46 protein-coding genes and 1 pseudogene (2 of these 47 cut by a window edge) are annotated in these 57,671 nt (G+C 55.8%); 25 read left to right on the plus strand and 22 right to left on the minus strand.

The annotated features are described in order from the left end of the window. The 4 genes from hmsP to JOE09_RS23060 all read left to right on the plus strand — a co-directional run. Nucleotides 1-1,762 carry the 3' portion of a biofilm formation regulator HmsP gene (gene hmsP / locus JOE09_RS23045; protein ID WP_205067489.1) on the plus strand. It extends 263 nt beyond the left edge of the window, so 1,762 of the gene's 2,025 nt are visible here — the last part of the coding sequence; its start codon lies off the left edge, out of view; the stop codon is at nucleotides 1,760-1,762. A 149-nt stretch (nucleotides 1,763-1,911) separates the two neighbouring features. Continuing rightward, nucleotides 1,912-3,198, plus strand: coding sequence for a dicarboxylate/amino acid:cation symporter (locus JOE09_RS23050; RefSeq protein ID WP_205067490.1), 1,287 nt, complete (start codon nucleotides 1,912-1,914; stop codon nucleotides 3,196-3,198). A 256-nt stretch (nucleotides 3,199-3,454) separates the two neighbouring features. Then, entirely contained in the window at nucleotides 3,455-4,945 is a 1,491-nt protein-coding gene (locus JOE09_RS23055; protein WP_200560647.1) for a M16 family metallopeptidase, read from the plus strand. After that, nucleotides 4,929-6,230, plus strand: coding sequence for an alginate lyase family protein (locus JOE09_RS23060; protein WP_205067491.1), 1,302 nt, complete (start codon nucleotides 4,929-4,931; stop codon nucleotides 6,228-6,230). The genes JOE09_RS23055 and JOE09_RS23060 overlap by 17 nt, the downstream gene beginning before the upstream one ends. A gap of 99 nt (nucleotides 6,231-6,329) precedes the next feature. Here JOE09_RS23060 and kdgK read toward each other — a convergent pair whose 3' ends face one another. Then, nucleotides 6,330-7,283 carry a 2-dehydro-3-deoxygluconokinase gene (kdgK, locus tag JOE09_RS23065; RefSeq protein ID WP_205067492.1) on the minus strand — a complete coding sequence of 318 codons (954 nt, stop codon included), beginning with the start codon at nucleotides 7,281-7,283 and terminating at the stop codon, nucleotides 6,330-6,332. Between the two features lie 195 nt (nucleotides 7,284-7,478). Here kdgK and JOE09_RS23070 point away from each other — a divergent pair, with 195 nt between their 5' ends. Further along, nucleotides 7,479-9,536 (plus strand): AsmA family protein, encoded by a 2,058-nt coding sequence (locus tag JOE09_RS23070; protein ID WP_205067493.1) that lies wholly within the window; start codon nucleotides 7,479-7,481, stop codon nucleotides 9,534-9,536. A gap of 136 nt (nucleotides 9,537-9,672) precedes the next feature. Here JOE09_RS23070 and JOE09_RS23075 read toward each other — a convergent pair whose 3' ends face one another. Beyond that, on the minus strand, nucleotides 9,673-10,998 hold the full coding sequence (locus tag JOE09_RS23075) for an MFS transporter (RefSeq protein ID WP_205067494.1): 1,326 nt from the start codon (nucleotides 10,996-10,998) through the stop codon (nucleotides 9,673-9,675). Nucleotides 10,999-11,410: 412 nt separating this feature from the next. Here JOE09_RS23075 and JOE09_RS23080 point away from each other — a divergent pair, with 412 nt between their 5' ends. Both JOE09_RS23080 and mgtA read left to right on the plus strand, forming a co-directional pair. Beyond that, the gene (locus JOE09_RS23080; RefSeq protein WP_205067495.1) at nucleotides 11,411-12,934 is read left to right on the plus strand and encodes a T6SS phospholipase effector Tle1-like catalytic domain-containing protein; all 1,524 of its coding nucleotides are present in this window, start codon (nucleotides 11,411-11,413) and stop codon (nucleotides 12,932-12,934) included. Nucleotides 12,935-13,511: 577 nt separating this feature from the next. Continuing rightward, on the plus strand, nucleotides 13,512-16,223 hold the full coding sequence (mgtA, locus tag JOE09_RS23085; protein ID WP_275584450.1) for a magnesium-translocating P-type ATPase: 2,712 nt from the start codon (nucleotides 13,512-13,514) through the stop codon (nucleotides 16,221-16,223). Nucleotides 16,224-16,855: 632 nt separating this feature from the next. On the opposite strand, the gene JOE09_RS23090 is transcribed toward mgtA, so the two are convergent. Further along, on the minus strand, nucleotides 16,856-18,064 hold the full coding sequence (locus tag JOE09_RS23090; protein WP_205067497.1) for an aldose 1-epimerase family protein: 1,209 nt from the start codon (nucleotides 18,062-18,064) through the stop codon (nucleotides 16,856-16,858). A 363-nt stretch (nucleotides 18,065-18,427) separates the two neighbouring features. On the opposite strand from JOE09_RS23090, the gene JOE09_RS23095 reads away from it, so the two are divergent. Further along, nucleotides 18,428-19,678, plus strand: a complete 1,251-nt coding sequence (locus JOE09_RS23095; protein WP_205067498.1) for a valine--pyruvate transaminase — start codon at nucleotides 18,428-18,430, stop codon at nucleotides 19,676-19,678. A gap of 38 nt (nucleotides 19,679-19,716) precedes the next feature. Here the strand turns inward: JOE09_RS23095 and ibpA are convergent, their stop codons facing one another. Beyond that, nucleotides 19,717-20,136 (minus strand): small heat shock chaperone IbpA, encoded by a 420-nt coding sequence (gene ibpA / locus JOE09_RS23100; protein WP_105595327.1) that lies wholly within the window; start codon nucleotides 20,134-20,136, stop codon nucleotides 19,717-19,719. Between the two features lie 301 nt (nucleotides 20,137-20,437). Here ibpA and JOE09_RS23105 point away from each other — a divergent pair, with 301 nt between their 5' ends. Next, on the plus strand, nucleotides 20,438-20,797 hold the full coding sequence (locus tag JOE09_RS23105; RefSeq protein ID WP_105595335.1) for a YceK/YidQ family lipoprotein: 360 nt from the start codon (nucleotides 20,438-20,440) through the stop codon (nucleotides 20,795-20,797). Here JOE09_RS23105 and JOE09_RS23110 read toward each other — a convergent pair. The 6 genes from JOE09_RS23110 to dnaA form a co-directional block, all read right to left on the minus strand. Continuing rightward, nucleotides 20,778-22,043 (minus strand): YidR family protein, encoded by a 1,266-nt coding sequence (locus JOE09_RS23110; RefSeq protein WP_205067499.1) that lies wholly within the window; start codon nucleotides 22,041-22,043, stop codon nucleotides 20,778-20,780. The genes JOE09_RS23105 and JOE09_RS23110 overlap by 20 nt on opposite strands. A 12-nt stretch (nucleotides 22,044-22,055) precedes the next feature. Further along, complete coding sequence (gene yidA / locus JOE09_RS23115; protein ID WP_205067500.1) at nucleotides 22,056-22,865, minus strand: sugar-phosphatase; 810 nt, start codon at nucleotides 22,863-22,865, stop codon at nucleotides 22,056-22,058. A gap of 292 nt (nucleotides 22,866-23,157) precedes the next feature. Beyond that, nucleotides 23,158-25,566, minus strand: a complete 2,409-nt coding sequence (gene gyrB / locus JOE09_RS23120) for a DNA topoisomerase (ATP-hydrolyzing) subunit B (RefSeq protein WP_205067501.1) — start codon at nucleotides 25,564-25,566, stop codon at nucleotides 23,158-23,160. Between the two features lie 17 nt (nucleotides 25,567-25,583). Next, nucleotides 25,584-26,669 carry a DNA replication/repair protein RecF gene (recF, locus tag JOE09_RS23125; protein ID WP_205067502.1) on the minus strand — a complete coding sequence of 362 codons (1,086 nt, stop codon included), beginning with the start codon at nucleotides 26,667-26,669 and terminating at the stop codon, nucleotides 25,584-25,586. A 170-nt stretch (nucleotides 26,670-26,839) separates the two neighbouring features. Continuing rightward, entirely contained in the window at nucleotides 26,840-27,940 is a 1,101-nt protein-coding gene (dnaN, locus tag JOE09_RS23130; protein ID WP_105595322.1) for a DNA polymerase III subunit beta, read from the minus strand. 2 nt (nucleotides 27,941-27,942) lie between these two features. Next, nucleotides 27,943-29,334, minus strand: a complete 1,392-nt coding sequence (gene dnaA / locus JOE09_RS23135) for a chromosomal replication initiator protein DnaA (protein WP_205067503.1) — start codon at nucleotides 29,332-29,334, stop codon at nucleotides 27,943-27,945. 638 nt (nucleotides 29,335-29,972) lie between these two features. Here dnaA and rpmH point away from each other — a divergent pair. The 5 genes and pseudogenes from rpmH to mnmE all read left to right on the plus strand — a co-directional run bounded on the left by rpmH (nucleotide 29,973) and on the right by mnmE (nucleotide 33,840). After that, on the plus strand, nucleotides 29,973-30,113 hold the full coding sequence (rpmH, locus tag JOE09_RS23140; RefSeq protein ID WP_003023858.1) for a 50S ribosomal protein L34: 141 nt from the start codon (nucleotides 29,973-29,975) through the stop codon (nucleotides 30,111-30,113). A 17-nt stretch (nucleotides 30,114-30,130) separates the two neighbouring features. Beyond that, on the plus strand, nucleotides 30,131-30,490 hold the full coding sequence (rnpA, locus tag JOE09_RS23145) for a ribonuclease P protein component (RefSeq protein ID WP_105595320.1): 360 nt from the start codon (nucleotides 30,131-30,133) through the stop codon (nucleotides 30,488-30,490). Further along, a pseudogene (yidD, locus tag JOE09_RS23150) lies at nucleotides 30,454-30,712 on the plus strand (membrane protein insertion efficiency factor YidD). The gene rnpA and the pseudogene yidD overlap by 37 nt, the downstream one beginning before the upstream one ends. A 2-nt stretch (nucleotides 30,713-30,714) precedes the next feature. After that, nucleotides 30,715-32,358 (plus strand): membrane protein insertase YidC, encoded by a 1,644-nt coding sequence (gene yidC, locus JOE09_RS23155; protein WP_205067504.1) that lies wholly within the window; start codon nucleotides 30,715-30,717, stop codon nucleotides 32,356-32,358. 117 nt (nucleotides 32,359-32,475) lie between these two features. Then, nucleotides 32,476-33,840, plus strand: coding sequence for a tRNA uridine-5-carboxymethylaminomethyl(34) synthesis GTPase MnmE (gene mnmE, locus JOE09_RS23160; RefSeq protein WP_205067505.1), 1,365 nt, complete (start codon nucleotides 32,476-32,478; stop codon nucleotides 33,838-33,840). 154 nt (nucleotides 33,841-33,994) lie between these two features. Here mnmE and JOE09_RS23165 read toward each other — a convergent pair whose 3' ends face one another. After that, complete coding sequence (locus JOE09_RS23165) at nucleotides 33,995-34,909, minus strand: LysR family transcriptional regulator (protein WP_205067506.1); 915 nt, start codon at nucleotides 34,907-34,909, stop codon at nucleotides 33,995-33,997. A gap of 120 nt (nucleotides 34,910-35,029) precedes the next feature. Between JOE09_RS23165 and JOE09_RS23170 the strand changes: the two genes are divergently transcribed. The 3 genes from JOE09_RS23170 to JOE09_RS23180 are packed head-to-tail and all read left to right on the plus strand — an operon-like array spanning nucleotide 35,030 to nucleotide 37,619. Beyond that, nucleotides 35,030-35,254: a hypothetical protein gene (locus JOE09_RS23170; protein ID WP_205067507.1), complete on the plus strand. Its 225-nt coding sequence runs from the start codon at nucleotides 35,030-35,032 to the stop codon at nucleotides 35,252-35,254. Then, nucleotides 35,248-36,939 carry a carbamoyltransferase C-terminal domain-containing protein gene (locus JOE09_RS23175; protein WP_205067508.1) on the plus strand — a complete coding sequence of 564 codons (1,692 nt, stop codon included), beginning with the start codon at nucleotides 35,248-35,250 and terminating at the stop codon, nucleotides 36,937-36,939. The genes JOE09_RS23170 and JOE09_RS23175 overlap by 7 nt, the downstream gene beginning before the upstream one ends. Continuing rightward, a complete protein-coding gene (locus JOE09_RS23180) occupies nucleotides 36,936-37,619 on the plus strand; it encodes an HAD family hydrolase (protein WP_205067509.1) in 684 nt (227 codons plus the stop codon). The genes JOE09_RS23175 and JOE09_RS23180 overlap by 4 nt, the downstream gene beginning before the upstream one ends. A gap of 82 nt (nucleotides 37,620-37,701) precedes the next feature. Here the strand turns inward: JOE09_RS23180 and JOE09_RS23185 are convergent, their stop codons facing one another. From JOE09_RS23185 to JOE09_RS23210, 6 genes are read right to left on the minus strand one after another with little or no spacing between them, the layout of a single operon-like run. Beyond that, entirely contained in the window at nucleotides 37,702-39,030 is a 1,329-nt protein-coding gene (locus JOE09_RS23185; protein WP_239553272.1) for an ABC transporter substrate-binding protein, read from the minus strand. A 46-nt stretch (nucleotides 39,031-39,076) separates the two neighbouring features. Next, the gene (locus JOE09_RS23190; RefSeq protein WP_205067511.1) at nucleotides 39,077-40,354 is read right to left on the minus strand and encodes an SfnB family sulfur acquisition oxidoreductase; all 1,278 of its coding nucleotides are present in this window, start codon (nucleotides 40,352-40,354) and stop codon (nucleotides 39,077-39,079) included. 21 nt (nucleotides 40,355-40,375) lie between these two features. Next, complete coding sequence (locus JOE09_RS23195) at nucleotides 40,376-41,128, minus strand: ABC transporter ATP-binding protein (protein ID WP_205067512.1); 753 nt, start codon at nucleotides 41,126-41,128, stop codon at nucleotides 40,376-40,378. Further along, complete coding sequence (locus JOE09_RS23200) at nucleotides 41,125-42,156, minus strand: branched-chain amino acid ABC transporter permease (protein ID WP_205067513.1); 1,032 nt, start codon at nucleotides 42,154-42,156, stop codon at nucleotides 41,125-41,127. The genes JOE09_RS23195 and JOE09_RS23200 overlap by 4 nt, the downstream gene beginning before the upstream one ends. 2 nt (nucleotides 42,157-42,158) lie before the next feature. Then, on the minus strand, nucleotides 42,159-43,052 hold the full coding sequence (locus tag JOE09_RS23205) for a branched-chain amino acid ABC transporter permease (RefSeq protein WP_200545853.1): 894 nt from the start codon (nucleotides 43,050-43,052) through the stop codon (nucleotides 42,159-42,161). Beyond that, the gene (locus tag JOE09_RS23210; protein ID WP_205067514.1) at nucleotides 43,049-43,936 is read right to left on the minus strand and encodes an ABC transporter ATP-binding protein; all 888 of its coding nucleotides are present in this window, start codon (nucleotides 43,934-43,936) and stop codon (nucleotides 43,049-43,051) included. Before JOE09_RS23210 ends, JOE09_RS23205 begins: the two co-directional genes overlap by 4 nt. A 486-nt stretch (nucleotides 43,937-44,422) precedes the next feature. Here JOE09_RS23210 and JOE09_RS23215 point away from each other — a divergent pair, with 486 nt between their 5' ends. Then, on the plus strand, nucleotides 44,423-45,166 hold the full coding sequence (locus JOE09_RS23215) for a 4'-phosphopantetheinyl transferase family protein (protein ID WP_205067515.1): 744 nt from the start codon (nucleotides 44,423-44,425) through the stop codon (nucleotides 45,164-45,166). A gap of 40 nt (nucleotides 45,167-45,206) precedes the next feature. Here the strand turns inward: JOE09_RS23215 and JOE09_RS23220 are convergent, their stop codons facing one another. Next, on the minus strand, nucleotides 45,207-46,520 hold the full coding sequence (locus tag JOE09_RS23220) for an NCS2 family permease (protein ID WP_205067516.1): 1,314 nt from the start codon (nucleotides 46,518-46,520) through the stop codon (nucleotides 45,207-45,209). Between the two features lie 212 nt (nucleotides 46,521-46,732). On the opposite strand from JOE09_RS23220, the gene yieH reads away from it, so the two are divergent. Next, on the plus strand, nucleotides 46,733-47,395 hold the full coding sequence (gene yieH / locus JOE09_RS23225; RefSeq protein ID WP_205067517.1) for a 6-phosphogluconate phosphatase: 663 nt from the start codon (nucleotides 46,733-46,735) through the stop codon (nucleotides 47,393-47,395). Between the two features lie 117 nt (nucleotides 47,396-47,512). Continuing rightward, nucleotides 47,513-47,782 carry a PTS sugar transporter subunit IIB gene (locus JOE09_RS23230; protein ID WP_205067518.1) on the plus strand — a complete coding sequence of 90 codons (270 nt, stop codon included), beginning with the start codon at nucleotides 47,513-47,515 and terminating at the stop codon, nucleotides 47,780-47,782. Here JOE09_RS23230 and JOE09_RS23235 read toward each other — a convergent pair whose 3' ends face one another. Then, a complete protein-coding gene (locus JOE09_RS23235) occupies nucleotides 47,783-48,718 on the minus strand; it encodes a LysR family transcriptional regulator (protein WP_105595332.1) in 936 nt (311 codons plus the stop codon). Between the two features lie 120 nt (nucleotides 48,719-48,838). Here JOE09_RS23235 and JOE09_RS23240 point away from each other — a divergent pair, with 120 nt between their 5' ends. From JOE09_RS23240 to JOE09_RS23260, 5 genes are all read left to right on the plus strand, one after another. Then, nucleotides 48,839-50,104, plus strand: coding sequence for an ABC transporter substrate-binding protein (locus JOE09_RS23240; RefSeq protein WP_205067519.1), 1,266 nt, complete (start codon nucleotides 48,839-48,841; stop codon nucleotides 50,102-50,104). A 32-nt stretch (nucleotides 50,105-50,136) separates the two neighbouring features. Continuing rightward, entirely contained in the window at nucleotides 50,137-51,126 is a 990-nt protein-coding gene (locus JOE09_RS23245; RefSeq protein WP_205067520.1) for a carbohydrate ABC transporter permease, read from the plus strand. Further along, nucleotides 51,123-51,968: a carbohydrate ABC transporter permease gene (locus tag JOE09_RS23250; protein WP_205067521.1), complete on the plus strand. Its 846-nt coding sequence runs from the start codon at nucleotides 51,123-51,125 to the stop codon at nucleotides 51,966-51,968. The genes JOE09_RS23245 and JOE09_RS23250 overlap by 4 nt, the downstream gene beginning before the upstream one ends. Before the next feature lie 28 nt (nucleotides 51,969-51,996). Beyond that, complete coding sequence (locus tag JOE09_RS23255) at nucleotides 51,997-53,358, plus strand: family 4 glycosyl hydrolase (RefSeq protein WP_105595303.1); 1,362 nt, start codon at nucleotides 51,997-51,999, stop codon at nucleotides 53,356-53,358. Between the two features lie 61 nt (nucleotides 53,359-53,419). After that, nucleotides 53,420-54,535, plus strand: coding sequence for an ABC transporter ATP-binding protein (locus JOE09_RS23260; RefSeq protein WP_205067522.1), 1,116 nt, complete (start codon nucleotides 53,420-53,422; stop codon nucleotides 54,533-54,535). A gap of 169 nt (nucleotides 54,536-54,704) precedes the next feature. Here the strand turns inward: JOE09_RS23260 and JOE09_RS23265 are convergent, their stop codons facing one another. The 3 genes from JOE09_RS23265 to pstB form a co-directional block, all read right to left on the minus strand. After that, the gene (locus JOE09_RS23265) at nucleotides 54,705-55,943 is read right to left on the minus strand and encodes an MFS transporter (protein WP_205067523.1); all 1,239 of its coding nucleotides are present in this window, start codon (nucleotides 55,941-55,943) and stop codon (nucleotides 54,705-54,707) included. 203 nt (nucleotides 55,944-56,146) lie between these two features. Then, complete coding sequence (phoU, locus tag JOE09_RS23270) at nucleotides 56,147-56,881, minus strand: phosphate signaling complex protein PhoU (RefSeq protein ID WP_105595300.1); 735 nt, start codon at nucleotides 56,879-56,881, stop codon at nucleotides 56,147-56,149. Between the two features lie 98 nt (nucleotides 56,882-56,979). After that, nucleotides 56,980-57,671, minus strand: the 3' portion of a protein-coding gene (gene pstB / locus JOE09_RS23275; protein ID WP_105595299.1) for a phosphate ABC transporter ATP-binding protein PstB. 76 nt of this gene lie beyond the right edge of the window; only the last 692 of its 768 coding nucleotides appear in the window; its start codon lies off the right edge, out of view — the gene reads right to left on this strand; it ends in the stop codon at nucleotides 56,980-56,982.

Consider the following 57,671-nt stretch of genomic DNA (forward strand, 5'->3'; position numbering starts at 1 on the left):
GCTGCCCAACGGCCTGCAGGCGCTGCATACCGATTTCGAGCCGGAAAAACCGGTACCGCAGTTTATCGCTACTCTGTTTGAGCTGCCGGTGCAGATCACCGTGCCGCTCTACTCCGTGGAACCGGCAAACCCTAAACCGCTGGCGCTGCTGATCCTGCAAGCCGACTCCTGGCGGGTGTATCAGTTTATCCTCAGCGCCGTTGCAACCATGGTGACCACCTTCCTGCTGCTGGCGCTGATCCTCTCTGTCGCTATCAGCTGGTGTATCAACCGCTTGATCGTTCGCCCCGTGCGTAAAATCGCCCAGGATCTGCAGGACCTTACGCCGCAGGAGCTGCTGAACCACCAGCTGGCGCTGCCACGCTACCACCGTAACGATGAAATCGGCCTGCTGATCCGCAATTACAACCGTAACCAGCTAACGCTGGGCACGATGAACGAGGATATCAACCGACTGAGCACGCATTATTCGCTCACCGATTTGCCGAATAAAACCCTGTTCCTGGCGCTGCTGGAACAGCATTTGCGATCGGTGAAAGGCGGCGGCGTCTTCACCGTGCTGGTGCTGCGTATTGAGACGCTGCTGGACGCCAACGGCATCGTCAGCGACAGCGAACGGGATGCGCTGACCCTAACGCTGGTGGATAAAATCCGCGGCTGCATTGATGAACAAACGGTGCTGGCGCAGCTGTCCAACTGTGACTTCGCGCTGCTCGTTAAGCAGGCCGATAACCCGTTCCGCGCACTGCGGCTGGCCAATACACTGCTACAGACACTCAATCAGCCGGTCAGCCTCCAGCATATGCAGCTGAGGCCCAACGTCAGCATCGGTATGGCGCAGCGAGCGGAAGCGCGGCAGAACGCCACTGAGCTGCTGGGGCGTGCCGTCTCTGCGATGATGTCCGCCCGCCATCAGGGCAAAAATCAGATCCTGTTCTTTGATTCTGAGCTGGCGGAAAAAGCCGAGAAGCGCCTGACCCAGGAATTCGACATTTTACAGGGGATCGAAGAGGGTAAGTTTGCCCTCTGGCTCCAGCCGCAGATCGATATGCGCAGCGGCGAAGTGATTGGTGCAGAAGCCCTGCTGCGCATGCAGCAGCCGGATGGCAGCTGGTGCCTGCCGAGCGACCTGATTGTTAATGCAGAAGAGATCGGCGTGATTAATGCCCTTGGGCGCTGGGTCTTTGAGGAGTCCTGCCGCCTGCTGGCAGACTGGCAGCAGCGGGGCATAGAGCTGACACTGAGCGTTAATCTGTCGCCGATTCAGCTGCGCGATGCCGATATGGTTACCCATCTGCGCGAACATATCGATCGGCATAACATTACTCCCGGCAGCCTGGTGCTGGAAATCACTGAAACCGCACAGGTAGGCGAGTCTGACCACGCGCTGCATCTGTTACAGGCGCTGCATGAGGCGGGGATTTCCGTTGCGCTGGATGATTTTGGTATGGGCTATGCCAATCTGAACTGGCTGAATCAGTTTAAATCCCTGCCGATCAGCAAAATTAAAATCGACCGCAGCTTTGTGTCTGCGCTGCCGGATGATGACACGATGGTGCGAATTGTGGCGTCGATAGCCGCTATCAGCAAGCTGGAAGTAGTGGCGGAAGGGATAGAAACCGAAGCACAGCGCGACTGGCTGCTGGCGCGTGATATCTATATCGGTCAGGGTTATCTCTATTCGGAACCTTTACCGCGAGGCCAGTTCGACCGTTATTATTTTTCCCTTGGAAAAGTGATAAATCACCGTGAAGAATGTTAATTTACCTGAGGTTATAGGAATCTTCTGCTGAAGTGATTCAGTTCATAAATTTGCGTTATGGCTGACCCCGTATTCCCTCCGGTTATATCAATCCCGTTACCCGGGTGTTATTTTCGCCCTATCGAATTCCCGCCGATAACGGATATTTTATGAAGCTTTCCCTGTTTAAAAGCCTGTATTTTCAGGTGCTGACCGCCATTGCTATTGGCGTATTGCTGGGCCATTACTATCCCGAACTGGGTGCACAGATGAAGCCGTTGGGCGACGGATTCGTTAAGCTTATTAAGATGATTATTGCTCCCGTCATCTTCTGTACCGTGGTAACCGGTATTGCCGGTATGGAAAGCATGAAAGCCGTTGGCCGCACCGGCGCGGTCGCGCTGCTCTACTTTGAAGTGGTCAGTACTATCGCGCTGATTATCGGTCTGATCGTCGTCAACGTCATGCAGCCAGGTGCGGGGATGAACGTTGATCCTTCCACACTGGATGCGAAAGCCGTGGCGGTCTATGCCCAGCAGGCAGAACAGCAGGGCATTGTTGCCTTCCTGCTGGATGTGATACCCGGTAGCGTTATTGGCGCATTTGCCAGCGGTAATATTCTGCAGGTTCTGCTGTTCGCCGTGCTGTTTGGCTTTGCACTCCATCGCCTGGGCGATAAAGGTACGCTGGTATTCAACTTTATTGACAGCTTCTCGCGGGTGATTTTCGGCATCATCAATATGATTATGCGCCTCGCCCCAATTGGCGCATTCGGCGCAATGGCCTTTACCATCGGTAAATATGGTGTCGGTTCGCTGGTACAGCTGGGCCAGCTGATCGTCTGTTTCTATATCACCTGCGTGCTGTTTGTGGTCATCGTGCTGGGTTTAATTGCCCGCGTGGTCGGCTTCAATATCTTCAAGTTTATTGCCTATATCAAAGAAGAACTGCTGATCGTACTGGGTACCTCCTCCTCTGAATCGGCGCTGCCGCGCATGCTCGATAAAATGGAGAAGCTGGGCTGTAAAAAATCCGTCGTTGGGCTGGTGATCCCCACCGGCTACTCGTTCAACCTGGACGGGACATCGATCTATCTGACGATGGCGGCGGTATTTATTGCCCAGGCCACCAACAGTCATATGGATATTTTCCATCAGATTACCCTGCTGGTGGTGCTGCTGCTCTCTTCCAAAGGCGCAGCGGGCGTGACCGGCAGCGGCTTTATCGTGCTGGCAGCAACGCTATCCGCAGTAGGGCATCTGCCGGTCGCCGGACTGGCGCTGATCCTCGGCATCGATCGCTTTATGTCCGAAGCACGCGCGTTAACCAACCTCGTGGGTAACGGCGTGGCCACCGTGGTGGTCGCGAAGTGGGTCGGCCAGCTGGATGAAAAACAGCTGAAAGCGACGCTTAATGCTGATAAGAGTCAAAAAAATCTCTCTGATAGCGCTAATTAAGCACTTAATTCATTAAAATTGCACAGAAATGCCCGACGCGACTTGCCCTCGCGGCGGGCATTTGCATAATAACATCCAACACTTTTTTATGATTTTTTACTCCGCTGTGTGACATCCTCGCCGATGCGTGGTCTAACAAGCTGTTCCTTTAAAATACAGCGGCTTCCCAGGGGTTTTTGACCGGCTGAAACGTCGCGGGCAGCAGGTAACAGATCACCAGTGATTCTTTTTGGTTTGTGATTGAGTAGGGGTTCACATGCAGGGCACCAGAATTCGTCTTTTGATTGGTGGGGTAGTACTGGCAGCGGCCAGCTGCACGGTACAGGCTGAAACTCTCCAACCCGATCCCGCCTGGCAGCAGGGAAAACTGGATAACGGTTTCAGCTGGCAGTTATTAACAACACCTCAACGACCAAGCGATCGTATTGAAATTCGCCTGTTGGTTAATACCGGATCGCTGGTTGAAAGCGCCCAGCAAATCGGCTACAGCCACCTTTTGCCACGTCTGGCGCTGGTGCACAACGCCGCTCTTGAACCCGCTCAGCAACGCTCTCTCTGGCAGCAAAGCATCGATCCACAGCATCCACTCCCTCCAGCCATCACCTCGTATAACTACACGGTTTATAATCTCAGTCTGCCTAATAACCGCCCGGAAATGGTGAAAGAGGCCCTGAACTGGCTGGCCGCGACCGTGGATAAAATGACTATCAATACTGAGGTGGTGAATACGGCGCTGAATGCCGACGATCCCATCGGTACCTGGCCCGGTAATACTCAGGATGTCTGGTGGCGCTACCGGCTGAAAGGCTCCACGCTGCTCGGCCACGACCCGGCATCAGCGGTGAAAGTGCCGGTCGATCTGGCCCAGCTCAATGCATTCTATAAACAGTGGTATACCCCGGATGCGATGACCCTGTTTGTTGTCGGCAACGTTGACAGCCGCAGCCTGGCCGAGCAGATCAACAAAGTGTTTTCGCCGCTGGAAGGTAAACGTGAGCAACCCGCGCCTCTGCCAACGCTTTCTCCACTGCCGCCGCAGCCGGTAAATCTGGTCAATCCGGCACTCGGCCAGGACCGCCTGTCTCTGGTCTGGGATAATCCCTGGATGCCAATCCGCGAATCGCAGAATTTACAGCGCTACTGGCAGGGCGATCTGGCGCGCGAAGCGCTGTTCTGGCACGTTCAGCGCGTACTGAGCGAGAATAAAGCTCAGGGTGTACAGGTCGGCTTTGACTGCCGCGTGCTGTATCAGCGCGCCCAGTGCGCCATCAATATTGATTCGGACAACGCGGCGCTCAGTAGCAACCTGGACCTGATCGCCAAAGAGATGGCTAACGTGCGTGACAACGGCCTGACGCAGCAGGAATTTGATACGCTGATGGCGCAGAAAAATACCGAGCTGAACAAGCTGTTTGCCACCTATGCCCGCACCGATACCGATGTGCTGATGAGCCAGCGCCTGCGTTCACAGCAAAACGCGGTGGTGGATATCGCCCCGGAACAGTACCAGAAGCTGCGCCAGGCGTTTCTCTCCGGCCTGACGCTGGACATGCTGAACCAGGAACTGCGCCAACAGCTGACCCAGGACATCACCATGATGCTGATGCAGCCGCAGGGCGAACCGGAAATCAATGCCGGACAGCTGCAGGAAAGCTGGCAGAAAATTATGAAGCCGGTTGACGCCGCGCCTCAGGCCCCCGCAACGCCAGCCGACCCGGCGGTAGCAACGGATGCGCCAGCGCAGTAACCGCAGGGCGGCCTTTCAGGGCCGCCCTTTTTCTTTGCGCGGGGCGATTCCGTTCCTGCTGCTCATCCTCTCAGCGTTCTCCCCTGCGATCTGTGCACAGGAATATGCCTTCCTTAACGACAGCGACCTGGTACTGAACCGCCAGCGTTTATTACAGCAACAGGCACCCGAACCGACGATTGCCGCCTGGCAGGCGCTGCATCGCGCGGCAGATAAAGCGCTGAAGCAACCGCTGCTCAGCGTCACCGATAAAGGAATGACTCCGCCCAGCGGGTCAAAGCATGACTACCTCAGCCTCAGCGCCTACTGGTGGCCGGACGGCAATAAACCGGACGGGTTGCCCTGGGTCAGGCGCGATGGTCACGTTAATCCGGCAAGTAAAAATGAGCAAAGCGACGGCGTGCGGCTGGCAACATTTACTGCCAGCGTGCAGACATTAACCCTCGCCTGGTATTTCTCCGGCGACCGGCGCTATGCGGATAAAGCCATCGCGCTGATCCGCCACTGGTTTATTAACCCGGCAACGCGCATGAACCCCAACCTGGAGTATGCCCAGGGCGTGCCGGGCATCGCAGACGGGCGGCACACCGGCGTGCTGGACGGCCGCTACTTAGCCACCCGCATTGTCGACTCGCTGATCGTGCTGCGGCAGGCTCCGGGGTGGCAGGAAAAGGACGAACAGCAGATGCAGCGCTGGATGAACGATTATCTCCAGTGGCTGCTGACCAGCCGAGAGGGCCGGGGCGAGGCGGCGGCGAAGAATAACCACGGCAGCTGGTACAGCGCGCAGGTGGCGGGCATTGCCTGGTACGTTCAGCGACCTGACGTTATCCGCCAGATGGTGCAGCAGGCACAGCAGCGAATGGCACATCAGCTCACTACAGATGGCCGCCAGCCGCTTGAACTGGCGCGCACCCGCTCGTTTCACTACAGCTGGTTTAACCTGCAGGCGCTAACCGCGCTGGCGACCGTTGCCAGCCAGAGTGGAGCAGGGGATTTATGGCGTTACCGGACGCCGCAGGGTTCCGGGCTGTTAACCGCGCTGGACTTTATGGCACCCTGGAGCGACGGCGCGAAGCACTGGCCTTATCCCAGCCTCGATCATATTGGCGTCAGACTGATTCCGCTGCTGGAACAGGCGGATAACCAGCAGCAAAGCCAGCGCTACCGGCAGCAAATCGAACGGGCTGACTGGGCGCTGCCCGCAGCCGGTGCCGCTCGCGGTGCAACGCTCGATGCCCTGCGAGCCAGCTGGCTGCTGGCAGTGCCCGCCTACAGCCGCTGACGGGCTTCACTGCAATCGAGCTCGCCTTCCACACCCGACGGTTCAGGTGATAACCCCGTCGGTATTGCCTGCTGAACGGTGGAATGGTGGGCAGCCGGTTTAGTTAATGACCCCGCGCTCCTGGACCGGCATCGCTTCACGGGGAATAATCGCACCGCGATGCTGGATCACCGTGCTGGCCGTCAGATGTCCGCGCTTAGCGGCCTCTTCTGCGCTGCCGCCGGTCAGGCGCACCGCCAGATAGCCCGCGCTGAACGAGTCCCCTGCGGCGGTGGTATCCACTACGCTATCGGCCGACAGCCGCACTGCAGGTATCTCCAGCAGCGGCTCCGCGCCCGTATCCACCAGGCAGGCATCGGCCCCGCGTTTAATCACGATTTCCTGCACTCCCGCCGCACGGGTACGGCGAATCACCTCTGCACTATCGGCCTCACCCCACAGCAGCGTCTCGTCATCCAGCGTCAGGAAGGCAATATCGGTGTAGCCCAGCATTGCCTGATAGGCCGACTGCGCCTCCTCCCGGCTTTGCCACAGGCGCGGGCGATAGTTGTTATCGAAGATAATTTTGCCACCGTTAGCGCGGCAGGCGGCCAGCAGGGCATACAGTTTTTCGCGGCTCTGCGGGCTGAGGATCGCCAGGCTGATGCCGCTCAGATAGAGATAGTCATAGTGCGCCAGCTGCTGGCAGATCGCGTCGGCCTGCTCGCCATCCAGCCAGAAGCGGGCGGCGGCATTGTTGCGCCAGTACCAGAAGGTGCGCTCGCCTTGGGCATCGGTTTCAATCACGTACAGTCCCGGCAGCTTATTTTCCAGCCGCTGGATCAAGTCGGTGTGCAGCCCTTCACCCTGCCACGCGTCAATCATTTCATTGCTGAAGCTGTCTTTCCCTAACGCGGTGACATAGTCCACGCGCAGCGCCTGGGATTGTACCTGGCGGGCGACATAGACTGCCGTATTCAGCGTATCGCCGCCGAAACCCCGGCTCATATCGCTGCCGCGCTGGGAAAGCTCAATCATGCATTCGCCTATTACGGCAATTTTCTGTTGCGTCATTTTTCTCGGCCCGTAGGAAATTTTTTATCCAGTCTCGCCGCCCGGCGCGGCCCAGTCAATATTTAAAACGATGTTTTATTTTTATCGTGATGTCGGTTTAATTATTGCGTTCACGGATGCCGCCGCTCTCGTGAATGCCAGATCCTCCCCCCTGGGCTATCTTTACATAAGCGCAAAAAGGGTAAGGAGAAGCGAATGTCGCGTACCGGGAAAATAATCAGCTGGACCGCAGGCGTATTGGTCCTGCTACTGGTGGCTCTGGTGGTGCTGATTGCCACGTTCGACTGGAACCGTTTAAAGCCGACGATCAACCGCAAGGTTTCGCAGGAAATTAACCGCCCGTTCGCCATCCGTGGCGATCTGGGCGTCGCCTGGGAACGTAACCGCAGCGAGCCGGGCTGGCGCAGCTGGGTGCCGTGGCCACATATTCATGCTCAGGACATTATGCTGGGCAACCCGCCGGAAATCCCCGATCTGACCATGGCGCATCTTGAGCGCGTTGATGCGTCGATTTCGCCACTGGCGCTGCTGGGAAAAGAAGTGTGGCTACCGTGGATCAAGCTACAGCAGCCGCAGGCGAAGCTGGTACAAACCGCTGACGGCAAGAACAACTGGACCTTTAACCTGGCCGGCAGCGAAAGCAAAGACCCGAATCAGCCACCTTCCGCCTGGTCATTCCGTCTGGACAATATCGTTTTTGACCAGGGAACCATCGGCTACCGCGACGCGATTAACAAAGCCGACGTTAAGGTAATGGTCGATCCGCTGGGTAAACCCGTGCCCTACGCCCAGCTGGCGGGAGGCGATGACAAACAGAAGGGCGCGGCCGACTTTGTCTTTGGCTGGCAGGCCAGCGGCACCTATAACAAGGAAAAACTGACGGGCGAAGGCAAGATCGGCGGCATGCTCTCACTGCGCAGCCAGACAACGCCGTTCCCGGTGCAGGCCGACGTACGCAGCGGAACAACCCGGGTTCGCCTGGCGGGTACCATCCAGAACCCGATGTCTCCCGGCGGCGTTGACCTTCGGCTGCGCTTCTCCGGCGACACGCTGGCGAACCTCTACGGCCTGACCGGCGTGCTACTGCCGGATACCCCGCCGTATGAGACCGACGGCCACCTCAGCGCCCGTTTCCGCGAGAAAGGCGGTGCGGTGTTCCGCTATCAGAACTTTAATGGTCATATCGGCGACAGTGATATTCGTGGTTCGTTAACCTACAGCCAGACGAAGCCGCGGCCAAAACTGGAGGGCGAGCTGGAATCACGCCAGCTGCGGATGGCCGACCTGGGTCCGTTAATCGGCGTGAACTCGGGTAAAGGCAGTGAGAAAACCGAGCAGGCGAAAAAGAAACGCGGCGAAGCCTCCACGCAGCCCGCCGACCGCGTTCTGCCGCATGATAAGTTCGACAGTAAAAGCTGGAGCGTGATGGATGCGGATGTGCGCTTCAGCGGCAAACGCATCGAACACGGCGGTTCGCTGCCGCTGAGCGATCTTTCAACCCATGTGATACTGAAAAACGGCGATCTGCGCCTCGATCCGCTGCGCTTCGGCATGGCGGGCGGCACGATAAACTCAACCATCCATCTGGAAGGGGATAAAACGCCGCTGCAGGGGCGGGCCGATGTGCATGCGCGCAGCCTCAAGCTACGTCAATTGTTCCCTGACGTGCAGGCGATGCAAAGCGCGCTGGGGCAGCTGAACGGTGATGCCACGCTTAGCGGACGGGGAAATTCGGTGGCGGACCTGCTGGCCACCAGTAACGGCGATCTGAAGCTGCTGATGAACGATGGTCTGATCAGCCGCAGCCTGATGGAAATTGTCGGGCTTAACGTCGGCAACTACGTGGTGGGCAAACTGTTTGGCGATGATGAAGTGAAGATCAACTGCGCGGCGGCAAATTTGCAGGTCAAAAACGGGCTAGCTTCGTCTCAGCTATTTGTTTTTGATACGGAAAATGCGGTGATCAATATTACCGGCACCACCAACTTCGCTAACGAACGCCTGGATCTGTCAATCGATCCGGAAAGTAAAGGCATCCGCATTATCACCCTGCGCTCGCCGCTGTACGTGCGCGGCACCTTTAAAAATCCTGATGCGGGGGTGAAAGCAGGCCCGCTGATTGCTCGCGGTGCTGCTGCGGTAGCGCTGGGTGCGGTAGTCGCTCCGGCTGCGGCCCTGCTGGCGCTCATTTCCCCCAGCGAGAACGATCAGAATCAGTGTACGAAGGTCCTTGGGCAGATGAAGGGGAAATAGCCAATGCAGCGTGACGCGTTTTAGTCAGAGGAAGCAAGAAAGGCTGCGGACGAAAAGCTAAAAAAATCGCCGCCACGGTCAAGTGGCGGCGAAGAGGGTTGATGCGTGCTTCAGGCGGCATAACCGCCAGGAAGATTTAATCAAACAGTGATTCGTGACGGGTTTCGCGGCATTTAATCAGCGCGAGCAGCGTCAGGAACGCCATGGAAGCCAGGTAAACGCCAACGTAGAACAGGCCATAGGTGTGTGCTAACCAGGTGGCGATATACGGCGCTACGGATGCCCCTAAAATTGACGACAAATTGTAGGAGAACGAGGCCCCGGTATAGCGTACTTCGGTCGGGAACAGCTCCGGCAGCAGCGCACCCATCGGGCCAAAAGTCAGACCCATAATGCTCAGACCGCACAGCAGGAACGCCATCACCAGCGCCTGATTACCTGAACCCAGCATGGAAGGGAAGATCAGCGCGAAAGCGATAATCATCAGGGTAATCACAATCATCGTCTTACGACGACCAAAGCGGTCGGCCAGCATACCGGCAATCGGCACCATCACGCCAAAACCAATCACCGCAACCATCAGCATCCACAGGAAAGTATTACGCGGAATACCCAGCCCGTTTGGAGCCGGTGTTGTGCCATACGTCATGGAATACACGGTCATAATGTAGAACAGGGTGTAGGTCGCCAGCATGATAAAGGTGCCGAGCACGGTCGCACCCAGGTGCTTGCTCAGCAGCGTACCGATTGGCACTTTAACCTGCTTTTTCTCTTTCTGGACTTTGGCAAACACCGGCGACTCATGCAGCGAGACGCGAACGTACAGACCAATCAGTACCAGCACGGCAGAGAGTACGAACGGTACACGCCAGCCCCAGTTCATAAACTGCTCATCGGTCAGCAGCCAGGAAAGCAGCAGGAAGGTGCCGTTGGCAAAGAAGAAGCCGATCGGTGCGCCGAGCTGCGGGAATGAGCCGTAAAGCGCGCGTTTTTTCGCAGGCGCATTTTCGGTGGCCAGCAGAGCAGCACCGCCCCACTCGCCGCCCAGGCCGAGCCCCTGACCAAAACGCGCCAGCGCCAGCAGCATGGGAGCAAATACGCCAATGCTGCTGTAGCTCGGCAGCAGGCCGATGATGACGGTAGAGATCCCCATGGTCAGCAGCGAGGCCACCAGCGTGGCTTTACGGCCAACGCGGTCGCCAAAGTGACCGAAGAGCGCAGAACCAATCGGGCGGGCCACAAAAGCGATAGCAAAGGTCGCCAGCGACTGTAACGTGGCCACGGTGGCATCACCCTGCGGGAAGAAAATATGCGGGAAGACGATCACCGCCGCAGTAGCATAAATATAGAAATCGAAGAATTCGATAGCCGTACCGACCAGAGAAGCAACCACCACTTTACTACGGGAGTTTACGGGTGCAGCGTCTTCAGCGGCGATAGATGGAGCGATGGAGGCTTGCATAATTGTTTCTTTATTCTAATAAACGAAAAAGAATCTTACGCAGAGGTTTAATCGCATTCAATGGTGAAAGTGCGCAGTGAGTTTATAGATCCTACGGGAAAAGAGGATAATGTTTAATATGCGATATTTGCGAGAACATGGCAGGGAAAATGAAATGTTTTTTAGAGTTAATCACTAAAAAATGGCAAATAAAAGTTAGGAGCCAGTGATAAATGCCCCTCTTTGGCTAAATAGTGACCTTTAGTCAGGGTTTTTGACTACTTCTCACCTCACATTCACCGTCTCTTTTCTATGCAGTTGGCTTATTTATAATTTAAGTCAATTAATGCCGACCCGCTTTTAATTAAAATACATTCTCCGACGGCATAAAAAATCTGTAGTAAATATCAACAATCACCAGGGAAAGGTTATTATGGATAAAATTACTCGCAGTGATACCTCTGTCCTGAACAGCGCGCATTCCGCCCCATCCGATAAACATCGCAGCAGAGTGCTTTCGATAGGGATTTTTTTCGACGGCAGCGGAAATAACGCCTATAACACCATGAAACGCATGGACATATACAGCAAACATACCCATGACGAATCTTGCTTTCCGGAGACAATTAACGGGGCAAGACCCGGTGATATCTCACGCAGTAGTTATGATAAGTATTACACCAATATTTATCGGCTGTTTACTCTCTATAAATCTTCCAGGGACGACCAGGCTGAATCTCAGACAGGTTTATATATCAGTGGGACCGGTACACATTCCGGTGATGCGGACAGTATTAGCGGTTTTGCGATTGGTGAAGGGAAAAGTGGCATTATTGCCAAAACGGATGAGGCGATTGCCGCACTCTCTGCTGAGCTAAAGAAAATAATACGCCAGGATAAAGAAAAAGGGCAGATTACCCGGCTGGCATTCGATCTTTTCGGCTTCAGCCGCGGTGCGGCGTCGGCGCGACACTTTGCTAATCGTGTTGCAGGGCAAGATCCGCGACTGACTGCGGCTATTGTTGAAGGCTTAAAAGAGCGGGGAGATCGCGCTCTCCCGGCGATCGAGACTCGCTTTATCGGACTGTTCGACGGTGTGGCCGGTATTGCGAATATGACCAACGCATTCGATCCCCACAGCCCGCACCACGGGGGTCTGAAACTGTCATTACCGCCGGGCATTGCGCACCGGGTCTTTCAAATTGCGGCAGCACATGAGTATCGCTACAACTTCTGCCTGCAAAGCATTGCGCCTGAGTATCCCGAGCTGGTTCTCCCCGGCGCACACTCGGATATCGGCGGGGGTTACAATCCGCAGGAAGAAGAGCACCAGTTCCTCAGCCAGCCGGAGTTCACTTACTTACCTGCCGAAACTCCGGACGAGATGGCCGACGTTGTGCGGCAGGCCAATGAAAATATGCGAATTTTGCAGGGCAATCCAGCCTTGAAGCCGCTGCTGAACAGTGGAGAGATGACGGTTGAGAGCTGGCATGACGAATGGCTGCCTCCCAGTCAGGAAGGGCTTGCACGCAAACGGGTGGGGGCCGCTGTGGTTTTTCGCCGTCGTCTGAGTAACGACTGGGCGAAGCTCGCACTGCGGGTGATGGCGGATGCCGCGCAGGAGGCCGGTGTGATGCTGGCAAAAATTGATGAGGACGATCCCGAATTCAGCCTGCCGCCGGAGCTGGTGCCGCTGTGCGAATTCGCCCGCGAGCAGGGGAAACGGCTAAGAAACGGCGGATCGCCGCAGCCCTTCAGCCGGGATGATCTGCGCATTGCAGGCCGCTACCTGCATTTTTCAGCCAGCTGGTGTGCCGTTCAGGAAGCGTTTGTCTGGCGTGATGGCGGATGGCTGACCACCGTTTCCAGGTCGGTCAGACGGGAGGCATTAATCAGCTATCCCGATCGCCCGGACGAAAACTGGATGCGGACGATTTACCCTTCATCCACGCCATAAAATGACGTTTTGCACATTCGTTGATAAACAGTTTAGGAAAAAATCGGCCATTTTTTAACGCCACATTAATTTTATTACTTTAAAATCATCATGTTATTTTTATAATCTTTATTACTTCCCGTAATTAATCTCCGGGTTTACATTGCGTAGCCCGGAGATTAGAATCTCGGCAAATTACTAACGGAGCCTGCATTTCATTGGACAGTCACCCTTTACCTGAACATTACTGAAGGCAGGTCCACTCCGTTTAATGTGTGCCTGCCGTAAAAACGGCGGGCCATGCTGCAACTCTCTTCCGAGCTGTTTCATCCCGTAAATCAATTTCATTCGATCTGGTCTTCGCCAGCGGCGTAGCTGCGTGGCTGACTATCAGAGCATCCCTCTGCTGTACGAGCGATTTTCGCTGCGCGGCAGATTAACCCAGGAGCACACGATGAAAGAACCTCCGTCACGAGAGAGGCGATGGCAGGATGAACACGGGAGGATAACGCACTAACGTTTCTTCTCCTTTCCGTCTGCCTGCCACGCCTCCTTCCCTGAATTTACTGAAAAAACCTCGTTTGCAGGGGGCCTTCTCCTGCACGTAAAAAAACTTCATTCAAGGAGCAGGCAGATGAAAATGCATCACGCTGACCTGAAAAAGGCGCGCGATCTGGCGATCGCCAGCGCAGCCAGCCGGAGCCAGGAACACACCCTCGCTCAACTTAATACTCAACGCCACGGGCTGACCTTTGAGGATGCCGCAGAGCGCCTGGAACACTTTGGCACCAACCAGGTCGCCAGCGAAAAAGCCCCGGCAGCAGCAATACAGCTGATGCAGGCGTTTAATAATCCGTTCATCTGGGTACTGACCGCGCTGGCAGCCATCAGTTTTGTTACCGATTATCTGCTGCCGCTGAATCGCGGTGAAGATACCGACCTGACCGGCGTGATCATCGTGCTGGTGATGGTCAGCCTCAGCGGCTTACTGCGTTTCTGGCAGGAATACCGCACGAACAAAGCAGCGGAAGCGCTGAAATCCCTGGTGCGCACGACTGCCACGGTGATTCGACGCAGCCATGCGCACAGTGAAGCGATGGAGATGGAAATCCCGCTACAGCAGGTCGTACCGGGCGATATCGTACGGCTGTCGGCGGGCGATATGATCCCGGCCGACGTGCGCCTGCTGGCCTCGCGCGATCTGTTTGTCAGCCAGGCGGCGCTGAGCGGTGAAGCGCTACCGATTGAGAAATATGACACCCAAAGCAGCCCGAACGTTGCCGGACCGCTCAGTGAACAGGAGCTGCTCAGCCTGCCCGGTATCTGCCTGATGGGCACCAGCGTGGCCAGCGGCAGCGCGACGGCGGTGGTGGTGGCGACCGGCGGCCATACCTGGTTTGGTTCACTGGCAACTTCACTGCTGGGTAAGCGCCCGCAAACGGCGTTCGATCGCGGCGTAAACAGCGTCAGCTGGCTGCTGATCCGCTTTATGCTGGTCATGGTGCCGATCGTTCTGCTGCTGAACGGCTACAGCAAAGGTGACTGGAGCGATGCGCTGCTGTTTGCGCTAGCGGTTGCGGTGGGACTGACCCCGGAAATGCTGCCGATGATCGTCAGTTCTAACCTCGCGAAAGGCGCGATTGCCCTGTCGCGGCGGAAAGTGGTGGTGAAAAGGCTCAATGCCATCCAGAACTTCGGCGCAATGGACGTGCTGTGCAGCGATAAAACCGGCACGCTGACTCAGGATCGCATCATTCTGTCTCACCACCTGGATCTGCACGACCGCAGCGACGAACGCGTACTACAGCTGGCGTGGCTGAACAGCCGCCATCAGACCGGCGTGAAAAATCTGATGGATAAGGCCGTTCTGGCCTTCAGCCAGGGCAATATGGCGGTCAACGACCTGTGGCGCTATCGCAAAATTGACGAGCTGCCGTTCGATTTTGAACGCCGCCGCCTGTCGATTCTGCTGGCGGACCAGAACCAGCAGCAGATGCTGGTCTGCAAAGGCGCGGTGGACGAAATGCTGGCGGTTTCCAGCTTCTGGCGCGACGGCGATGAAATCCGCCCGCTGGATGAGGCCGCGCGTCAACGCCTTCGCGATCAGGCAGAGAACTATAACCAGCAGGGCTTCCGCGTACTGGTGGTCGGCTGGCGGGCTATTGAAGGCAGCCCGATCTCACTGCCGTTGAGTATCCATAACGAGCGCGAACTAATTATCAGCGGCGTTTTGACTTTCCTCGATCCACCGAAGGAGAGCGCGGCAGAAGCCATTGCTGCCCTGCACGAAAACGGCGTGACGGTGAAAGTACTGACCGGCGATAACGCGATTATTACCAGCAAAGTGTGCCGCGATGTGGGTCTGGCGCCGGGTGAACCGCTGTGCGGCAGTGAAATCGCCCAGCTCAGCGATGATGAACTCTACCTGCTGGTTGAGCAGCGTACGCTGTTCTGCCGCCTGACGCCGCAGCAAAAAACCCGCGTACTGCAGGCATTGCAACACAACGGACATACGGTGGGCTTCCTCGGCGACGGTATTAATGATGCGCCAGCGCTGCGGGCGGCGGATATCGGCATCTCCGTGGATACCGCCACGGATATTGCCAAAGAATCCGCGGATATCATCCTGCTGGAAAAAAGCCTGCTGGTACTGGAGCAGGGCGTGATGACCGGACGCGAAACCTTCGGCAACATCATCAAATACCTGAACATGACCGCCAGTTCTAACTTCGGCAACGTCTTTTCGGTGCTGGTGGCCAGCGCGTTTATTCCGTTTTTACCGATGATGGCGATCCATCTGCTGCTGCAAAACCTGATGTATGACCTGTCGCAGCTGGCGCTGCCGTGGGACAAAATGGACAAAGAGTTTCTGCGCAAGCCGCGCCGCTGGGACGCGAAGAATATCGGCCGCTTTATGCTATGGATTGGGCCAACGTCATCCATTTTCGATATCACCACCTTCTGGCTGATGTGGACAGTGTTCGCCGCCAATAGCGTTGAAAGCCAGGCGCTGTTCCAGTCCGGCTGGTTCGTTGAGGGGCTGCTGTCGCAGACGCTGGTGGTGCATATGCTGCGCACCCGCAAAATTCCGTTTATTCAGAGCCGTGCCGCGCTGCCGGTGATGCTGGCCACCGGGCTGGTGATGATTGCCGGTATTCTGATCCCGTTCTCGCCGCTGGGCCATGCTGTCGGGCTGGTGCCGCTGCCGTGGAGCTATTTCCCATGGCTGCTGGCCACGCTGCTGGGCTACTGCGTGGTCGCGCAGGGCATGAAGCGCCTTTACATCCGCCGTTTCGGCCAGTGGTTCTGAGGAGGACGAGATGAAGAAGGATCATTCAGCGGTGGCGATTGTGTTGTTTTTTGTCGGGGTGGTGATTTTTTCCGGGGCGATACTGATGATATTTAGTGAATAGCGTTTGCTGGCGGGTTCGGGTTGCTGCACGTTTAAGTGACTGGCCTATCGGGGTTATCCGGAACGCGGACCCGCTGTCACGTCCATGTCCGCTCGGCCTCGCACTTCCCTGTGCTCGGACGGTCCGCTTATCCGGATAACCCCGATTGCCTATTTACTGAGGTGTTGCTGTTCAGGTCGCGTCAGGTTTTAGTGCCTGGCGTATCGGGGCTGGCCGGAACACGGACCCGCTGCCACGTCCATGTCCGCTCGGCCTCGCACTTCCCTGTGCTCGGACGGTCCGCTTATCCGGATAACCCCGATTGCCTGAAGACTTTGGTGTTGCTGCTGGAAAAACTGATTTCTTCTGGCCGCAAAGCAATGATTTGAAAGGGGAACCGTTACGGGACAGGTTAGCCGGGTGTCTGCCGCAGGGATGCGGCAGCCAAGCCCCCAGGGACCGGGTTCACGGCGACCCGGCGATCTGCCCGTAACGGTCGCCCCGTTTCGCAGATCCCACAGCGACCTGCCCCATAACGCTTCAGAAAGGACTACTCCTTCGCGATCGGCGTCTCGCTAATCGCTACGGTTTCATCACCCTGGATTTTCTGCACCCGCTGCTCAACCTGCTGCACCGCGCTGGCATCCTTCAGCAGGGAATAGGTCAGCGTAAACTCGGTACTCTGCCCTGGCTGCAACTGCTTCACGCGGCCCTGCTCTTTCTCAATCGTCACCGGATAAGCATAGTTCGTGCCCGGCTCAATCCCGGTCACGTAACCCTGCTTCTGCGTATCGGTGTTTTTCCACATGGTCAACAGAGGCAGCTGTTTGATATCGAACTCAATTGATGCGCCCTTATCACCCTTGCTGTTAATCACTGCGGCCACGGTTTTACCGTTTTCGTCGGCTTTCGGCGTAAGGTTAAACACCATCTCGTCGAAGTCTTTCGTCGGCGCGCCGTAAACATTCCAGTCGTTCAGACCTTTCTTCGCGTAGTCGTTAAACGGTGAAACCGACTTCAGCGGCGCGATAAACCGTGCGTCTTTCTCAAGGATCGGCGTGCCGAAGTTGCTGTGATAGATAATCTGGTAATCGTGCGGATAGTCTGCATGGTTGGTCAGCACATCATGCACGGTAAAGGAGTCAGAGCCGGGCACGTAACGCAGCTCGGTCCAGGTTTCGAGTTTCGCTTTTTTGAAGGTGGTCTCTTTCAGCAGACCGCGAATACGGATTTCATGCGGCGCTTTTTCATCAACGATCACTTCAACTTTTGAAGCCGGGGTATTACCCGCTTTCCCGTGCAGCGTGTAAATCACGCCGTCTTTAGTGACCGGGTGGCCGGTCCACTCAAAGCCACAGCGCACCATCATTTCGTTGAACCCTTCCAGCCAGCCCAGGCCGTTGCGGCTTTCCAGATTGATGTAAGCCGGGTTCACGACCTCATCAACCGGGGAATCCCAGCCAAGGCGCACGCCGTGGCCGTTAACATGCAGCAGATCCATGCCTCGCGTCGGGCTGAGGGCGATGGTCAGGCCATTTTTACTGGTGATGGTCAGCACTTTCGAGCCTTCCTGCTTGCCGCCGTGCAGAACTTTTTGCTGAATGCTGAAGTTCTCACCGGAAAGCTTCAGCTGCTGGCTGTTTACCTGCCAGTTTCCCTTTTCCACACTGGTTTCAGCATCCGTCAGCAGCCAGCTTTGTGCCGATGCCTGACCGCAGATTAACGCCGTAATTACCCCTGCCAGAAGTCTTTTCTTCATCGTATTATCCCTTTTGCTGAATTGATTTAGCTTTGACCGCGTCAAGACTACAAATCAGCGCGGGAGAAAAATGTGACAATCATCACCGCATGGACTTTTAGCCATTTTTAGTCGAATAATCGTGCTATTTCTCACTAAAAAATGCATGCGAAGTTGTTTGTTTCATTATTAATGCGACGTAAAGCCATTTACTCACCCACCAAGACTTAACGATTCAGCTAGTTTTTCAGGGCCAGTGAAAAATCATCATTGCCCGGCAACCCCTCCTGCCCGCCGTGCTGTCCCTGCCGCTCGAAGATTGCATCGCACCGGTGCCAGCGTTAAGGTGGTCACCCTTAGTGAATAACAAGTGATTAACAGGGTATGAGCTTCTCGGCTTTCGGTGACAAATTTACGCGCCACTCAGGCATTACGCGCCTGATGGAAGATATGGGTGAGGGTTTACGCACGCCGGGTACGGTGATGTTAGGCGGCGGTAACCCCGCGCAGATCCCCGCAATGAATGACTATTTCCATCAACTTTTGCAGCAGATGCACGACGAAGGCAAGCTGACGGATGCGCTGTGCAACTATGACGGCCCGCAGGGTAAAAGCACCCTGCTGAACTCCCTGGCGGAGCTGCTCAGTAAAGAGCAGGGCTGGCAGATTTCGCCGAAAAATATTGCCCTGACCAACGGCAGCCAGAGCGCCTTTTTCTACCTGTTTAACCTGTATGCCGGGCATCGCGCTGACGGCCAGAAAAAGCGTGTACTTTTCCCGCTGGCTCCAGAATATCTTGGCTATGCCGATGCCGGGCTGGATGAGGACCTGTTTGTCTCCACCCGACCGAATATCGAAATGCTGCCGGAAGGCCAGTTCAAGTATCACGTGGACTTTGAACATCTGCACATCGGCGAAGATACCGGCCTGATCTGCGTCTCCCGACCCACCAACCCCACCGGTAACGTGATTACCGATGATGAGTTGCTGAAACTGGACGCACTGGCGCAGCAGCACGATATTCCACTGCTGATTGATAATGCTTACGGCGTTCCTTTCCCGGGCATTATTTTCAGCGAAGCACGCCCGCTGTGGAATCCGAACATCATTCTGTGCATGAGCCTGTCCAAGCTGGGGCTGCCGGGCTCGCGCTGCGGCATCATCATCGCCGATGAGAAGGTGATCTCGGCCATCAGCAATATGAACGGGATTATCAGCCTCGCCCCCGGCAGCATTGGCCCGGCCATGGCGCATGAGATGATTCAACGTGGCGATCTGCTGCGGCTGTCGGAAGAGGTGATTAAGCCCTTCTATCAGGAACGTGTTAAGCAGACAATCGCGGTTATTCGCAGCTATCTGCCGGAAGATCGCTGCCTGATCCATAAACCTGAAGGCGCGATTTTCCTCTGGCTGTGGTTTAAGGACCTGCCGATTTCCACTGAAATTCTTTACCAGCGGCTGAAGCAGCGCGGCGTGCTGATGGTACCGGGGCATTTCTTCTTCCCGGGGCTGGAGGCTGAGTGGCCTCACACGCATCAGTGCATGCGCATGAACTACGTTCCGGATAGCGCAGTGATTGAGCGGGGCGTGGCGATTCTGGCGGAAGAGATAGAGCGGGCGTTAAGCGAAGGATAAACAACTGGGGCCGCTTAACGGCGGCCCCTGCATCAGCATTATTTCAGAATTTCAATGCGGCGCGGTTTATTGGCTTCCGGCACCACGCGTTCCAGGTCGATGTACAGCAGACCATTCTCCAGGCGAGCATCCCGCACGTGGACGTGCTCTGCCAGCTGGAATTTACGCTCAAAGTTACGTTCCGCGATGCCCTGATACAGATAGGTGCGCTGCTCCTGCTCTTCAGGATGCGAGCCGCGAACGGTCAGCAAATTGTCGTGGGAGGTGATTTCCAGCTCGCTTTCCGCAAAACCGGCCACGGCAATCGTAATACGATAGTGGTTTTCTGCCACCAGCTCCACGTTGTAGGGAGGGTAGCCGCCGTTGTTCCCCTGACCCTGGCTGGTTTCCAGCAGGTTGATCAGACGGTCAAAGCCGATAGATGAACGATACAGTGGGGCAAGGTCGAAATTACGCATGTTTAAGCTCCTGATATACAGCGAGTTATTAAGATATCGACTCTCCACTATGGACGAGTCGCTGGCTCAGTAAGTACTGCCCTGTCGGCGCAGGTACTTCACTGACCGTAGTAGTAAAATGGTGACACCAGTGACGCTTTCAAGGGGAAGTTGTGATTTTTTTAACCCGATCGCACTGAATGTCATACACTCAGGGATGAGTTCGTCGGCCTTAGTGCCAGCCACCGTAGAGTGGACCGGGATTTCCCCGCGTTTGACGACAGATCTCAGCAGGCTGCAACGACTGAAGGGATAGTAAATGATGAAGGCATTAAAGAAGTATACCGCTGCAGGATTGCTTACCTGCGCCTCACTTGGCGCCACCAGCGGCTGCTCAAGCGTTATGACCCATACCGGCCCCAGTCAGGGCTATTATCCAGGAACGCGCGCCAGCGCCAGCGTGTTGACCGATGACGACAGCAGCTGGGCGATGAAACCGCTGGCGGCAATTGATTTGCCGTTTTCTGCGGTGATGGATACGCTGCTGCTGCCGTGGGATTACTATCGTAACGATGATACGGACTCGCCGCGCGAGCGCGTGCGCCGAAGCGAACAGCAAAACAGGACCGCCGACGGACTGTCGCAGGCGGCCCCGATGGTTTCTAATTCACCGACGCCATAAAGATCTGCTGATACCCGTCGTGGCTGCGCAGGTAAGCAACGTGCCGACCGTCGGGAGAAAATACCACCGCATCCGCTGAGGGTGCGGTTTCACTGCGTGGAGTAATGCGGCGCAGTTTTCCCGTTGCCAGCGTACAGAGCGTCACGCTGTTGTCGCAGATAAACGCCAGGCTTTCGCCGTCGGGATGCCAGCTGAAGGCGGACTGAATGCCGCTTTCCGACCGGGTTATCTGGCGCGGTTCGCCCCCCAGCGGGGATACCGTCCACAGCTGGACCACACCGAGATCGTCCTTCATCAGAAAGGCAATCGCGCTGCCGTCCGGTGCGCTACGCAGCCAGTGCCTCGGTGTACTGACCAGACCGGGATAGCGGCGTTGATGGGTAAAGGTGACGCGCCGCTGCTGTACGCTCTCAGGCGGAGCAGGCAGGCGCGTTGCCGTACCTTCCAGCGGTTGCGCTCCCGCCACGGCAAAATCGGCATTATTTTCCGGCAGATCGACGACGAACACTTCCGCCACCTTCTCACCGTTTGCCGCCAGCGTATCGCCAATAAAGGCCAGCGCCCAGCGCTGCCGCTGCGCACCCCGCTGATAACCCCGGGAGCCAATCCATCCCTCTTCGTAAGCGCGATTGATCTCATCGCTGCCCGGCTGCGGCGTTGGCGTGGTCTGACTGACCAGCACGCAGTAGTGGCTGCCGTCGTATTCACGCGGGTGACTTTTCGGCGGGCACACCGCATGCAGCGGTACGGCAACGCCAACGTTGCGCAAATCCTGGGTTTTGTCCCACTCATGCATCACATGATCGTTGTAGGTAAAACTTAAGCGGCTGCCGTCCGGGCTAAAGACATGAACGTGGGAACCACCGCGCAGCGCGCCGGGCGTGAAGGGTGGCGTAATATCGCAGGCGTCCAGATTCTCCGCCACGCCGTGCTGAATAATCACTCCGCGCCGGTGGTGAAAATCATATTTCCACAGGCTGTCGGGATGCTCCGGCCCGTGAATACAGACGTAGCGCGGCGGAAGATCGGGACTGGCGGTGACCACGCCAACGTGCGCACCGTCCCGCGCCTGATATAGTACCTCCACCACGCCGCTGCTGACGTTGACCCGCTCAATAGTCAGGCCGGTAAAAGACGCCCCGGAAGGGCGCACGTCATAGACCAGCCACTGACTGTCGGCGGTCCAGACGTTAATGTTGGTCAGCTGATGATGCCGGGGGGCGAAAGTGATCTGCTGTTCACTCATCGGGCAGTCCTTTTACAGAACAAATTTCTCAATCGCCACGGCAACGCCGTCTTCACGATTGGATGTCGTAACAAACTGGGCGATTTCTTTCACCACCGGAATCGCATTGCCCATCGCCACGCCCGTGCCCACGAATTCCAGCATTGCCAGGTCGTTTTCCTGATCGCCCAGCGCCATCAGCTCGTCGCGTTGCAGGCCAAGACGTTCTGCAAGCAGCTTAACGCCGGCGCCTTTGTTCACCTCTTTATTGAGGATTTCCAGGAAGAACGGCGCGCTTTTCATGATGGTGTTACGTTCGTAAGCTTCAGCAGGAATGCGGGCAATCGCCGCGTCCAGCAGTTCAGGCTCATCGATCATCATGATTTTCGGGAAGATTAACGTTGGGTCCATCTCCTCCACGGTACGGTAGCGCAGCGGCATGCCGGTGAGACCCGCTTCGTGGACGGTGTAACGGCTGATATCTTTGTTGGCGGTATAGAGGTGGCTCTGGGTCAGCGCCTGGAAGTTTACCCCCAGTTCACGGGACATCTGCTCATAGTAGAGGTAGTCATCGAAGGTCACCGGCACTTCAGCCACGCAGCTGGCATCGTTCGCTTTTTGCACCAGTGCGCCGTTGTTGGTGATGCAGTACTGGCCTTCTTGCTCCAGGCCCAGTTCGCGCAGGTAGCGCTGTACGCCGAGGAACGGCCGTCCGGTTGCCAGCACCACCGCCACGCCTTTATCGCGCGCCGCCTCAATCGCCGCTTTCACGCGCGGCGTCACTTCGTGCTGCGGGTTAAGCAGCGTCCCATCGATATCAATCGCTATTAATTTAATCGCCATGCCACACTCCTTAGCTTCTGTTGTGTTCCATGCTAGCGCGATTCAGCTGACGATCTCCAGCAGGTTGCATAGTTAGTTGCCAGACCGATGGATTACGGGAAAGTCACGATCGCTGGCGGACGCGTCTGGAATGCGGGTAATGCAACAGGAACAGCAGAAAAAGAATCCAGACAGAGACAGCAGAGGCAGAGGCAGAGGCAGAGGCAGAGGCAGAGGCAGAGGCAGAGGCAGAGGCAGAGGCAGAACGGTTATTCAGGGGCGGCCTGAAAACAAGCCGCCCCTGTACCCGAGATTAGATATCGATGTTTGCCGCCCGCAGGGCGTTTTCTTCGATAAAGGCACGACGTGGCTCAACCGCATCGCCCATCAGCGTGGTGAACAGCTGATCGGCCGCAATCGCATCTTTCACCGTCACGCGCAGCATACGACGGCTGTCCGGGTCCATGGTGGTTTCCCACAGCTGTTCCGGGTTCATTTCACCCAGACCTTTATAACGCTGTACGGACAGGCCACGACGTGACTCTTTCACCAGCCAGTCCATTGCCTGCTCGAAGCTGGCAACCGGCTGGCGGCGCTCGCCGCGCTCAATGTAGGCATCTTCTTCAATCAGGCCGCGAAGTTTTTCACCCAGCGCACAGATTTTGCGATATTCCGCGCCCAGCATAAACTCCGTATCGAGCGGATAATCGGTATCCACGCCGTGGGTACGGATGCGAACCACCGGCTCAAAGATATGCAGCTCACGGTTTTCACGCACCACACCAACGTAACTGCTGCCGTGCTGCTCTTTTTCGTTCAGCCAGGTCACCAGATTATCCAGCCAGCTTTGCACCGCCGCTTCCGCAGAGAGATCGCTCAGCGTTGGGTTGTAGATCAGCGCATTCAGCAGCGCTACCGGATAGCGGCGCTCCATACGCTTGATCATTTTGCGCGTGCTGTTGAATTCAGCCACCAGCGACTCCAGCGGCTCACCGCCCAGCGCAGGCGCATTGGCGTTGGTGTGCAGCGTGGCACCATCAAGAGCGATAGCGATCTGGTACTGGTCCATGGCTTCGTCGTCTTTGATGTACTGTTCCTGCTTGCCTTTTTTCACCTTATACAGCGGCGGCTGTGCGATATACACATGGCCACGCTCGATGATTTCCGGCATCTGACGGTAGAAGAAAGTCAGCAACAGCGTACGGATATGCGAACCATCGACGTCGGCATCGGTCATGATGATGATGCTGTGATAGCGCAGTTTGTCCGGGTTATATTCATCGCGACCAATGCCGCAGCCCAGCGCGGTGATCAGCGTCGCGACTTCCTGCGAAGAGAGCATCTTGTCGAAGCGCGCCTTCTCCACGTTAAGGATTTTACCTTTCAGCGGCAGAATCGCCTGGTTTTTACGGTTACGACCCTGCTTGGCTGAACCGCCCGCAGAATCACCCTCCACCAGGTAAATTTCAGACAGCGCCGGGTCGCGCTCCTGACAGTCGGCCAGTTTGCCCGGCAGGCCTGCCAGATCCAGCGCGCCCTTACGACGGGTCATCTCACGGGCACGGCGTGCGGCTTCACGCGCACGCGCAGCATCAATAATCTTACCGACCACGATTTTCGCATCGCCCGGATTTTCCAGCAGATATTCGCTCAGCAGTTCGTTCATCTGCTGTTCAACCGCCGATTTAACCTCAGAGGAAACCAGCTTGTCTTTGGTCTGCGAGGAGAATTTAGGGTCCGGCACTTTCACCGACACGACCGCAATCAGGCCTTCACGCGCATCGTCACCGGTGGCGCTGACTTTGGCTTTCTTGCTGTAGCCTTCTTTATCCATGTAGGCATTCAGCGTACGGGTCATCGCCGCACGGAAGCCAGCCAGGTGCGTACCGCCGTCGCGCTGTGGAATGTTGTTGGTGAAACAGTAAATGTTTTCCTGGAAACCGTCGTTCCACTGCAGCGCCACTTCCACGCCAATGCCGTCTTTTTCGGTAGAGAAATAGAACACATTTGGGTGAATCGGGGTTTTGTTCTTGTTCAGATACTCCACAAACGCCTTAATACCGCCGTCGTAGTGGTAGTGATCTTTCTTATCGTCACGCTTATCTTCCAGCCTGATGGACACGCCAGAGTTCAGGAAGGAGAGCTCACGCAGGCGTTTAGCCAGGATCTCATATTCGAAATCGGTAACGTTGGTAAAGGTCTGGTGGCTTGGCCAGAAGCGCACGCGAGTACCGGTGAGTTCGGTTTCGCCGGTGACGCTCAGCGGGGCCTGCGGCACGCCGTGCACGTAGATCTGCTGGTGAACCTGACCGTCACGACGGATGGTCAGCTCCAGCTTTTCAGACAGGGCGTTAACCACTGAGACACCCACGCCGTGAAGACCGCCGGAAACTTTATAAGAGTTGTCATCAAATTTACCGCCTGCGTGCAGCACGGTCATGATCACTTCGGCAGCGGAAACCCCTTCCTCCGGGTGAATGCCGGTCGGGATACCACGGCCATCATCCTGCACGGAAACAGAGTTATCGGCATGAATGGTAACAACAATATCGGAGCAGTAGCCGGCGAGTGCTTCGTCAATGGCGTTATCCACGACCTCGAAGACCATGTGATGCAGACCGGTACCGTCATCCGTATCGCCGATATACATACCAGGGCGCTTGCGTACAGCATCAAGTCCTTTAAGAACTTTAATACTTGAGGAGTCATAAGAATTCGACATCAACGTTTCTCGCTCATTTAATCTTCAGGTTGAACCGCTATTTTACCCTGTTCCACGTGGAACATCTTGCCCTTTTCGTCAGCCATATCGAACACATGTTCAGTACCAATGGCACTAACGAAAACCTGGGCCTGAGTGGCTTTCAAACGCGACGCCAGCAGCTGTCGACGCGTCTCATCCAGCTCAGAGGCAAAATCATCTATCAGATACAGGCAACGACGCCCGCTCTGTCGGGTGAGAAACTCACCCTGCGCCAGCCTCAGGGCGCACATCAGCAGCTTAAGTTGGCCGCGTGAGAGTAAATCTTCCACCGGCGTCCCTTCGGCACGAATGCGGAAATCCGCTTTGTGCGGGCCGGTGGCGGTATAGGTCAGTGCGCGATCGCGCTCGAACTGACGTTCAAGCAGTTCCGCATAGTCACTCTCTTTATCCCAGCCGCGCTGGAAAGAGAAACTCAGTTCGAACTCGGGTAAAAACTGCGCACAGGTTGTATTGATATCGGCGGCAATCGCTTCGCTGTAGGCCGCACGCCATGCGCTTATCTGTTCAGCCAGCGGTGCCAGCTCCTGGTCCCAGGCGCGAATCTGCTGGTAGCGCGTCACCTGACGCAGCGCGGCGTTGCGCTGCTTTAACAGCCTGCGCAGATTGTTCCAGGCATTAAAAAAGCCCGGCTCGTTGTGGAAGCAGCCCCAGTCTATGTAGGCGCGGCGAAATTTCGGCCCGCCGTTCAGCAGGGTAAACCCCTCCGGCGTGATCAGCTGCATCGGCAGCATCTGCGCCAGTTCGGCCACTTTATGGCCGTCGCTGCCGTCAATGCGGACTTTACTGTCGCCGGCACGATTTTTGGTCAGGCCAACCGAGATCTCGCGTTCAGCGCCAGCAATACGGCCGTGCAGCACAAAGGCGTCCTGATCGTGGCGGATCACCCGCCCGGCCTGCAGGCTGCGAAACGCACGCCCGTGGCCAAGGGTATAGATCGCTTCCAGCACGCTGGTTTTGCCGCTGCCGTTGGGGCCCACAAGGAAGTTAAACCCCGGGGCCAGCGTCAGATCCGCATTTTCGATATTACGAAAATCTTTAATAAGAAGGCGGGTTAAAGCCATAACGAATCCAGCGTGAAGGGGATTTTACCTGACATATGCGATCCAGGCCGTCGGCGGCGCAGCCAGTCTGGTTACGGCCAGCGCACAGAACTTGGGAGCATACTGAAGTATGTGACCAAGGGCGAGCACTGCACGGGACCAGAATGGCAAGTAAGCCAGGCCGATATTCTCTATAATCTCATCGGCATAACAACGTAGGCCGCACTCTGGCTAGCTGCATCTTCAATCTGCACGCTGGAAACCGAATCCGTCAGCAGCAGACGCACGTTCTCGCACTTCAGCGCGTTCAGCACATCCAGCACGTAGCTGACGTTGAAGCCGATTTCGAGATCGGTGCCGCCGTAGCTCACGTCCAGAATCTCTTCTGCTTCTTCCTGTTCCGGGTTGTTGGCGGTGATTTTCAGCTGGTTTTCACTGATATACAGACGCACGCCGCGGAACTTCTCGTTAGAAAGAATCGCCGCACGGGAAAACGCCTGCTTCAGCAGATCGCAGCTGGCATCCAGGGTTTTATCCGGATTTTTTGGCAGTACGCGGCGATAGTCAGGGAAACGGCCGTCAACCAGCTTTGAGGTGAAGATGAAGTCACCAACGTGCGCGCGGATATTGTTGCTGCCGATCTGCACCTGCAATGGCGTATCGCCACCGTCGAGCAGACGAACCAGTTCAATCACTCCTTTACGCGGCACGATCACCGAATGATTTGGCAGAGACTGGCCCACCGGCATTGAACAGACCGCCAGCCGGTGTCCGTCGGTGGCGACGGTGCGCAGCTCTTCGCCTTCGGTTTCAAACAGCATACCGTTCAGGTAGTAGCGAACGTCCTGATGCGCCATCGAAAACTGCGTGGCTTCGATCAGGCGCTTCATGGTCGCCTGCGGCAGGGTGAATTCGACATCAATCTGCCAGTCGTCCAGGTTCGGGAAGTCGCTGGCGGGCAGAGTGGAAAGTGAGAACCGGCTGCGGCCAGAGCGCACCAGCATTCTGTCACCTTCCAGAATCACGGTGATCTCCGCGCCTTCGGGCAGGCCACGGCAGATATCAAAGAATTTACGTGCCGGAACCGTTGTGGCGCCCGGCTGATGATCCTGAGTCAGCGCCACGCGCGCGACCATTTCCATCTCAAGATCGGTACCGGTCAGCCGCAGGGTGCCTTCATCGACCTGCAGCAGCAGGTTACCAAGGATCGGCAGAGTAGGGCGGCCGCCTAACGGGCTGCTGACCTGCTGTAATGGTTTAAGCAAACGCTCACGTTCTACAATAAATTTCATAGTCAGGAAGATAATGTTCTGATTAGATTTGAGAAATCTTCTTTAATGTCGTGACTCTCTTCACGCAGCTGCTCAATTTTACGGCAGGCATGTAGCACGGTGGTATGGTCACGACCCCCGAAAGCGTCGCCGATCTCCGGCAGACTGTGGTTGGTCAGCTCTTTCGCCATCGCCATCGCCATCTGGCGCGGGCGGGCTACGGAGCGGGATCGCCGTTTAGACAGCAGATCGGCCACTTTAATTTTGTAGTATTCGGCAACCGTCTTTTGAATGTTGTCGATAGTGACCAGCTTTTCCTGTAGCGCCAGCAGGTCACGCAGCGCTTCACGTACGAAGTCGATGGTGATGGCACGCCCGGTAAAGTTGGCATTGGCGATAACGCGGTTCAGTGCCCCTTCGAGCTCGCGGACGTTAGAGCGCAGACGCTTGGCAATAAAGAATGCCACTTCACCCGGCAGGCGGATGTCATTCTCATCTGCTTTTTTCATCAGAATCGCCACGCGGGTTTCCAGCTCAGGCGGCTCAATTGCCACCGTCAGGCCCCAGCCAAAGCGGGATTTAAGACGATCTTCTACCCCGTTGATCTCTTTCGGATAGCGATCCGAGGTCAAAATGATCTGCTGATTACCTTCCAACAGCGCATTAAAGGTATGGAAGAACTCTTCCTGAGAGCGCTCTTTGTTGGCAAAGAACTGGATGTCATCGATCAGCAGCGCATCGACCGAACGGTAATAACGCTTAAACTCTTCGATAGCGTTGTTTTGTAATGCTTTTACCATGTCCTGTACGAAACGCTCGGAGTGCATATACACCACTTTGGCGTTGGGCTTGCGCGCCATAATGCCGTTGCCGACCGCATGCAGCAGGTGCGTTTTACCTAAGCCCGTACCGCCGTACAGAAACAACGGGTTGTATGCGCCGCCGGGATTATCGGCCACCTGACGCGCCGCCGCGCGTGCCAGCTGGTTTGATTTACCCTCAACGAAATTATCAAAGTTGTGCTTGGTATTGACGTTCGAGCGGTATGACAGTTCCGCCGGAGCAGGTACGCTGTCCCAGCTTGGGCGAACCGGAGCCGCACGGCTGCCGAAACCTGGCGCACTGGCGTGCGCGCTGGCCATCACCGGCTGGCTGACGGGCTGTACCACCGGTTTGCTGCCCACTTCAAAACGCAACAGCGGAACGTTCGGCCCACAGAAGTCATTTAGCAGTGCATTGATATTATTCAGGTATTTATCCCGAACCCAGTCGAGTACAAACCGATTTGGTGCGTATAATGCCAGCGTGTTGTCATTCAGTTCGGCCTGCAAGGGGCGTATCCACATGCTGAATTCTGTGGCAGGTAGCTCATCCTGCAAACGGGCAAGACACTGTTGCCAAAGCGTAAGTGACACGGCGGACTCCACTCGAAAAAAAATTCGATAAGAAATAATAAGGGCGCTGAAGCGATAATTTCATCATTGTTGACGCATGCCGATGAGACGCATGCGAACCGTTATCTACGGTTACTCCACTCTAGCCCGGCATCCTGGAAGCATGCGGTTAGCAAGACGACCCGGAGGATCGTTAGCGGAACGGCGGATCATAGCGTAAACCGTCGCAGAGATCTTCACTTTCTACACAGTTTTGATCCAATTTATCCACAGGCGCATACAACGCAGATTAGTTTACGCCACCTTGCGCAAAAGACATTCAGGATCGTCTGCATTCAGTGAAATTTAATGGTGCCATCACGTTATTGCCGCAAAAACAATGTAACGGGATCGCGATATGATCCTGCACGATCCTTGCGCTTTTTAACGGAGGCCGTATAATTCTTGCCCCGGCGTGCTGCGCCGTGGCCCTTATGGCTGTTTTTGCGGGTCAAAACGGGCAATCAGGGCGCGGTTTTCACGCGAAGTAAATTGACTCTGGACTGTACAATTATTACAATCCCGCCTCTTTATTAAAGATACACTGAGGCGTCGGTCGGTTTTTCGGGCCAGTTAACGCGTCACTAAGTGAAATTATTCAAGTTTAGGTAGAAATCGCCATGAAACGCACTTTTCAACCGTCCGTACTGAAGCGTAACCGTTCACACGGTTTCCGTGCTCGTATGGCAAATAAAAATGGTCGTCAGGTTCTGGCACGTCGTCGTGCTAAAGGCCGTTCTCGTCTGACCGTTTCTAAGTAATAAAAGCTAACCGCTGAGTGGTTAAGCTCGCATTTCCCAGGGAGTTACGTTTGTTAACTCCCACTCATTTCACTTTCGTCTTCCAGCAGCCACAACGGGCTGGCACGCCGCAAATCACCATTCTCGGCCGCCTGAACACGCTGGGGCATCCCCGCATCGGTCTGACCGTCGCAAAAAAACATGTTAAGCGTGCGCACGAGCGTAATCGGATCAAGCGATTGACCCGTGAAAGCTTTCGCCTGCGCCAGCATGAACTTCCCGCAATGGATTTTGTGATTGTGGCGAAGAAAGGGGTCGCTGACCTGGATAATAAGGCATTGACGGAAGCGTTGGAGAAATTATGGCGCCGCCATTGTCGCCTGGCTCGCGGTTCCTAATCGCGCTGATTCGCGTCTATCAGCGCGTAATCAGCCCGCTATTAGGACCTCACTGCCGATTTCATCCTACCTGCTCGCAATACGGAATTGAGGCATTGCGCAGGTTTGGGGTGATAAAAGGGAGTTGGTTGACGATGAAACGCATATTAAAATGCCACCCTTTGAACCCAGGTGGCGACGATCCGGTACCGCCAAACAACCATTGATACCAGAGAACATTAACGATGGATTCGCAACGCAATCTCTTTCTCATCGCTTTTCTGTTCGTGTCTTTTATGATCTGGCAAGCCTGGCAGACGGATAATAATCCTCAGCCATTGCAAACCCAGACCACGCAGACCACGACAGCAGCGGGTGATGTCGCTAATCAGGGTGTTCCTGCCAGCGGCCAGGGCAAAACGATCACCGTTAAGACCGATGTCCTGTCTTTAAGCATTAATACTCGCGGTGGTGATATTGACCAGGCACAGCTGCTGACCTATCCGGACTCACTGGGTTCCGATAAGCCTTTCCTGCTGCTGGAAAACACACCTGATTTCCTGTACCAGGCGCAGAGCGGCCTGACCGGTCGTAACGGCCCGGATAATCCGGCAAACGGCGGTCGTCCTCTTTACACGGCTTCTCAGGATAGCTTCGAACTGGCCGATGGTCAGAGCGAACTGCGTATCCCACTGACCTTTACCGCTGAAAACGGCGCGGTCTACACCAAGACCTTCGTGCTGAAACGCGGTGAATACGCTATTGGCGTCGATTATCAGATCAACAACGCCAGCCAGCAGCCGCTGGAAGTGTCGATGTTCGGTCAGCTGAAACAGACTATCGATCTGCCTAAGCATCGTGATACCGGCAGCAACAACTTTGCTCTGCATACTTTCCGTGGCGCGGCTTACTCCAGCAGTGAGACCAACTACGAGAAGTATAAATTCGATAAGATCAGCGAAAACGAAAACCTGAGCACCACCACCACCAACGGTTGGGTGGCGATGCTGCAGCAGTACTTCGCGACGGCCTGGGTACCGCAGACCGCTGGCAGCAACACGCTGTACACCAGCAACCTGGGTAACGGCGTAGCGGCAGTGGGCTTCAAGTCTGCACCGGTGACTATCGCGGCGGGTTCCCAGCAGGAACTGAAAGCCACGCTGTGGGTTGGCCCGGAAATTCAGGACAAAATGGCGGCGATTGCCCCACACCTGGATCTGACCGTAGACTACGGCTGGCTGTGGTTTATCTCTCAGCCACTGTTTAAGCTGCTGAAATTCCTGCACAGCTTCATCGGTAACTGGGGCTTCTCGATTATCGTTATCACCTTTATCGTTCGTGGCATCATGTACCCGCTGACTAAAGCGCAGTACACCTCCATGGCGAAAATGCGCATGCTGCAGCCGAAGATTCAGGCGATGCGTGAGCGTTTAGGCGATGACAAACAGCGCATGAGTCAGGAAATGATGGCGCTGTATAAGTCTGAGAAGGTTAACCCGCTGGGCGGCTGTCTGCCTCTGGTTATCCAGATGCCAATCTTCCTGGCCCTGTACTACATGCTGATGGGCTCGGTAGAACTGCGTCATGCGCCGTTTGCACTGTGGATACACGATCTGTCAGCGCAGGACCCGTACTACATCCTGCCGATCCTGATGGGTATCACGATGTTCTTCATCCAGAAGATGTCGCCGACCACCGTGACCGATCCGATGCAGCAGAAGATCATGACCTTTATGCCGGTCATCTTCACCGTGTTCTTCCTGTGGTTCCCTTCAGGTCTGGTGCTGTACTACATCGTCAGTAACCTGGTGACCATTATCCAGCAGCAGCTGATTTATCGCGGCCTGGAAAAACGTGGCCTGCACAGCCGCGACAAGAAGAAAGCGTAAGAGTAAAAACACGGGGCAGCCTTTTTACGGTTGCCGCGTGCCAATAACGAACACACTGTTTACACTAAGGCGGTCACTCAGACCGCCTTATTTTTTTGCATCAAAAGAGAGTTAACCATGAGCCATAGCGATACGATTGTTGCCCAGGCAACCCCGCCAGGACGCGGCGGCGTAGGTATTCTGCGCGTTTCCGGTAGCAAAGCGGCGGAAGTGGCACAGCTGCTGCTGGGCAAGCTGCCCAAGCCGCGCTATGCCGACTATCTTCCGTTTCGCGACGCCGACGGTAGCACCCTGGACCAGGGTATCGCGCTGTGGTTCCCCGGCCCTAACTCCTTTACCGGCGAAGATGTGCTGGAGCTGCAGGGCCACGGCGGCCCGGTGATCCTCGACCTGCTGCTGAAACGCATCGTGGCGCTGCCCGGGCTGCGCATTGCCAACCCGGGTGAGTTCTCCGAACGCGCCTTCCTCAACGACAAGCTGGACCTGACACAGGCGGAAGCGATTGCCGACCTGATCGACGCCAGTTCCGAGCAGGCGGCGCGCTCGGCCGTTAACTCGCTGCAGGGCGTTTTCTCCACCCGTGTTAACAACCTTGTGGAAGCACTTACTCACCTGCGGATCTACGTGGAAGCGGCCATCGACTTCCCGGATGAAGAGATCGACTTCCTCTCAGACGGTAAAATTGAAGCGCTGCTGCACAAGGTGATTGCCGATCTGGACGGCGTACGTGCCGAAGCGCGCCAGGGCAGCCTGCTGCGCGAAGGGATGAAGGTAGTGATTGCCGGGCGCCCCAACGCCGGTAAATCCAGCCTGCTAAATGCGCTGGCCGGCCGCGATGCCGCTATCGTCACCGATATTGCCGGCACCACGCGCGACGTGCTGCGCGAGCATATTCATATCGACGGCATGCCGTTGCATATCATTGATACTGCGGGCCTGCGTGAAGCCAGCGACGAAGTTGAGCGCATCGGCATCGAACGTGCGTGGAAAGAGATCGAACAGGCCGATCGCGTGCTGTTTATGGTCGACGGCACCACCACGGATGCAACGGAACCGGGCGAGATCTGGCCGGACTTTATTGCCCGCCTGCCGGAGGCGCTGCCGATCACCGTGGTACGTAATAAAGCCGATAAGACCGGTGAGACGTTGGGAATTACAGAAGTAAACGGTCACTCACTTATTCGCCTTTCCGCCCGTACCGGCGAAGGCGTGGACGTGCTGCGCGAACATCTGAAGGCCAGTATGGGCTTCTCGGGCAATATGGAGGGTGGATTCCTGGCCCGTCGCCGTCACCTGCAGGCGCTGGAGCTGGCGGCAGAACATCTGCAGCAGGGCAAACATCAGCTGCTTGGGGCCTGGGCAGGGGAACTGCTGGCGGAAGAGCTGCGCCTGGCGCAGCAAAGCCTGAGTGAAATCACCGGGGAATTCAGCTCCGATGACCTGCTGGGGCGGATATTCTCCAGCTTCTGTATTGGTAAGTAATTAATAGAATACAAAAATGACACGCTATAGCCGTTAAGATTTAGTTCACCTGCTATAGCGTGTCATTCACATCCAAAAGTGAGCATTCACTGACCTGCATTAACGGACTGTTAATGCAGATATTTTTCCAAACAGGACTTCTGTCGCAATATCTTTATCCGCTTTTATTCTGCAATCCAGGCGCAAGAGCGGGTAGGCTCAATTCGTCAATCATCTGGATAAACAGATCGCGCAATGGATCGTCCATTGAAGGATTCCATGCCAGTCCAATATCCCAATCCGTGTAGGGACCGCAGAGCGATATCAACTCAATATCGGGACCGGCAAACCACGTTGCGCTATGAGGTACCATCGCAACACCCGCGCCAGCCGAAACCAGTGCTATCAGCGTCTGAATGTCCCCGGCATGTTGTACCACATGGGGCGTGATTTGATGAAACCTCAGCAAATGAGCAATCTGGCTGTCCAGCCCCGGCCCTCTGTCCGGTGTCAGCATCAATAGCGGCAATGTCGCCAGCACATCATAACCTTCATCCTTCAATCGGTTTGCGATACCGGTACCTCGCGGTACGGCCAGCACCAGTGTTTCACGCAAAACCAGTTGCGCAGTTAACGGCGGCTCGACCGGCAGGCGAGTAAACGCTAACTGCAACTGCCCGTTCAGTAATCCAACCGTTTGCAGCCGGGAGGGCATATCTTCAAGGCTGATAGAAACATCCGGGCAGCGCTGGCGAAATGCCGCAACCCAGCCGGGTGCTAATCTGATAGCAGAGATACCAAATCCGACGGCCAGGCTGCCTCGAGTTCCTTTCGCCAGGCTCACGGCATATTGACGATACTCATGATGCTGCCGGATCAGCAGGCGTGTTCTTTCAAACAATTCGGCGGCAAAATGTGTCATCTTTGCGCCATGACGACCGCGTGCAAACAGCGTTGCACCAAGATCTTTCTCAAGTGACTGAATCTGCTTAGTCAATGCAGGTTGGGTGATACATAGCTGTTGCGCCGCTTCACGATAACTACCGCATTCGGCAAGCGTGACAAAAGCACGTAGCTGACGTATATCCATTCCATTTCGCTATCGTTAGCAAATTTTTATTGATTATATTTCCGCCAGGTTTTGTTTTCTAATCATTTCACCAACTGTAATAACATTCCCATCAGATAATTTTCAAAAGGAGATAGCACCATGGCGGAACAACACTTTATATTTCTTTTGAAAGAAAAAACTGTCACTCCACAATCGCTTGAAGAAGCCAGCGCCGCCGAGGTGATATGCGAGATGCTGCGGCAACAATTTTATATATCTCGCATTCATGTTTTGGCCGATTCAAACCAGAAAGCATTAGATAAGTTCATGAAAATATCTAAACATCATCAGAACGAACTATCAGCGGAAACTATCATATGCTAATCCTTGGAATAACGAATAATGATACTGCAGGTGCCTGTTTAGTCAAAGATTCACAAATCCTTTCTGCTGTTCATGAGGAACGTTTCACCAGGATTAAAGGAGACAAAATATGGCCACAGCAGTCTATTAATTTTGTTCTAGAATCAAATGATTTAAAAATAAATGACATTGATATTGTTGCTTATGGCTGGAAGGCTGGATTTAACGAAGAGAATTGTTTGAACCTTTATGTTTCAAGAATAATTCATGAAAGTACTACAAACGTGAAAAATATTGGCATACTAAAAAAAAGAATAGCAGATGAATTGATTAACGATCGAGATAAACGCAAAGAATTTGATGATTATATTTTACAGAACAAAATAAAAGATAAAGTGAGATTTATCGATCATCATGATACTCATGCATGGGGAGCATGGCTTTGCTCACCATGGAATGACGCATTAGTTGTAACATGTGATGGAAGGGGTGATTTTCTGTCTCTCACTATACGCCAAATCATCAATGGAGAAGAATTAGTATTACAACGTGAAACAACGATAGATAGCCTCGGCTATTTCTATGGAAGAATAACGCATTTATTGGGCTTCACACCTAATCGTCATGAAGGAAAGATAACGGGTCTTGCTGCACATGGAAATCCAAAACCAGCACTCTCATTTATGCAGAAAATGATTGATCTTCATGGACATAGACTATTATCAAACTGCGGTGATTATTACATTCCATCTTATCAAAGCTATTCGAAAAAACTCATTAATGAAATAAAAAAACACAGCCCGCAGGATATTGCTGCAGCAGCACAATTTCATTTAGAGCACATCATTACGACGTTAATCAAGCATCATATTAAAAACAATAAAAAAAGTCACATTTGCCTTGCTGGCGGAATCTTCGGGAATGTACGATTAAACCAAAAAGTGCGTGAAATTTCCGGCGTTGATGGAGTATTTATTTTACCTTGTATGGGTGATGAGGGACTCCCTCTGGCTGCGGCCGTAACAACAGCATGGAGAGAACGAAAAACTCGTTGCCAGTTTAACACTATGAACCTCGGCCCAGATATTGATAAAGAAGAACTGCAAAAAATCATAGATTCATCAACAGATTTAGTTTGTTTTAAACCAATAGATATGATTAGTTATATGACTGAACTTCTTAAAAGCGAAAAAATAATCGCAATAACTCGCGGTAAAATGGAGTTTGGTCCAAGAGCACTATGCCAAAGAAGTATTATTTATCACGCACACAATCCAGACATCAACGTTTGGCTTAACGCTAAGCTGAGCAGAACAGAATTTATGCCCTTCGCACCCGTTACAACTGAAAAACTGGCAGGAATTTGTTTTAAAAACTGGAAGAAAGAAGATATTTCTGCTGAGTATATGACGATCACATACCGATGCAATAGAATAATGAAAGATCAGTGTCCGGCTGTCGTTCACGTTGACAATACCGCTCGACCACAGGTTGTCAAAGAGAGCAAAGACCCTTTCATGTATCGATTAATTAATAAATGGTATGAAATTTCAGGCCAGCCTTGCCTGGTCAACACCTCATTTAACCGTCATGAAGAGCCAATAATTAACACTCTAAGGCAAGCCGTAGCGGTTTTAAAAGAAAAGATCATAGATGTCATAATAATAAATGACAGTTATGCACTAACTATGAGAGAGGATGTATGATACCAAGAAGTGGGCATTTCATCAGCACCATTTTATTCGATCTCGATGGCGTTATTATCGATTCCAACGATGTCATCATTCGGGCATGGCGATATGCGGCTGGTAAGTTTGGATATTCTATTAGTGATGAAATGGTGGACAAGTTCATTATTGGCGCGTCAGCGAAATATACATTATCAAAAATATTTCCAGAAGCGGGTCCTCAGCAACATCAGAAAATTCATCGGCTGGTAGACCAATTTGAACAGCAGGCTGAGTGCACACTCATTCCTGGCGTAGAGGGCTTCTTAAGGAAGCTGACCGGCTATTCGATTAACATCGGGTTGGTCACCAGCAGTTGGCCAGATAAAATCAATCACGTACTTAAGGAACATCATCTTGATATGTTCAGACATATCGTCTCTCGTCATGATGTTTCTCGTGGGAAGCCCGATCCAGAACCTTACGTTACAGCAATCGAAAAATTCGGCTGCCGCGCTGCAGAAACACTGGTTTTTGAAGATTCGACTCATGGTATTACTGCCGCACTTTCTGCAGGTACGGATTGCATCGCCATCGGTAATACCTCTCAAATCGATCTGCCATACGTAGAGGACTTCAATCATCTGGTTATCACTGATGAAAAACCAATATGGTTATTTAAAGAAAGTCGGTTTGGTATCGGGATACTCACGCCATAGAAATAAAAACCCCATACAACTTTCTGATATGGGGTTCTGATTTACCGTATTAGCCGACTCACCGGATAAATTAGATTACCGATTAATTCTCAGCCTGGCAGTTACGTGGCGTAATATTGTTTTCCTTCGCGTAGGCATTGGCGGATTTCTCGATGATCGGCCGCAGCAGCGCCCAGTCCGGTGAAATCCAGTCGCTAATCACTTTCCACTGGCTGCCGTCCCACTGCTGGAAAGTCACGCGGCCCTGGCCTTCGTGATCCTCACAGGTCACGTTAATCGAGTGGAACAGGCCTTTGGCACCCAGCGCTTCCACACGAGCAGGATCAAGCTGCAGATGCTCGAAGCCCCAGCGGATTTCATCGCCGGTCAGCGTGCGGTGGCCAAACTTCTGCTGCGCAATGCGGATAGCCTCAACGTTCAGAATGCCGTTCACAATGCCGAGATTATGATAGACGCTGCCGATGCGTTTACGATCCTGCAAATTACCCTTACCGGCACCGTAGACCTTATCAATAATCTCTTTCACTACCGGATACACCGAGCCGGATGCCTGGGTGGTCAGTGCGATATAGCCCTTCGCCGCGTTCCCCGCCGGGATCACGTCCTCTTCGGAGTTCGACCAGACGTTGCCGATAATGTGGTCCGCCGGGTAACCAACCTTCTGCGCGGTTTTCAGCGCCACCGGGTTCATCACGCCAAAGCCACGCAGAACCACGTAATCCGGTTTCGCACGGCGAATGGTCAGCCACTGTGACTGCTGTTCGTTGCCCGGATGCGGCACTTCGATCTGCTGTACTTCAAAGCCGTATTTTTTCGCCAGCAGCTCAAAAATCGGGATGGTTTCCTTGCCGTATGGCGAGCCGTGGTAGAGGACGACAATTTTTTTACCCTGTAGTTTGTCCAGGCCGCCGAGACGGGTGCCGATAAATTTGATGATCCCCGACGTTTCGCTGTACGGGTTAAGCAGCAGCGGGAAAACATACGGGAAAACGCGGCCATCGGTCGAATCGGTACGGCCATGATCGATGGTGATCAGCGGCGTTTTATCGCGGGTGACGTCATCGATCATCGCATAGGCAATACCCACGGAAAGCGGGTTCCAGGCGGCAACGCCGGGCTTACTTTTTTGGCGTTTATAACACTCAACGCCACGCTCCACTTCATACTGGGTTTCACACTCGTCCCAGGTAAGCTTGACGCCGTTAACTCCGCCGTCACGCTGATTAATCAGCTGTAAGTAGTCAATAAACCCGCCAAAGAAGCCACTGCCCGCGGCGGCATAAGGCCCGACGCGATAGCTCTGTAACGGGAAATACTGTTCATCCGCCCTGGCGCCGAGCGAGAGCTGCGCCAGCAGCAGCGTAACCCCGACGAGAAGCCGGGTAAGCGATATCACCTTCATTTTCACCATTTTCATGCCCTGTTATTAGTAGAATTATTTTTGCCCGGCGAAACCGTCAGCTCCAGGCGTGCAGCGGTGGATTGACCCCGTTCAGCGCGTAGTTGCCGAGGATGGCGTACTTCCAGCGCACCGGATCGTGCAGCGTATGGGTACGGGCGTTGCGCCAGTGACGATCGAGGTTGTGCTCGGCAAGCGTGGAACGGGTGCCCGCCAGTTCGAACAGCCGGTTGGTTGCTTCAATGGCGATTTCCGTGCTCAGCACCTTGGCTTCCGCCACGGCAATCTGCGCTTTTGCCACGTTCTCCGCCGTCGGTTCTGCCACCGCGCGATCGATCCACAGGCCCGCTTTTTCCTGTAGCGCCTCGGCGGCGTGCAGCCGCAGCGTCAGATCGCCGACGCGCTGAATGGTGTAAGGATCGTCGGAGGCGCGATCCAACCCGCTGTCCACCCACGGGCGTGATTTCTCGCGCACGAAGCGGATGGTTTCGTTAATGGCCGCCTCGGCGATGCCGGAGTCAATCGCCACCTGCACAATCTGGAAAATCGCGCCGTCGGCGCTGGGGGCTTCATAGCCTTTATAGCCGGGAACCAGATGGGTTTTCGGCACCCGTACGTTATCCAGCAGCACGGTGCCGCTGGCGGTGGTGCGCTGGCCGAAGGCAGACCAGTCGTCGATTACCGTCAGCCCCGGCGCATCGCGGTCGGCAATGGCGTACCACGCCCGGCCCTGATCATCCAGCGCCACGATCGGCACCAGATGCGCCAGCAGCGCACCGCTGGAGTAGAATTTCTTGCCGCTCACCAGCACATGATCGCCGTCGTCAACAAAGCGCGTTTCGAAATCCGCCGCGCGCTTACTGCCAAACTCAGAGAAGGCGTTGCCAAAGCGCACGCCGCTCAGCACCTGAGCAAACAGTTCACGCTGCTGCGCTTCATCGCTGACCGTGCGGATCGCCGCCACCACGCCAAGATGGTTCTGGGAAATCTGCGAAATTGAGGGATCGGCGGCGGCAATGATCTGCACCACCTTCGCCAGCGTAGCGTAGGAGACCTCCGGGCCGCCAAAGCGCTTCGGCACATTGATCGACCACAGCCCGCTCTGAGAAAACGCGTCCAGCTCGGTAATCGGCAGGATGCGGTCGCGATCGCGCTCGGCGGCGGTGAGAACAAACTGCGCGGCCAGTTCGGTAGCCACGCGGATCGCCTCTTCATCACTCTGAATAATATGCGCGGGCTGCGCCGGGCGCGGATAGCCCGGCACGCCACGCGGAGCGGTATTGGTAGGATGTGGCTGAGATGCGGTTACTGCGTCTTCGGTCTGAAGCGTACTCATCGGTATTCTCCTGTATAAAAGTTATGCTGCAAATCCCAGATAAATTCTCTGTACGTCTTCCTGCTGGCTTAATGCCTGCGCATCACCGGAAAGCGCCACGCTGCCGGTATCCAGCACATAAGCGCGATGGGCATGGCGTAAGGCCACCGTGGAGTTCTGTTCCGCTACCAGAATCGATAGCTTTTGCTGCTGGTTAAGGCGGGTCAGCACCGCAAAAATCTCTTCAACAATCAGCGGTGCCAGGCCCATTGACGGTTCGTCCAGCAGCAGCAGCTGGGGTTTCGCCATCAGCGCACGGCCGATGGCCGCCATCTGCTGTTCGCCGCCGGAAGCCAGCCCGGCGGCCAGCTGTCGTTTGTCCTTCAGCCGTGGGAAAATCTGATAGATCTCCTCCAGTCCCTGGCGAATCTCCGCCCGGGAGGCCGAACGTGCCAGCGCACCGGCGATCAGGTTTTCTTCCAGAGTCAGCGATGCAAAGCAGTGCCGCCCTTCAAGTACCGGGACGATGCCGCGCTTCACCAGCCGGTGCGGGGCTTCGGCGGTAATATCCGCGCCGCGCCACAGCACGCGGCCCGCGCTGACCTCACCGCGACGCGCGGGCAGCAGGTGTGAGATCGCCTGCAGCGTGGTCGATTTCCCTGCGCCGTTGCGCCCGAGCAGCGCCACAATTTCCCCTTCGCCAACGGTGAGCGAAATATCCTCCAGCGCCACGATATGGCGCTGATAGCGGGCGCTGAGGTGCGCTACCTCAAGCAGCGCATTGCGGTCAGTCATGATGTTCTCCGCGAGGTGAAGTACGACGCCAGCCGCTGCGTCAGCGCCGCCAGCCCTTTTGGTTCGGCAATCAGGAACCCGATCAGCAAAACGCCGACGATGATGTTCTGCACCAGCTCCAGCACGCCGGAATCCACCTGCTGGCCAAACAGCCATGCGCCAAGCCGGGAAAGCAGTAGCGGAAACAGCGTCAGCAGCGCCGCGCCAAGAAACGCGCCGCGAACCGTGCCTAATCCCCCAATGATGATGATAAACAGCAGCTGGAATGAGCGATCCAGATTGAAACCCGCCGGTTCGACGTTGCGCAGATAGGTGAATGACCACAGCACGCCGGCAATGCCGATAATGAAAGAGGAGAAGCCGAAGGCGATCATCCGGGTTCGCAACACCGGTACACCGATCGCTCTCGCCGCCAGCGGGTTGTCGCGCACGGCGATAAAGTTGCGCCCGGCCGAGCTGTTAACCAACCGCCAGACCAGCCAGGTCAGCAGGCTGACCACCGTCAGAGTAAACAGATAGCGACGCTCGGAGCTGTCGATGATCCACGCACCCAGGTGCAACGGAGCCACCGATACCACGCCGGACGCGCTGTTCATCGAAAACCAGCTAAAGTTGTTCAGCGCCCACTGGACAAAGAACTGCGTCGCCAGGGTAGAAATCGCCAGATAAAAACTGCTGAGCCGCAGGCTCGGCAGGCCGAAGATCAGCCCCAGCAGCGCACTGATACCGCCTGCCAGCAGCAACACCAGCGGCAGCGGCAGGTCCAGGCGACCAATCAGATTCAGCGCGGCGTAGGCACCCACCGCCATAAAGGCGGCGCTGCCGAGGGAGATCTGCCCGGTATAGCCTGCCAGCACGTTCAGCCCCAGCGCAGCCAGCGACAGCGCGAGGAACGGCGTGAGTACCGCATCAAACAGGTATTCGTTACCGATCAGCGGCAGCAGAATAAACGCCACGATGGGTAGAATAATCCCGCCAGCACTGAGGCGAGGCAGGGTACGACGAACGTCCGGTGAGAGTGTCGACATCGTTACAGCCTCGATAAACGGTGGGAGCCAAACAGGCCTGCAGGACGGATCAGCAGGAACAGCAGCGCCACGGCATAGGCGATCCAGCTGTCAATCCCGCCGCCCAGCAGCGGGCCGAGATACACCGATCCCAGCTTTTCGATCAGGCCAACCAGCAGCCCGGCAACGATCACCCCGGCCACCGAATCAAATCCGCCCAATACCAGAACCGGCAGCGCTTTTAGAACCACCAGAGACAATGAGAACTGTACGCCCAACCTTGCCCCCCACAGCAGTCCGGCAACCAGCGCGACAATCCCTGCCGCCGCCCAGACCACCGCCCACAGGCGGCCAATATTCAGGCCCACCGCCAGCCCGGCAAAGGTGTCATCCGCCACCGCGCGGAACGCCAGCCCGGTGTGCGTATAGCGGAAGAACAGGCTCAGCAGCAGCACCATCAGCCCGGCAACGCCGGCGGCAAACAGATCGAACTGGCTGATCAGCACGCCACCAACCTCAAACGGCGTGTCGTCGATGCCCAGGTCCAGCGCGTGAACCTGCGTTCCCCACAACAGCTGTGCGGCGCCCTCGATGATGTACGACACGCCCAGCGTGGCAACGAACAGCACGATCGGCGGCTGATTCACCAACGGCCGCAGCACGGAGAATTCAATCAGCATGCCGAGCAGCGAAATCGCTACCAGGGTAATAGGAAGCACCGCCCATACCGTCCAGCCGCGTTCGATCAGGCAAACGAAGGTGAGTGCCGAGAACAGCAGCATCGAACCCTGGGCAAAGTTGAAGACGCCGGAGCTTTTGTAGACCAGCACAAAACCCAGCGCGACCAGTGAATACATCACCCCCGACAGCAGGCCACCGACGCTCACTTCAATCAGGAACAGCCAGTCAATATTCATCCTCTGGCTCCCGGTGCGGTAGTTTCCGCCGCTGAACCCAGATAGGCGGCAATCACCGCCGGATTTTGCCGGATCTCATCCGGCGTTCCCGTCGCGATATTGCGCCCGTACTCCAGTACCACAACGCGATCGGACAGACTCATCACCACCGCAATATCGTGCTCGATCAGCAAAATGGTGGTGCCGAAATGGCGGCGTATCTCGCGGATAAGCTCGCTAAGCTGCTGTTTATCCGCCAGCGTCATTCCCGCCATCGGTTCGTCGAGCAGCAGCAGGCGAGGGCGGGCAACCAGCGCTCTCGCCAGCTCAACGCGTTTTTGCATGCCGTAGGACAAACTGGTCGTCAGGCGCGATGCCACTGCATCCAGACCGAAGAAATTCATCACCGCCTGCGCCTGCTGAAGCTGGCTTTCGCGCTCATGCCGCGCGCGGGACAAGCCGAAAACCTCGCTCAGCAGAGATGTTTGCCGACGGTGTGCCAGCCCCTGCAAAATGTTATCGACCACGGAAAGGCCGCTAAACAGCGCAAGATTCTGGAAGGTCCGGGCCACGCCCGCACTGGCGAGCTTTTCCGGGCGAATTGAACGAAAGCGATGCTCGTCAAGCCCGATCTCGCCGCGATCGGGCCGGTAAATACCGGAAATCACATTCAGCAGGGTGCTTTTCCCCGCGCCGTTCGGGCCGATAATTGCCAGTAACGATGACGGTTCCGCCCGCAGCGAGACGTCACTTAAGGCCTTAACCCCGCCAAATGAGAGCGAAATACCAGAAAGCTGTAGCGATGCGCCCGGCTTCCTGGCTCTGGCCGTTTCGGCTGAGTAACCCGCTAACGGCGATTGTCGCAGTGCCGCCAGCGAGGTCGGGGATAGTTCTGATAACGACATATTTCTCTCCTGGTCAGCAGCGCTTTCGATCGCTTTGCCGCTTTCTCATATAACTATTTGCAATTTATAAATATACAAACCAACCTTTAGGTTATAAGAACATAAGCAGAATGTGTGCCAAAGTTAGCAAAGGTTATTTTCTTTTTAATTCAGTTAATTAGACTGAAAACCAATGAAAGAAAATGCTGCATTTGCAGCAGAAATGTTGTTTAGATGCTGCAAATGCAGCAGCAAGGGTTCAACGGAAGGATATAGCGGGGAATGATCAACATTTAGCTAGTTTATGGTATTTATGCTGTGCAAATGGCATTAAAAGCGATGATTATCTGGCTGTTTTCCTATTACGTATTGATCTGCTCGGTTTAACCCCTGGAGAAATAATATTAATCCGAATTTCGCCCCGTTAAGGGAATCACGGGTGAAAGTTCGTAGGATTATTCTTACAATAGAGTTGATGATTACCCGACCATTTTCATGGAGTGACAGATGGCAAGTCATTTTGCACGATGGACACTTGTCCAGACGAAAGCACAGGTTCACCGACTTCCGTTGCAGCTGGTAGAGCATTCAGCCAGCCTGGCGGAGAGGCGCCGTCGCCGCTATCTCGCGGCCAGAACGCTGCTGGCGGAACTGATGCTGCGGGTCTACGGCATCCCCCAGCTTCCCGATATCCGCCTTGCTGACGGCGGGCGCCCCTGTTTTTCCGATCCCGATCTGCCTGACTTCAGTATCTCCTACGCCGGAAATGTGGTTGGCGTTCTGCTGGCGGAAGAGGGCTGCCGTGCCGGCCTGGATATGGAGATTGTTCGCGCACACAGCCGCCAGACTTTAGAGCAGTATCTGCACTCTTTTTCATCCGGTGAAAAAGCCTGGATCAACGCCCAGAACGATCCGTCTGAAGCCTGTACTCAAATCTGGACGCTTCGCCAAAGCATTCTGAAGATGACCGGGGAGGGTAACAGTGGTTTTGATGCGCTGCGCCTGCATCCCGCTTCGGGAAGGCTGCGTTCTTCAACCCTGGCCGATATTCAGGCTATCTGTGATGTGGAAGCGTTGATGGTCTGGTCCTGCGCGCTCTCACCGGGAACCGATCGGCTACAGCTGTGGGAATATGATGATTCTGAAGGGTGGAATTCACTGCAGAGTATTAACGTCTATTCGTTAAATATGGGGCCACGGGCACTGCGTTTAACCAGTCTGCCCGCCGAGAAGCAGCACTACTATTCCTGATAGCAGGGTGGCGCAAGGCCACCCTGCTGTTGCAGAGCGCTTAATGTGCGTCTACAAAGACAATCTTCAGCACGAACAGCAGCGCCACCACTACCACGCACGGGCTGATTTCACGCCAGCGGCCGGTTCCCAGCTTCATCACGCAGTAAGAGATAAAGCCCAGCGCGATCCCTTCGGTAATCGAGAAGCTGAACGGCATCATCGCGGCGGTCACAAATGCCGGAACGGCTTCGGTCAGATCGTCCCATTTCACGCGTGCAAGGCTGGACGTCATCAGTACGCCAACGTAAATCAGCGCACCGGCTGCCGCATAGGCGGGCACCATGCCGGCCAGCGGAGACAGGAACATCACCAGCAGGAACAGAATTCCGGTGACTACCGCCATCAGCCCCGTGCGCCCACCGACGGACACGCCGGAAGAGCTTTCGATGTAGGCGGTAACAGAGGAAGTACCGATAAATGAACCGGCCACCGAGCTGATGCTGTCAACGTACAGCGCCTGCTTCATGCGTGGGAATGTGCCTTTTTCATCGGTCAGACCGGCCTTATCGGTAACGCCGATCAGCGTGCCGGAGGAGTCAAACAGGTTGACCAGCATAAAGGAGAAGATAATCCCGGCCATGCCGATATTCAGTGAGCCTGCGAGATCCACCTGGCCCAGCACCGACGTAACCGGCGGCGGCGCAGAGAAAATACCGGTGTATTTCACATCACCAATAGCCAGGCCAATGCCGGTGGTTACCACGATGGAAACCAGCACCGCAGCGTGAATATTGCGGGATGCCAGAATCGCGATGATAAAGAAGCCCAGCGCACCCAGCAGCACACTGTGCGAGGTCAGGTTACCCACGCTGACCAGCGTGGCTTCGTTCGGCACGATGATCCCGGCATTTTTCAGGCCCATCATCGCAATAAACAGCCCGATACCGGCGGTGATGCCCACGCGCAGGCTGACCGGGATATTCGAGATCATCCAGTAGCGCACGCGGAAAATGGTCAGCAGCAGCAGGCCGGTCGCGCCCCAGAAAATTGCCCCCATGCCCACCTGCCACGAGATACCCATCGCACCCACCACCACGAAGGCAAAGAAGGCATTCAGGCCCATTGCCGGTGCCAGCGCAACCGGCAGATTAGCCACCAGCCCCATCAGGATGCTACCGGCTGCGGCGATCAGGCAGGTGGTGACAAACACCGCCTGCGTATCCATACCTGCCACGCCGAGGATCTGCGGGTTAACAAAAACGATGTACACCATCGTCAGAAACGTGGTGAAGCCGGCAATCACCTCAGTGCGTGCTGTGGTGCCATGCTCCTGCAATTTAAAAATCCGTTGTAACAAACCGGGATTAGTCATTATGTGTTTCCAGAAACGGAGAAAAATGTCGACGGCTATCCTACCCCATAATGATGCGTTTTGGATGGGGGGTAACCGGTTTTTTCGCAACCGATTGCGCTGTTTTCGCCGTCGAATCACTACCATTAACCGTAATTGACATTTGCAGTCGCAATCCTGCTACAGTCGCGTAAAGTAGAAAAGAAAGCCTAACCGACCTGAAGGACGCACAGATGTCAGTGGAGTGTGTATTTTTTGATTGTGATGGAACGCTGGTAGACAGCGAAGTGCTCTGTACCCAGGGCTATGTGAATACCTTTGCGCAGTTTGGCGTTACGCTTTCGCTGCAGGAGATGTTCGAGAAATATAAGGGCGTTAAGCTGTATGACATCGTGGCCGATGTCTGCGAACAGCATGGCCTGACCACCCCGGTTGAGGTGCTTGAACCGGCCTACCGCGCCGAAGTAGCAAGACTGTTCGATCTGGAACTGAAGGCGATCCCCGGCGCTAAAGCGCTGGTAGAAAGCATTCAGGTGCCAATGTGTGTCGTATCCAACGGTACGGTACCGAAAATGCAGCACTCGCTGGGCCTGACCGGGCTGCTGCCTTTTTTCAGCGATCGCCTCTACAGCGGCTACGATATCCAGCACTGGAAGCCCGAGCCGGAGCTGATGCACCACGCCGCGCAGCAGATGGGCATCCCGATTGAGCATTGCATCCTGGTGGATGACTCCGAAGCCGGGGCAAAAGCGGGGATCGCCGCCGGTATTCCGGTATTTTACTACTGCGCGGACGCGCACAATCCCGCTATCGACCATCCGCTGGTCACCGTATTTACAGATATGGCGCAGCTTCCCGCCCTGTGGCGTGACAAAGGCTGGCAGCTGACGCGCTAGCGGCCGGGCCAGCGCCGGGTATAGAAACAGTCTATATCCGGCCGGAATAAATCAATTTCACTTCATCCCCTCCCTGGCCCTATGCTGCTACAGCACAGGTATCGGCCAGGAGAGAACATGGAAAACCAACGACTTGCTACCGCCGTACTGGCGGCACTCGGCGGCGCGGATAACGTCGCCGCACTGCGCTACTGCGCCAGCCGCGTTCGGTTAAAACTGCACGATAACACCCAAATTGACCGGCAGCTGATTGAGCAGCAGCCCCCGGTCAGAGCGCTGCTGGAGGTCACCCTTGCCCCGCAGCTTACCGAGTTCCAGCTGGTGATGGGGCCGGGCCAGTCGCGGCCGCTGTATCAGGCGCTGGTCGAACGGGTCGGTGAAAAGTAGCTACGACACCAGATGGCGAACCGGTTCAAGGAACTGATGTAACAGCTCCTGCATTTGCACCACATGGGGCGCATCGGCCTTTTCCCGCATCAAATAGATGCCGACCGTACACGGCTGGCTTTCTTCTGCCAGCTGCAAAGGCTCAAGGCCATACCGGGCAAAATACCCCGCCATGCAGGAAGGGTAGTTCAGCATCATTGCGTCAGAGTCGTTAATCATATCCACCGCCGACATCATTGAGCTGGTAGACCAGATCACCCGCTCGGCCAGGTGCAGACGATTACGCGCCTGCCTTTTGTGCTGCATATCATCCATCATATGCTGGTAGCGGCTCTCGTCCGGCGTCAGCTCCACATAGGGGTATCCCAGCAGCTCGTACTCCTCCACCGGCCTGCCCAGCAGCGGATGCCCGCCGCGGACAAACATGCTATCGCGCGTGCTGAACAGCGGCAGAAAACTGATGCCCGCCTTCGGATTCAATCCTTTGATTTCATGTCCGATAAACAGATCGATATCGCCCCCCAGCAGCAGATCCATCAGGCGCAGGTGATTGCCGAGATCGATATGAATATTGACCGTGGGATGCAGGGTGCGATAGGCGTTAAAGCTGTCGCGAACGAACATATACCACCAGGCATGTCCCGCCCCCATCCGCAGGCTCTGCCCCTGCCGGGCTTTTATCGAAGCCAGCTTAATCAGGGTGTTATCGTAGATGCGCTGCATCATCTGGGCCTGCTCCAGCAGCAGCTCACCAAATTCCGTGGTATTCACCCCGGTTGAGGTGCGCTCCAGCAGCTGCACGCCTAAATTCTCTTCCAGTTTCTTCATGTTATGGGTCAAGGTGGGCTGACTCAGGCAAAGTTTGTTTGCCGCATGGCTCACATTTCCCAACATCGCGACTTCGATAAACTGACGTAAAATTTTGTCCACGATCATATTTTCCGCAAGTGACATAGATATTTTCTATAGCATAGCCAAATAAATCGATTTCCTTCAATGATCCGCTTTCGCTAGCTTGTCCGGTAACGGCACCCGGCCGCTAACTGAGAGGACGTCATGAGAAAAGTGATTCCGAGCCTGCTTGTCTGCGCGGCGGCGCTGCTATCTGCTCCCACCCTGGCCGATACCCTGCGTATGGAGTGCCCACCCAGCAGGGAAGGCCGCCAGTTCTGTCATGACATCAAGCAGCGCTTTGAAGCGCAAACCGGCCATAAGCTGGAATTTATCGATCTCCCCCGCGCCTCGGATGAAAAGCTGTCGCTGTTTCAACAGCTGTTTGCGGCGAAAGACAGCAGCGCCATCGATCTGTTTCAGGCCGATACCGTGTGGATCGGCGTACTGAACAAGCATCTGCTGGATCTCACCGATCGCGTCGGCAGCATGCGCGACGATTTCTTCCCCTCCGCCTGGCAAAACAACGTGGTTAACGGTCGGGTCAAAGCCGTACCCGCTTTTCTGGATACCGGCGCGCTCTACTACCGCAAAGACCTGCTTGAGCGCTACGGCGAACAGCCGCCAAAAACCTGGGATGAGATGGCCCGCATCAGTACGCGCATTCAGCAGCAGGAGCGCGAGGCCGGGCATAAAAACTTTTGGGGTCTGGTGTTTCAGGGCAAATCCTACGAGGGGCTGACCTGCAATGCGCTGGAGTGGGTGGCTTCGCAGAGCGGTGGCGACTTTATTACCCAGGACGGCGCGATCACCATCAATAACCCGCAGGCGGCGCAGGCGCTGGATAAAGCTGCGGGCTGGATCGGCAACATCGTGCCGCGCGGCGCGCTGGGCTACATGGAAGAGGAGTCACGCGCGGTATTTCAGAACGGTGATGCGCTGTTTATGCGCAACTGGCTGTACGCCTGGGTCCTGACCCAGGACAGCAGCAGCGCAATCAAAGGCAAAGTGGGCCTGATGCCGCTGCCCGCAGGCGATGAAGGTCGTTCACTCAGTACACTTGGCGGCTGGCAGTGGGCGATCAGCGCCTACACCAAAAACCCCGATGCCGCCTTCGAACTGCTGAAAATCGTCAGCGATGCCAAATCGCAGCGCGAAGGGCTGACGCTGATGGGCTGGCCGCCGTCGCGCATCGCACTGTATGACGATCCGCAGGTGCTGGCCCAGGTGCCCTATCTGGCCAGCTTCAAGGAGATTTTCGCCAGGGCCATTCCGCGCCCGGCCACCCAGACCAAACGCCAGTACGCCCAGGTTTCCCGGGCGATCTACAACGCCACCTTTAATGTGCTTCGCGGCAGCAGCGATGGCGCAACGGCAGTCGCTGGTCTGCAGCAGCGCCTGGAAAGAATCAAAGCCAGAGAGTGGCGCTGATATCGCCCTGTAAACCTACCGGAGCCTGCACGATGAAAGATGAAACGCGTTCCTTATCCCTGACGGCAACGCCGGAACCGCACGCGGTAACCTCGGCGAAACGCAGCAAACTGAATCATCAGCAGCGGCGCAGCCGCGTGGCCTGGCTGCTGGTGGCACCCGCTATGCTGCTGCTGGCGACAGTGGCGGGATGGCCGCTGTTGCGCACCCTGTTCTACAGCTTCACCGATGCCATGCTGGATACGCCGGACGATTATCGTTTCGTCGGCTTCGCTAACTACCTCGACTTCGCCGACGGCGGCCATCGCTTCGGCATCCTGGCCGATCCGCAGTGGTGGCTGGCGGTGGGCAATACGCTGCGCTTCAGCCTGATTTCGGTATCGCTGGAGCTGGTGTTTGGCATGCTGCTGGCGCTGCTGATGAACCAGAAGTTTCGCGGTCAGGGCCTGGTGCGCACCGCCATTCTGGTTCCCTGGGCTATCCCGACGATCGTCTCCGCCAAGATGTGGGGCTGGATGTTCCACGATCAGTACGGCGTGGTGAACGACCTGCTGCTGAAGCTGGGCGTTATCAGCACGCCGCTGGCCTGGGTGGCAGAACCGAATCTGTCGATGTGGGCGGTCATTATCGCCGACGTGTGGAAAACCACGCCGTTTATGGCGCTGATGCTGCTGGCCGCGCTGCAGCTGATCCCCGGCGATCTGTATGAAGCCGCCCGGGTTGACGGGGCCAATGCCTGGCAGCGTTTCCGCCGCATCACGCTGCCGCTGATTATGCCCGCGATGATCGTTGCGCTGATTTTCCGCGTGATGGATGCGCTGCGGGTGTTTGACCTGATTTACGTCCTGACCTCTAACAGCGAAGCCACGGTATCGATCTCCGGCTATGCCCGCGACCTGATGGTCAGCTATCAGCAGATGGGTTCCGGCTCTGCCGCCTCGGTACTGGTGTTCATGATGGTCGCGGGTATCGCCGCCTGCTTCCTGGCGGCGGGCCGCTTCAATAACGGAGAAAACAAATGAAACTGAGCCGTCACCAGCAGCGAATGGGCCATAAGGCGCTGATTTTTTCCGGCGCGGCGCTGGCCAGTATTCTCTGCCTGTTCCCGTTTTATTACGCCATTGTCACCTCGCTGCGCGAGGGGAAAGATCTGTTTCGCGTCAGCTATCTGCCGGACGGGCTGAACTGGGGCAACTACCTGAATGCACTGATGGAAAGCGGCATTGCCCGCAGCCTGCTGAACTCGATAACGGTGGCGACCCTGACGGTAGGCCTGTGCCTGCTGGTTTCCATCACCGCCGCGTTTGCGCTGGCGCGCATCCGCTTTAGCGGCCGCAAATACCTGCTGTTTACCATCCTCTGCGTTTCGATGTTTCCACAGGTGGCAGTGCTTTCCGGCATGTTCGAGCTGGTGCGCTTTATGGGCCTCTACGACTCACTGGGCGCGCTGGTGCTCTCGTACACCACCTTCTCGCTGCCGTTTACCGTCTGGGTGCTGACCACCTTTATGCGTGCCATCCCGGTGGAGCTGGAAGAGGCGGCGATCGTCGATGGTGCCAGCACCTGGACCATTATCACCCGCGTTTTCGCCCCCATTATGGGGCCGTCGCTGGTGACTACCGGGCTGCTGGCGTTTATCGGCGCATGGAATGAGTTCATGTTCGCGCTGACCTTCGTGATTTCCAGCGGCAAACGCACCGTGCCCGTCGCTATCGGCATGCTACAGGGTGCCTCTCAATATGAACTTCCGTGGGGCACCATCATGGCGGCCTCGGTCATCGTCACGCTGCCGATCGTCGGGCTGGTACTGCTGTTCCAGCGCCGCATCGTCAGCGGATTAACTAACGGCGCAGTTAAAGGCTAATGTCGATTTACCTCAAGGAGATAAGCAAATGGCTACAAAAATCGTTTTAGTGGGTGCGGGCAGTGCACAGTTCGGCTACGGCACGCTCGGGGATATTTTCCAGAGTACCACGCTGTACGGCAGCGAGATCGTGCTGCTCGATATCAATCCTGCCGCGCTGGCGGTGACGGAAAAAACCGCACGTGATTTTATTGCCCATGAAGATCTGCCCTTCATCATCAGCGCCACCACCGACCGCCGTGAAGCCCTGCGCGGCGCGGAGTTTGTAATTATCTCCATCGAGGTGGGCGATCGCTTCGCGCTGTGGGATCTCGACTGGCAGATCCCTCAGCAGTACGGTATTCAGCAGGTGTACGGCGAAAACGGCGGCCCCGGCGGCCTGTTCCACTCGCTGCGCATCATCCCGCCGATTCTGGATATCTGCGCCGACATTGCCGATATCTGCCCGCAGGCCTGGGTGTTCAACTACTCCAACCCGATGAGCCGCATTTGTACCACCGTACATCGCCGCTTCCCGGAGCTGAACTTTGTCGGTATGTGTCACGAAATCGCCTCACTGGAGCGCTACCTGCCGGAAATGTTAGGAACTTCCTTTGATAATCTCAGCCTGCGGGCGGGGGGGCTTAACCACTTCAGCGTGCTGCTGGAAGCGCGCTACAAGGACAGCGGCGAGGATGCCTATGCCGATGTCCGCGCGAAAGCGCCGGATTATTTCTCCCGCCTGCCGGGCTACAGCGATATCCTGGCCTACACCCGCATCCACGGGAAAGTGCTGGAAACGGAAGGTGCTACCGAACGCGCCGCGCTGGGCGGCCGGGACAGCGCCTGGGAGTGGTCGGATCGCACGCTGTTTAAGGAAATTTTGCAGAAGTTTAATTATCTGCCGATCACCAGCGACAGCCACTTCGGCGAGTACATTCGCTGGGCCAGCGAGGTCAGCGATCATCGGGGTATCCTCGACTTCTATACCTTCTACCGCAACTACCTCGGCCACGTTCAGCCGTCGATCGAACTCAAGATGAAAGAGCGGGTGGTGGCAATCATGGAGGGGATCATCAACGATTCCGGTTACGAAGAGGCCGCGGTCAATATTCCCAACCGTGGCTTTATCAAACAGCTGCCGGAATTTATCGCGGTGGAAGTCCCGGCGATTATCGATCGTAAAGGTATCCATGGCATTCCGGTTGAGGTTCCGTCCGGTATCGCCGGGCTGCTGTGCAACCAGATTGGTATCCACGATCTGACCGCAGAGGCAATTCTTAACGGCTCGCGCGATCTGGTGATTCAGGCGCTGCTGGTGGATTCGGTTAACGACAAGTGCCGCGCCATTCCTGAACTGGTGGACGTGATGATATCGCGTCAAAGCCCGTGGCTTGATTACCTGAAATAAGTCCAGAGAGGGGGCGCAGCAGCGCCCCGTCCAACTATCGCAAATGCTGAGTGGAGAGAATATGGCGCAATTAACGCTGAAAAACCTGCAAAAACGCTACGGCAACAAAGCGGAAGTGATTAAGTCACTGGATCTTCAGATTAACAGCGGCGAGTTCGTGGTGGTGGTCGGGCCTTCCGGCTGCGGCAAGTCCACGCTGCTGCGCATGATCGCTGGCCTGGAGGAGATCAGCGGCGGCGGCATGTATATCGACGGCAGCTACGTGAACGACGACAGCCCTTCAGAACGCGGCATCGGCATGGTCTTCCAATCCTATGCGCTCTATCCGCATATGAGCGTGTACAAGAATATGGCTTTCGCGCTGGAGCTGGCGGGCCATCCGGCGGATGACATCGCGCGCAGAGTGCATGAAACCGCCGGAATCCTGCAGCTGGAACCGCTGCTGGAGCGGCGACCGAAGGATCTCTCCGGCGGTCAGCGCCAGCGCGTGGCGATTGGCCGGGCGATTGTGCGCGAACCCCGGCTGTTTTTGTTCGATGAACCGCTCTCTAACCTCGATGCCTCACTGCGCGTGCAGATGCGGATGGAGGTCGCCTCGCTGCACAAGCGGCTTGGCTCGACGATTATTTATGTCACCCACGATCAGGTAGAGGCCATGACCCTGGCCGACCGCATCGTCGTGCTGAATCAGGGAAATATTGAACAGGTTGGCACGCCGCTGGAGCTGTACGACCATCCGGCCAACGAATTTGTCGCCCAGTTTATTGGCTCACCGAAAATGAATCTGATCCCGGCGGTTCTGCGCCGCGCCGGAGAACAGCAGAGCGTGGTGGAGCTGGATAATGGTAAATCACTGGTGCTGCCCATCGCGACGCCGCCCGAAGCCGAGGGGCAAAGCGTCAATATCGGTATTCGCCCGGAGCATATCCGCGGTGGCAACCTGGCGCAGTGTGAATATCAGGGCGAAGTGATGTTTGTTGAGCATATGGGCAACGAAACCTACCTTTATCTGGATAACGGCAACGTCAGTGAACCCTGGGTCGTGCGCAATCCCGAACGCTCAACGATCCGGGTGGGAGATACCGTTGGCGTCGGCCTGCCGGTAGAGTGCTGCTACCTGTTCGACAGCCAGGGCCGCGCCTTTCAGCGACTGGTCGCATCGTCGGCAGCCCATTAAATCTGAAGGGAAACGTTATGCATCATGTCAATACGGTACGCTGACGGAACAGCAAGGGAGTGAGAGTCTGCAATCTGAGCGGGGAACTGCTGCGGCCCTGTGAAGCGCGGATCTCTACGCGATAGACCCGCTCGGCCCGGACGATCATCGCATCCGGGCCTGGCCAGTATCAGCCAATCGCTCCCAGCACATCCTCGCTGCCCTGCTTTTTCGGCAGCAGGAACAGGGTGGCGAAGATATCCAGCAGGTAAATCAGCGCCAGCAGAGTAATCGCGGCGGTAAACGACCACTGGCCCACCAGCAGGCCGATCACCAGCGGACCAAAACCGCCAACGCCACGACCGAGGTTAAACAGCACGTTCTGCGCGGTGGCGCGCACCTTCACCGGATAGGTGTCAGAGATCAGCGCGCCGTAGCCGCCAATCATGCCGTTAACGAACATCCCCATCAGCGCGCCGGTAAACAGCATCACCGTCGGGTCTCGCAGCTGGGCATAAACCACCACCATCACCACTGCGCCAACCTGATAAATCAGGAAAATTTTCCAGCGCGCGAAGCGATCCGCCAGCAGGCCAAACAGCCAGATGCCGAAGGTCATGCCCACCACGGTCACCGCCGTCCACAGACCGGATTTGGTCAGCGAGAAGCCAAAGTTGGAGGAGAGGTAGCTCGGCATCCAGATCATCAGCCCGTAGTAGCCGAAGTTCTGCACCGAACAGAGGATAAAAATACCGATGCTGGCTTTCGAAGTGGCTCTGTCGGCAAACAGCAGCCGGATGCGCGCCGGGAACGACAGCCCCTGGTTCACATCGACGTGCTTCGTAAAGGCTTCCGGTTCGCCCATGCCGCGACGGATGGCATATGAAGCCAGCGCCGGGAGAAGGCCGACAAGGAACATGCCGCGCCAGCCGATAATGTCCAGCAGGAACGGGGTGATAAACGCCGCCAGCAGCACGCCGAGCTGCCAGCCCATACCCACCCACGCCGAGGCGCGGTTACGTTTGTTGGCGGGCCAGGCCTCGGCGATCAGCGCCATACCGATGCCAAACTCACCGCCCAGACCCATACCGGCCAGGGTGCGATATGCCAGCAGATCCCAGTAACCCTGCGCCACGGCGCAAAGTCCGGTAAACACCGAGAACATCAGAATGGTGAAGGTCAGTACGCGTATACGACCCAGCCGGTCACTGAGGTGACCGAAGACAATTCCACCGATTACCGCACCGATCAGCGTCCAGGTCACCAGAGACCCCGCCTGAGACGCGTTAAGCACCAGCGAGGCGCTGATCGCCGGCAGCATAAAGCCGAGGATCAGCAGGTCAAAACCATCCATTGCATAGCCGCTGACCGCGGCAACCATCGCTTTACCCGGCGTCACGCCGCGTTTAGCAGAAGGAGAAGAAGACATTATTTCAAAGCCATATCGTTCAAATTGTGCGCCAAGTATATACCTGAAATAAATCCGGTTGCATTCGTGAAGCGCAGGGGCGAGGAAAAACCCTGCCACAAGGGTGGATCAGAAAGGCGAAGATGGTGATACAGCGTATGCAGAAAAACCGTAAATAAGAGAGAGGGAAAAAGCGAGGCCGCGATTAGCGGCCCCGCTGATGATCAGGCAGGATTGCTGCCGCTGTCGTCACCGGCCAGCAGTTTATCCAGCTGGTCGCCGCCGACGTGGCGGAAATCCTGGCCCTTCACGAAGTAGAAGATGATTTCGCAGATGTTCTGGCAGCGGTCACCGATACGCTCGATGGCGCGGGCGCAGAACAGCGCGGTCAGCACGCTTGGGATGGTGCGCGGGTCTTCCATCATATAGGTCATCAGCTGGCGCACGATGCCCTCATATTCCTGGTCAACCTTCTTATCTTCGCGATAGATTTCAATTGCCGCATTCAGATCCATACGCGCAAAGGCATCCAGCACGTCGTGCAGCATCTCAATGGTGTGGTGGCCCAGCGATTCCAGGCTCACCAGCAGCGGCTGCTGCTGCTGGGTGAATTTCTCCAGCGCGGTACGGCTGATCTTCTCCGCCACGTCACCGATGCGTTCCAGCTCGGAGATGGTTTTGATGATCGCCATCACCAGGCGCAGATCGCTGGCGGTCGGCTGACGTTTGGCGATGATGCGCACGCAGGCTTCATCGATCGCCACTTCCATCATGTTGACCTTGTGATCGCCTTCAATCACTTTGTTGGCCAGCTCGCCATCCTGGTTATGCATGGCGGTAATGGCGTCAGTCAGCTGCTGCTCCACCATTCCTCCCATGGTCATCACCTGGGTACGAATATGCTCCAGCTCGGCGTTGAACTGGCCGGAGATGTGTTTGTTCAGATTTAAGCTTTCCATCTCAAACTCCAGACCTGTTTAAAACAGGCGTTAAGAACGCAGTCAGTTTGGGGGCGGGCAACCCGCCGCCGCAAATTGGCAAGAGTAACTGCCTGTTTTCAGCCGTAGCGGCCGGTAATGTAATCTTCTGTTTGTTTCTGAGCCGGCTTGGTAAACAGCGTATCGGTATCGCTGAATTCAATCAGTTCACCCAGGTACATAAACGCAGTGTGATCGGAGCAGCGTGCGGCCTGCTGCATGTTGTGAGTCACGATCACCACGGTGTAGTCCTGCTTCAGCTCGGTAATCAGCTCTTCAACGCGGCCGGTTGAGATCGGGTCCAGCGCTGAACACGGCTCATCAAGCAGCAGCACTTCCGGGCGAATCGCGATGCCGCGCGCGATACACAGGCGCTGCTGCTGGCCGCCGGACAGACTGTAACCGCTCTGATGCAGCTTGTCTTTGGTTTCCGTCCACAGCGCGGCTTTGGTCAGCGCCCACTGCACGCGCTCATCCATATCGGCACGCGACAGCTTTTCGAACAGGCGCACGCCGAAGGCGATGTTGTCATAAATTGACATCGGGAACGGCGTTGGCTTCTGGAACACCATCCCAACACGGGCACGCAGCAGGGCGATATCCTGGCTGGCATTCAGAATGTTGTCGCCATCCAGCAGGATTTCGCCTTCCGCACGCTGCTCCGGGTAAAGAGAAAACATCTTGTTAAAGGTACGCAGCAGGGTGGATTTACCACAGCCGGACGGACCGATAAACGCGGTAACCTGGTTTTTCGCAATATCCAGGTTGATGT

This window comes from Pantoea coffeiphila, assembly GCF_016909495.1.
Taxonomy (GTDB): Bacteria; Pseudomonadota; Gammaproteobacteria; order Enterobacterales; family Enterobacteriaceae; genus Erwinia; species Erwinia coffeiphila.

Coding starts and splice junctions, on each gene's coding strand:
- JOE09_RS23055 (WP_200560647.1), top strand. CDS start 3,455: ATGCAGGGCACCAGAATTCGTCTTTTGATTGGTGGGGTAGTACTGGCA.
- kdgK (WP_205067492.1), bottom strand. CDS start 7,283: ATGACGCAACAGAAAATTGCCGTAATAGGCGAATGCATGATTGAGCTT.
- JOE09_RS23210 (WP_205067514.1), bottom strand. CDS start 43,936: ATGTCGTTATCAGAACTATCCCCGACCTCGCTGGCGGCACTGCGACAA.
- JOE09_RS23175 (WP_205067508.1), top strand. CDS start 35,248: ATGCTAATCCTTGGAATAACGAATAATGATACTGCAGGTGCCTGTTTA.
- JOE09_RS23185 (WP_239553272.1), bottom strand. CDS start 39,030: ATGGTGAAAATGAAGGTGATATCGCTTACCCGGCTTCTCGTCGGGGTT.
- JOE09_RS23090 (WP_205067497.1), bottom strand. CDS start 18,064: ATGAAGAAAAGACTTCTGGCAGGGGTAATTACGGCGTTAATCTGCGGT.
- JOE09_RS23180 (WP_205067509.1), top strand. CDS start 36,936: ATGATACCAAGAAGTGGGCATTTCATCAGCACCATTTTATTCGATCTC.
- yidA (WP_205067500.1), bottom strand. CDS start 22,865: ATGGCGATTAAATTAATAGCGATTGATATCGATGGGACGCTGCTTAAC.
- JOE09_RS23110 (WP_205067499.1), bottom strand. CDS start 22,043: ATGAGTGAACAGCAGATCACTTTCGCCCCCCGGCATCATCAGCTGACC.
- JOE09_RS23200 (WP_205067513.1), bottom strand. CDS start 42,156: ATGTCGACACTCTCACCGGACGTTCGTCGTACCCTGCCTCGCCTCAGT.
- JOE09_RS23060 (WP_205067491.1), top strand. CDS start 4,929: ATGCGCCAGCGCAGTAACCGCAGGGCGGCCTTTCAGGGCCGCCCTTTT.
- JOE09_RS23220 (WP_205067516.1), bottom strand. CDS start 46,520: ATGACTAATCCCGGTTTGTTACAACGGATTTTTAAATTGCAGGAGCAT.
- JOE09_RS23165 (WP_205067506.1), bottom strand. CDS start 34,909: ATGGATATACGTCAGCTACGTGCTTTTGTCACGCTTGCCGAATGCGGT.
- JOE09_RS23255 (WP_105595303.1), top strand. CDS start 51,997: ATGGCTACAAAAATCGTTTTAGTGGGTGCGGGCAGTGCACAGTTCGGC.
- JOE09_RS23215 (WP_205067515.1), top strand. CDS start 44,423: ATGGCAAGTCATTTTGCACGATGGACACTTGTCCAGACGAAAGCACAG.
- yidC (WP_205067504.1), top strand. CDS start 30,715: ATGGATTCGCAACGCAATCTCTTTCTCATCGCTTTTCTGTTCGTGTCT.
- JOE09_RS23205 (WP_200545853.1), bottom strand. CDS start 43,052: ATGAATATTGACTGGCTGTTCCTGATTGAAGTGAGCGTCGGTGGCCTG.
- dnaN (WP_105595322.1), bottom strand. CDS start 27,940: ATGAAATTTATTGTAGAACGTGAGCGTTTGCTTAAACCATTACAGCAG.
- rpmH (WP_003023858.1), top strand. CDS start 29,973: ATGAAACGCACTTTTCAACCGTCCGTACTGAAGCGTAACCGTTCACAC.
- JOE09_RS23105 (WP_105595335.1), top strand. CDS start 20,438: ATGAAGGCATTAAAGAAGTATACCGCTGCAGGATTGCTTACCTGCGCC.
- JOE09_RS23245 (WP_205067520.1), top strand. CDS start 50,137: ATGAAAGATGAAACGCGTTCCTTATCCCTGACGGCAACGCCGGAACCG.
- JOE09_RS23235 (WP_105595332.1), bottom strand. CDS start 48,718: ATGATCGTGGACAAAATTTTACGTCAGTTTATCGAAGTCGCGATGTTG.
- JOE09_RS23190 (WP_205067511.1), bottom strand. CDS start 40,354: ATGAGTACGCTTCAGACCGAAGACGCAGTAACCGCATCTCAGCCACAT.
- yieH (WP_205067517.1), top strand. CDS start 46,733: ATGTCAGTGGAGTGTGTATTTTTTGATTGTGATGGAACGCTGGTAGAC.
- JOE09_RS23240 (WP_205067519.1), top strand. CDS start 48,839: ATGAGAAAAGTGATTCCGAGCCTGCTTGTCTGCGCGGCGGCGCTGCTA.
- JOE09_RS23265 (WP_205067523.1), bottom strand. CDS start 55,943: ATGTCTTCTTCTCCTTCTGCTAAACGCGGCGTGACGCCGGGTAAAGCG.
- JOE09_RS23050 (WP_205067490.1), top strand. CDS start 1,912: ATGAAGCTTTCCCTGTTTAAAAGCCTGTATTTTCAGGTGCTGACCGCC.
- phoU (WP_105595300.1), bottom strand. CDS start 56,881: ATGGAAAGCTTAAATCTGAACAAACACATCTCCGGCCAGTTCAACGCC.
- gyrB (WP_205067501.1), bottom strand. CDS start 25,566: ATGTCGAATTCTTATGACTCCTCAAGTATTAAAGTTCTTAAAGGACTT.
- JOE09_RS23075 (WP_205067494.1), bottom strand. CDS start 10,998: ATGCAAGCCTCCATCGCTCCATCTATCGCCGCTGAAGACGCTGCACCC.
- JOE09_RS23095 (WP_205067498.1), top strand. CDS start 18,428: ATGAGCTTCTCGGCTTTCGGTGACAAATTTACGCGCCACTCAGGCATT.
- JOE09_RS23230 (WP_205067518.1), top strand. CDS start 47,513: ATGGAAAACCAACGACTTGCTACCGCCGTACTGGCGGCACTCGGCGGC.
- JOE09_RS23195 (WP_205067512.1), bottom strand. CDS start 41,128: ATGACTGACCGCAATGCGCTGCTTGAGGTAGCGCACCTCAGCGCCCGC.
- JOE09_RS23260 (WP_205067522.1), top strand. CDS start 53,420: ATGGCGCAATTAACGCTGAAAAACCTGCAAAAACGCTACGGCAACAAA.
- JOE09_RS23070 (WP_205067493.1), top strand. CDS start 7,479: ATGTCGCGTACCGGGAAAATAATCAGCTGGACCGCAGGCGTATTGGTC.
- JOE09_RS23170 (WP_205067507.1), top strand. CDS start 35,030: ATGGCGGAACAACACTTTATATTTCTTTTGAAAGAAAAAACTGTCACT.
- ibpA (WP_105595327.1), bottom strand. CDS start 20,136: ATGCGTAATTTCGACCTTGCCCCACTGTATCGTTCATCTATCGGCTTT.
- JOE09_RS23250 (WP_205067521.1), top strand. CDS start 51,123: ATGAAACTGAGCCGTCACCAGCAGCGAATGGGCCATAAGGCGCTGATT.
- recF (WP_205067502.1), bottom strand. CDS start 26,669: ATGGCTTTAACCCGCCTTCTTATTAAAGATTTTCGTAATATCGAAAAT.
- mnmE (WP_205067505.1), top strand. CDS start 32,476: ATGAGCCATAGCGATACGATTGTTGCCCAGGCAACCCCGCCAGGACGC.
- JOE09_RS23080 (WP_205067495.1), top strand. CDS start 11,411: ATGGATAAAATTACTCGCAGTGATACCTCTGTCCTGAACAGCGCGCAT.